Here is a 51,864-nt window from a genome sequence, read left to right on the forward strand (position 1 = left end):
GCTGACATTCAGCCTTCGCGCAGCTGCCATTGCGCGCCCTCGGTGGTCAAGAACCTCAGAAAATCCGCCGGGTCGACGGCCTGCGCCGGGGTGAGCGCCCCACCGGGAGCACCCACCTCGACCAGACGGCGCGCGGTCTCCACGGCGATGACCGCGGTGAGGCCGTACGCGTCGGGCCCGGTGACCCAGCCCTCGATCCGGCTGCCGTCCACACCGGTCACCACGGCGAACATCAGCCACTGTCCGGCGCGTCGGGCCTGCATCGGCACGACCTCGGGAACCGTCTCGGCCGCCGCCTCGGTCAGCCCCGCGAAAAGCGTCGCCACCTCGGCCCTGATCGCCCCGCGCACGCGTCCGGCCGCGACGTGCCGGGGAATCGTCACCACTCCGGGCAGGGCGAAAGCGCGCAGCGATGCGGGCCGGGTCTGTCCCGCCGGGGTGATCGGGTCGAATGCGCCACCAGCGTCCGGACGCCACTCGCCGTCGGCGTATTCGAGCCCCACACCTCCGGCCACGGCGAGCATCGATCGGGCCGTTCCGCGCGAAACACCGCCCGGCAGACGAAGGTCCGCGATCAGGACGTCCCGGACGGCCGGTACCCGCGCGGCGACAACATGTGCGATCAGATCTCCCGGGACGCCGTCGTCCGTCACCCCCGGAACGATCGAGATCGCCGATTCCTTTGCCGCCGAGTCGAATTCAACGAGCGTTCGATGGATGTGCTGCTGCTCGCCGGAGGTGTCGAGATAGTGCCGTCCGGCGGCGATCGCCGCGCGGACCACCGGCTCACCCCATAACGTGAACGGCCCCGCGCAATTGACCACGGCATCACACTCGGCGAAAACCGCTGTCATTTCCCCAATTTCGTCCAGTTCGGCGGCACGCACCTCGGCGGTCGGCACACCGGCCTCCTCGGCGGCCTTGCGCAACCGGCCGACGTCCCGGCCCACCAGCACCGGTTCGATCCCCCGCCGCCGAGCCTGCGCAACCACCAGCGAACCGGTGAACCCGCCGGCCCCGTAAACGGCAATCCGCATCGCACACTCCTGGGTAGTTGTTCTACGTCGGCCGAATGCCGACATGACGACCGTAAGGAACGTCGGCAGGGATGATCCATGCCGGAAAGTCCTGAGAAGATGTCCGAACGTCCGACACCGACACATATCGCAGTACGCTGAGACGGTGGACGTACTCAGCGACGCGGTCGCTGCCATGCGGATCGGGCAGCCGCATTCCAACCGCACCGAACTGCGCGCACCCTGGGGCATCCGGTTCCCGGCGCAGCGTGGCGCGGGATTCCACGTCGTCCTGCAGGGCGCGTGCTGGCTGATCCCCACGCAGGGCGATCCGATCCGCCTGGTGGTCGGCGACGTGGCGTTCATCCCGCGCGAACTCGGCCACACCATCGCCGATTCGCTCGACACCCCGCTGCTCGAGCCGGGTGATGCGGATGCTTCCTCAACGGGCGAGCCGACCACCGTATTGCTTTGTGGCGCATACCTTCTCGACCAGTCGAGAGTGCATCCCCTGCTGGCCGAACTACCCGAGGTCGTGCATCTGCCCGCGCGCGTCGGTCGTCATCCGACCCTGCGCGGGGCCATCGACCTACTGGGCCGCGAACTCGACGCCGAGCCATTGCCCGGTGCGCCCGGCGTGTTGCCGCCCCTGCTCGAGGTGTTGCTGCTGTACATCCTGCGGGCCTGGCACGAGGACCGGTCCGCCCACGAGGACACCGGATGGGCTGCGGCCCTGCGCGATTCCGACCTCGCCCCCGCCCTGCAGGCTATGCATCACGACCCGGCCTCCCCCTGGACGGTGCAAAGCCTGGGCAGTCTCGCGGGACTGTCCAGGTCGGCCTTCGCCCAGCGCTTCACCGCAACCGTTGGCATGCCGCCGCAAACCTACCTGACGTGGTGGCGAATGACGCTGGCGGCCAAGATGTTACGCGAGGACGACCGACCATTGCGGGCCATCGCCACACGGGTGGGGTATGTCTCGGAATATGCCTTCGCCAAGGCGTTCAAACGCGAGTTCGGCACAGCGCCGGGGCATTATCGTTCCGCGACGGAATAACTCGCCGCTCGACGGCCACCGACGAGCCGACCTCCATCGGACGGACCGTGGTATGCGCAGCCGGGTGGCGCGGGCGTTCGCGGGCATCGGGGTCGGGAGCGGCCGACCGCCTCTTCGGCGGCGGCCACCGTCCCGCTCGCGATCAGGCGGGCCCGGAACGCCGTGTCCGACACAGCTTGCGAGCCGCTCACCCGGCCCGGTGCGACGATGCCGGAGCGGATCCACACCGCGAGGGCGGCATCCGCGAACCAGCACCGCCGCCCGCGGCTCTTCATCCCGCGAGCAAGCCGATGGCTCGTTTCGCGGCGGCCACCGTCTCGCCGGCGATCAACCGGGCATGAATCGCCCCATCCTGCAATATCTTCCGCACCGAGTCGGGGTCCTCGCTCAGCTCGCTGTAGCGCTGGCGGATCGGGTCGGTTGTGGCGATGACGGCATCGGCTACCGCGCGTTTCAGGTCGGCGTAGCCGCCGAAGCGGGCAGCGGCGGCCGCTGGTTCCTCGCCGGTGCAGGCAGCCAGGATGGTCAGCAGATTGGCTAGGCCCGGGCGGTTTTCGGGATCGTATTCGACCGCCGGACCCGGATCGGTGACCGCGCGCATCACCGTGCGGCGCAAGGTATCCGGCGAATCGAGCAGGCGCAGCGAGCCGGCCTCCGATGCCGATTTGCTCATCTTGGCCGTGGGACGGGACAGATCCATGATGCGCGCGGCGACCGGAGGGGTCACCATGCGCGGCACGGTGAACACCGGGCCGTAGGCGGTGTTGAAACGTTCGGCGATATCGCGCGCCAACTCGACGTGCTGGCGTTGATCCTCGCCGACCGGCACCTCCTCGGCCCGGTACAGCAGGCTATCGGCGGCCATCAGCACCGGATAGGTCAGCAGCGACACCCGGACGCGATCGCTGTCGTGCGATTTCTCCTTGAACTGGATCATCCGTCGCACCTCGCCGTAGCCGGTCGCACTCTCCAGCAGATAGTGCAGCTCGGTGTGCTCGGGGACGTGCGACTGCACCAGGAAGATGCTGCGCGCCGGATCCGCCCCGGCGGCCAGCAGGACGGTCGCGAATTCCATTGTGCGCCTGCGCACCGCGGCCGGATCGTGATCGAGGGTCAGCGCGTGCAGATCGGCGACGAAGATGATGCTATCGCCCGGAATCTGTTGGCCGACAAGGGGTTCGATCGCACCGAAGTAATTGCCCAGATGCAGCTCACCCGAGGGGGTGAAGCCGGTGATACGCCGGGACATGATGTTCTGCCTTTCGTGGTGGGGCCGCCGGGCCGGACCACCATCGCGTCACGCAGACGAGAACGGCCGCCCGGTTCGGACGGCCGTGATGATCGGAGCATACGGAATTACGGCCGCCCTTCAGGGCAGCCACCACGCGAGGCGCGCATTGTTCCGCATGCGGCCAGATTACTGCCGAGCACAGCTCGAGGCGAGCGCATTACGCGCGACAACCCGGAACTCGATATCCAGTCCAGTAATCGCTGATTGGATCTGTATTACAGGTCCAGTAGTGGGGCAGGCTGGAGCACATGCTGTTTCGCCGCCTGCTCGCGCTCTACACCGGATTGTGGATGTACGGCTTCTCGATGGCCGTGATGATCCGGGCCGGGCTCGGCCTGGATCCGTGGGACGTATTCCACCAGGGTGTGACCCGGCATGTGCCGGTCAGCTTCGGTACCGTGACGGCGCTGACCGGCATCGCGGTACTCCTGGCCTGGATTCCGCTGCGGCAGCGGCCGGGGCTGGGCACGGTGAGCAACGTCGTGGTGATCGCCGTCGCGGTGGACAACGCCCTGGACTGGCTGCCGCATCCGCACCATCCGGCGGTGCAGATCGCCGCGATGATCGCGGCCGTGGCGCTCAACGCGGTCGCCACCGTGCTCTACATCGGCGCGGGGATGGGGCCAGGTCCGCGTGATGGACTGATGACTGGTCTGGTGGCCCGCACCGGCTGGTCTGTCTGGCCGATCCGCACCGGAATCGAAGCCACCGTCCTGCTGACCGGCTGGCTACTCGGCGGCAGTGTCGGCATCGGCACCGTCGTGTACGCATTCGGCATCGGCCCCCTGATCCACCTGCTGATCCCGCTGACCCGTCGCGGACTCCCCGGTTTCGCTGTGCCGCAACGTGCACCCGTACCAGCGCCGGCCTGACCGGCGCACCGCTGAATCCTTCGGCGAATCAGTTGTCGCGCACCGTGATTCCCGCCGCACGCGCGAAAGCGGGGGCAAGGTCCAACAGTTGCGGCGTACTCACCGTCGCGCCTCGAAGCGAATCGATTCCGGCGGTGAGATCCAGGGTCGTCGCGCCGCGCAGATCGACATCGTGCAGGCTCGCGCCGTGCAGGGTGATCCCGTCCATGCGGCTCCCCGGAAAACTCACCCGACGCAGCGTCGCCTCGCCGAAATCGGCGTCCCGCAGAACGCAATCGCTGAACGTCACATCCTGCAGGGAGGCATTGCGCAGGTTCACCGAATCGAATTTGCAGCCCTCGAACCGGACTCGCCGCAACTCGGCGCCCACGGCCTCCACGCCGGACAGCGCGCATTCGACGAATTCGGAGTTCAGCCAACCACTCTGGCCCAGATTGGTGCCGATCCAACGCACTGCGCGCAACCAGACATCGTCGAACCGGCCGTACCGGAACATGCCGCCGGTGAACTGGACCGTGGTCAGCGCGGACTCGTTGAACCGCACACCCCGCGCGTCGAGATCGGCGAAGTCGACGCCGTCGATGTGCACACTCTCGTAGTCGGAGTCGGGCTCGAGTTCCACCTGGAACGCTTCCAGAAAGCGAGCGTACGACAGATCGGCGAGTTCACGAGGCATCCCGAACACCTTAGTACTTCCGACGCGCCGCCCGTGGCCGCAACCTGCACACGACCGCCGTACCGCTCGCAGCGCGGACCGTAATCCCTGCTCACAGATTTCGCGAAGGTCGTTGCGGCGAGGTGGATCGCATGTCATCCCCGGATGACGCGGCGAGCCGGGCGCCAGAGGCGATGACGCACTGCCCGCGGTCCGGATGTCGACGGATCTCCGGGGCGATCGGCACGTTTTCGCCTGCTCAGTGCGGCGGCAGCGGGAACGGCATCGGAGGCAGCTGGATCGGCAGCTGCGGCAATTGCGGCAAGACCGGTGCCGGAGCCGGGGCGGGAGCGGGTGCGGGAGGCGGGGCCGGAGCCGGGGCGGGAGCGGGTACAGCACGCGGGGCGGGTGGCTGGGTGATGACCGGAGCCGGAGCCGGCTCGGACGGCGGCACGCGGACCGGGGCCTGCTGGACGGTATGCGGACGCGTCGGCACAACGGGTGCGGGCAAGGGCGGGGGTGCCTCGGTGGTCATTCGGCGCTGGGTCTGGCACAACCACGCCGGTCCCGGACCCACCACCCATTGCGCGACCAGGCCGTCGTGCGAGCAGTCCTCGCCGGCGCGATGAACCGAACTCATGATTCCCGGCGGCGCACACACCCACCGGCCATCCCGCTGCTGCCATCGGGCGGCGATGTAATCGTGCGAGCAATCGTCCCCCTCCTGATGTGGTTTGCCCGCGCCCGGCACCCCCTCGGTTCGGACCACGGGCTGCGCGCTGGGCGAAACCGTCGTGTCGGCGGCCGTGGACCGCACGTCCTGCTGCGATCGGACGGCGAGCACACCGACCACCACCGCCACCGCGAGAACCGCCACGGCAGCCACCGCCATGTACTTACCGCCGTCGCGTTCGCCGTCCGACGGCTCGTTCTCCTGTCCGCTCTCGGGTGAAGCCATAGCCGGAACCTTTCGTCCACCAGTTGAACCGCTGATCGAAAGCCCACTTACCAGGCACGTTAACGAAGATCGCGGCACAGGGGACGGTCTGATCCGTATCTAGTTCGGATTGAGACCTACGTGCGGCCGACGTCCAGATCCACGCGGACGGTCAGCAGATCGGTACCGACTGCCCCGACGACGGCGCTGTTGTACCTGGGCAGCTCGCGCATGCGGGCCTTGGCGTCGTCCTCGGGCAGCGGGTGCGCGGTCCCGGTGTACCAGCGTCCGCGCAGCCGCAGCCGCACCCGGTTGTCGGCCTGGATATTGCGGATGTACTGGGACCGCTGACCGAATTCGGAAACGAACCAGAACGAATCGCCGCGCCGGGCCCCGCCGATCGGCGTCTGCCGGGCCTGCCCACTGACGCGACCGGTGGTCTCGAGGACGGTCTGAATCGGCAGGCGGCGCAGAATCGGATTGCCGATATTTCGCTGGAAGGCGGTCACCCAGCGGTGCTGCAGGTCGGCGTTCACCATGTCTTCCTCAATCCACCGGTGTGAAATCCGAGGTCCCGTCGTCGGTCAGCGCATAGATCCCGGTGCCGAGATCGAGCGCCAGAACCGTGCGGCCGGCGGCCTCATCGATGTGGATTCGCGGCGAGTCCGGGAGCTCGGCGGGATCCGGGTAATACGTTCCGGGACCATAGAATTGGCCGTAGCGCAGCACCACGCCGCCGATCCCGAGCACCGAGGACTCCAGGAATTCCTTGGCGGCCTGGCCTTCTCCGGACATTTCCCATGCAACACTCTGCGCCACAAAGCGTTTCGCGCCAGCGGCCTGCGCAGCCGCGATCAGATTGGCGGTGCCCTCCTTGCGAATCCGCGCGTTGGCGGCGCGCCCGGCGGCCAGATCCTCGGTACGGTCGGGCAGGTCGGTGAGCTGGTGCATCACCAGATCGGGTGCGTACGACCGCACCGCCCGCTCGAGCGCCGCGGCGTCGAAGACGTCGCACAGCACCGGCTCGGCGCCGAATCCGGCGAGCATCTCGACCTTCTCCGGTGACCGGGTCATCCCCGCCACCTGGCATCCGGCCGCAATCAACAATGGAGTCAATCGGCTACCGAGCACACCGCTCGCACCTGCCAGGAAGATCTTCACACAGACCACCCTAGCGACCGCCCCGGCCGCACGGCGTAGCTCGCGCGTACCCAGCGGTGGACGGCCGGATTCCCGCGTGTCTCCGCGATCGCCCGACCGCCACGGCGGTGCACTACCCCACGAATTGGTGGTCGGTGCGGATACGGCCCGCCTCGTCCACCGTCAGCACATCGAATCCCGAACCCGCCACGCTGCCGTCGGTGCGCGAGCGCCATACCCAGGTCAGCGTCACCGCGGCACCGGCCTGCATCGCGGCCTCGCCCGCCAGCTCGAAAACGCACTGCCCCGGCTCGACGAACATCTCGTACGCACGCGAAACCCGCTGGTCCATCGCGTCGTAACCGCGAACTTCCAGGGGCGGGGCGGCTATGGCGAGGTTCGCCGCGCTATCACGAATCTGCTCCGGTGGGTTCACCAGGACCTGCACACCGTCGGCCGCCCACAACTCGCGGATCAGCTGTCGACGCGTGCGCGGATCGGGCTCGTTCCACTGCGCGAGGTACCGGTCGGCAAGCTGCTTCAGTTCGATATCGGTGAGTTTGCTGCTCACGATATGTCCTTTCTCGGCGTCGAGCCCGATGTTCGTCTGTCCGAGCGGGGCCCGGTCGCTCGTGCGGCAGAGTCTTTCGCGCCAAACGACTGCGCGCGATTCCCTCGAGGGAATGGCAGCGCCGCGGCGCGAGGCCGATCATGAGGAGCATGACCACAGTTCTGGCCGCGCCCGCCTTCGGTCGTGAGCTGCGCCGATGGCGTCGGCTGCGGCGGTGGAGTCAGCTCGATCTCGCGATCCGCGCCGACACCACCCAGCGCCACCTGAGCTTTCTCGAACAGGGCCGCTCCCAGCCCGGACGGGCGATGGTGGTGCGGCTGGCCGAATCGCTGAGCCTGTCGCTGCGCGAGCGCAACGGTCTGCTCGCCGCGGCCGGGTACGCTCCGATGTTCGGCGAATCTGGTATGGAGACAACGGAATTGGAGCCGATACGCACGGCGTTGCGGCAGATCCTGGACGGCCACATGCCCTATCCGGCGTTGATCGTGGATCGCCACGGGATCCTGGTCGAGTCCAATGCCGCATTCGAGTTGTTCTTCGAGGGTTGCTCCCCCGAACTGTTGCGCGCGCCGGTCAACGTGCGGCGACTGGCCCTGCATCCCGACGGGCTCGCGCCGCGCGTACTCAACCTGCCCGAATGGGGCCGTCACGTCACCGAATCACTGCGCAACCGCGTCCGCGCCAGCCCCGACCCCGAACTGGAGGCGCTCGCCGCCGAGTTGGAGAGCTACCTCCCACCCACCGACCCGGGACCGGACTACCTCGGATTCGCCGTCCCCCTCCGCCTGCACAGCGATGCCGGTGAGCTGCGACTGATCACCACCCTCACCTCGTTCGCCACCGCCACCGACATCACCCTGTCCGAACTCCACCTCGAGGCATTCCTCCCCGCCGACGAGGCGACCGCCCGAATCCTGCGCCACCGCATCGAAGACTGACCCGTTCACGACTCGCCGACACCGCCCGATACACCCCACCCGGGCCAGGAACGCCGAATCGACCACGATCGACCGCTCGAATCCTGCGCCACCGCACCGGAGACCAACCCGTTCACACCTGACAAACGCCGCCCGACACCCCCACCCCGGCGCAGGAACGCCGAATCGACCACGATCCACCGCCCGACCGACGCGCCACCGCACCGGAAACGACCCGTTCACACCGCACAGACGCCGCCGACACCGCCCGGCGGAGGACAGGCGCTCGCCGGAACCGGCCGCCCGCCACGCCCGATGATCCCGGGAGCGCCGGGCGATTCCGCTCACCAACCGCGACCCGCTGCAAGCAGGGCTCGGCGTACGGCATCGACGTCGGGGAGTGGGGGCGCACCGATGCGGCGGGCCAGGAATGCGGTGTTGATCGGCGGGTCCTCGGGGTCGAGCAGCGCTACCAGTTCGCCCGAAACCAATTGTGCGGCAACCAGATAACGTGGCAGGACGCTGATTCCCGCACCCGCGGCGACCAGGGCGGTCAGGGCGCGCAGATCCGCGGCGACCACGGCCGGTTCGGCATCGAGCCGGGTATGGAAAACGTGCCGCCAGTAGCGGCGCAGGATCGGCAGATCCGCGGCGTAGCTCAGCAGCGGGACGGCCGCCAGGGCGGCGGGTCCCGCCGACCGAAGCCGCAGCGTATCGATACCCGCGGCCACGGTGGGCGCGGCGACCAGGACGAATTCCTCGTCCGTCAGGACCTCGGCGTGGACCGTGCGCCCGCGCGGGCGGATCACCGAAACCACCAGGTCGTACTGTCCGGTGCGCAGCCCGGCCAGCAAGTCCTCGGCCAGGCCGGTGGTCACGGTGAGCCGCACGTTCCGGGCCACCAACGGCGCCAGCGCGGGCAGCACCAGCGCGGCCAGCATCTCCGCGGGACCGGCCAATCGCACCGGCGGTTGCGCGACCGGCGGTTGCGCGACGCCCCCGGCGATCGCCTCGAGCGCATCCATCGGCCCGGCCAGGCGCGCGGCCAGTTCCTCGGCCGCCGCCGTGGGCGCGACACCGCGCGGCAGGCGTTCGAAAAGCTGTCTTCCCAAACACTTTTCGAGCAGACGCAACTGCGTGGTCACGGTGGGCTGGGACAGCCCGACCAACCGCGCCGCCGCCGTCACCGAACCCGCCCGGTAGACCGCCAGAAAGGTACGCAGTTGAATCAGGTCCAGGCCGCCCTCCGCACCGTGTTCCACCGCCCACCTCGTCCACTCGAACCCACCGCGCCCGGCCGGTCACACCGGCGCCGTCGGGCTCGGAGTCTATTGAGCGGCCCCCGCCTGCACCGCACCGCCTCCCGCGGGCGTCGGCACCGGCTTACGGGCGGTCAGAATTCCGGTCGAATACCGGCTCGCCGTGAAATCGGGGGCCTCGAATCCCACCGCGCGCAATAGATCCGAGTACCGGCGGACATCGACCACGGACGCCGGATCAGGCTGTGCCCCGTGGCCGTGTGCATCCGGGCGAGTATGCCCGTGCCGCTTACGGCGCCCCACCAGCGCCGCGAGAACGCGCATCACCCCACTGTGCTGGACATCGGCGTCGGCGAGCAGGAGCAGCCCACCGGGGCGCAACACCCGCCACATCTGCGCGAGCGCCTCCTCCCGCCCGTGCGGTGCGATGTGGTGCATGACGAAGGTGCAGGTGACAATGTCGAATTCGGCATCGCCCGCCGGAAGGGACTGTGCTGTGGCGATATCGAAACGGCAGTTCGGCTCTCGGGTGTGCGCGCGGGCGTAGTCGACCATCGCCGCGGACGGATCGACGCCGAGGACGGCCCCTCCGGGGCCCACCGCGGCTCCCAGCACCTGCGCGAGTTTACCTGGGCCACAGCCGATATCGAGCACACGATCACCGGGGCCCGCACCGCTCGAGAGCGCGAGTTCGGCCAGCAGCCGCGAACGTCGGCGGCCGAAGATCAGCAAGGTGAGCAGGTTGTAGCGGCGCGGGCTGGTGATCAGCAGTCCGGCATCGTCGGGAACGGTCACGGGAAGCAGTTGTACGTTTCGGGACATGAGTTCAGGATCGAAGCCGGGACGGTCTCGTACCAGAACCGAAATACGCCGATCCGTTCGATTCCGGACACATCCACGGAGATTGTCCGGCTCCAGGAGGCACTGATGGACCGCCGCATTCGTCGCACCCGCGAGCTGCTGCACCGGGCCCTGATCGAGCTCATGCTCGAGCGCGGCTATGCGCGAGTCACGGTGCAGGACATCATCGACCGCGCGGATGTGGGCCGGTCCACCTTCTACGCACACTTTCGCGACAAGGACGATCTGCTCGTGGTGAGCAGCACCGAGTATCTACGCAGAGCGGTCGCCGGCGCCACGCCCGCGACCGGCTCGCCGCTCGCGCCGGCGCACACCATGTTGCGCTTGGCGGCCGATCATCCGGAGCTGTACCGGGCGCTGATCGGACCCAGAAGCCCCGCGGTACTGATCCGGGCCACCCAGCAGATGGTGGCGAAAACCCTGACCACGCACCTGACGTCGCGTCTCGACCTGCCGGACGATGAACTCGCCGACATTGTCACCTTCCTGTCCTGGGGCCTGCTCGGGCTCATCGATTCGGTGACCGATCCGGCACATCCGACTCCTGCCGATGCGGCCTATCACCGCCTGATGTCGCTGGCCGGCCCGGGCCTGACCCGGCACGTTCGACAATCGCGCCCGGACCCGGATGAACCGGGCGACGAGGCAGCCGCGAGCGCCCACGGCTGACCGGGCGCACGGCCCGGGACGCGATGTTTCGGCGGGCGGAGTCATTACTTGCAAACGAATACTCGTAGACGTATATTCGTAGACGAGCAATTCGAAGGGAGTCCGGATGAAACGGCGAAAGGTCGGTAACCTGCTGGCGCTGGCCGTGCTGGCCACGCTGGTCGAGGGCCCCATGCACCGGTACGAGATCGCGGCCAAGATGCGCAATCGCGGTAAGGAACGCGATATGGACATCAAATGGGGCTCGCTCTACACCGTCGTGCAGAACCTCGAGAAACACGGCTTCCTGGAGATCGTCGGCAGCGAGCGCGACGGAGCCCGCCCCGAGCGCACCATCTACGCGCTCACCCCGGCCGGTCGCGCGGAGACCGAGGACTGGACACGAGAACTGCTCAGCACTCCGGCGCCCGTACATCACCCGTTCGTCTCCGGCCTGTCCGTCGCCGCGATCATTCCCCCGGACGAGGTGATCACCCTGCTCGAGCAGCGCAGCGAACGCCTCGGGCGGCAGATCGCCGAGGACCGCGCCGCGAGCGACGAGGTCCGGGGCACGGTCCCGCGGCTGTTCCTGATCGAGAGCGAGTTCACCATCGCGATGCTCGAGGCCGAGGTCGCCTGGGTGGACGCGCTCCGCGCGGAGATCGCCGGCGGCACCTTCCCGGACGTCGACTGGTGGCGCCACATGCACGCCGAGAACATCGACCCGCGGGAGGTCGCCGGCATGGTGGAGAGGGGGGAATTCACGCAGTCCACCGAAAGCAGCCAGGAATAACAGAAAACGAGCCCGGTCAGGTGCGGCAACACCTTTCCGAGCCCGATTCCCTTACCGTCTCGAACCGCATTCGCGCAGGCGAACCCGGCCCAAGTGTGGCAACTACAGGATAACTGGGCTCTCCTCGCGCGAATCGGATCGGGCATTCACACCCATCCACAGGGAGAACACTCATGTCCGCAATTCGTTCCGCATTGATCATCGGCGGCGGTGTCGCCGGACCGGTCACCGCCACAGCACTGCGCATGGCTGGGATCGAGGGCCGCGTCTTCGAGGCGTATCCGGGACCGGCCTACAACATCGGCAGCACCCTCGGCTTCGCCGCCAACGGCCTGGCCGCACTGGACGTCATCGGCGCGGGCGACGCGCTGCGCAAGGTCGCCCTGCCGATCCGGCATCAGGTGATGTCGGTGGGCAACAAGAACATCGAGATGCCCAGCCTGGAGGGCGTCGAGCCGCTGCAACTCGTCGAACGCAGCGATCTGCATGGAGTACTGCACGATCACGCCGTCGCCGCCGGGGTGGATTTCAGCTACGACAAACGTCTGGTCTCCGTCGACGAGCACGCCGACGGCGTCACCGCGCGCTTCGCCGACGGCACCACCGCCACCGCCGACATCCTGATCGGCGCGGACGGCATCAAATCGCAGGTCCGCACGCTCATCGATCCGAATGCGCCCAGGGCGAACTACACCGGCATGCTGGGCTTCGGCGCATACGTCGAATGCTCGGTGGACGTCGCACCGGACACCATGTACTTCACCTTCGGCAAGAACGCCTATTACCTGTACAACGCTATGCCCGACGGCAGGATCGGCTGGGGTGCGAATCTGCCGCACGCGGAATACCTGAGCATGTCCCAGGCCCGCGCGATCCCCAACGAACAGTGGTTGCGCATCCTGCGGGAGACCTACGGCGAGGACACTCCCGGCGGCGAGTTCGCCCGCAACACCGCGCCGGAGGACCTGGCCGTCGTCGGCGGTCTGCACATCATGCCGCCGGTACCGACCTGGCATCGCGGCCGCATGGTCCTGGTCGGCGACGCGGTGCACGCGCCGTCGAACAGCACCGGACAGGGCGCCTCGCAGGCCATCGAGTCGGCGGTGCAACTGGCCCGGTGCCTGCGCGACTTCGATGATCCGGCAACGGCTTTCGCGACCTACGAGCGGATCCGCCGCCCGCGGGTGGAGCGGATCGCCGCGCGCGGCGCGAAGATCAACCACGGCAAGACCATGGGTCCGGTGATGCGTCGCATGATGCCGGTGCTGATGCCGCTGGCGGCCAAGGCGATGAAGATCGAGGAGACCATGCGCCGCGAGCAGAGTTACGTCATCGACTGGGACGCACCGGTGAACGAGCGAGCCGAACTCGTCCGGGCCTGAATCACCCAGTGCGACGGGCGGTTCCGGGAGGCGGGCGGTCTCGCCACCCGGAACCGTTCAGACCCGCGCGGTGAGCAACTCCGGACGCTCGGATTCGTCGAGAAGTTTGCCGGCGATATTGTCCAGGGCCTTGTCGAACAACGCCCGGTCGTCCGGATTCGCGCAGTCCCAGTCGTCGATCCGGCCACACACCCAACTGCGCCAGGCGGCCTTGATGCGATTCGACTCGGCGAGTCCGGCCGCGGTGAGTTGCATTCGCGGGCCGTCGAATTCGATCGTCCCGAGTCGAACGGCCTTGTCGTACACGGGTTCCAGAACCTCGGGCGGCAGCCAGTGCGCGCGGGCGATGGCATCCAAGGTGGCTTCCCCCCGCGCTCTGCGCAACATCTGCACCTGCCCGATCGCCCACGCCTGATCCCTGGTCAGCGAGGTGCCCGAGGCGGCCAGGATCATCGGATCGGGCAGTTCGTCGGTGCGCAGCTTGCGCATCAGACTCGCCAGTGCGTACTCCAGGCGCTTCACCGAATCGGCGGAATCCGGCACCGAGAATCCACCGCCGACATCCGCAGCCTCCGCACGCATACTGTCGCGCAACGGAACTTCTTTCAGCAGCCATGCGATCAGGAACCCCACGACCGCCACCGGCACGACCCAGCGGAATACGTAATCGATCGAGATGGCGTAGGCATCGATGATCGGAGCCGCCTGCGCCTCGGGCAATTTGCGCAACAGCTGCGGACTCTGCGCGGTCTCCGCGGAAACTCCGGGCGTGCGGGCCAGCGCCTCGGCCAACTCGGCCCCGATCCGATTGTTGTACAGCGTGCCGAAGATCGCGGTACCGAAAGTGCTTCCGAGAGTGCGGAAAAAGGTCACCCCGGAGGTGGCGGTCCCCAGATCCGAATAGGGCACGGTGTTCTGCACGACGATGGTGAGCACCTGCATTGCCAGGCCGATGCCCATTCCCAGCACCAGCATGTACAGCGATTCGAGCCAGATCCCGGTACTGCGGCCCATCGTGGACATCAGATACAGCCCCAGCGCCATGACCGCGGTCCCGGCGATCGGGAAGTACCTGTAGCGTCCCGTCCGGCCGACCACCTGACCGGAAATGATCGATGTGGTGAACAGACCCGCCACCATCGGCAACGTCCGCACCCCGGATGCCGTCGCCGACACGCCGTCCACATATTGCAGATAGGACGGCAGATACGTCATCGCGCCGAGCATCGCGAAGCCGACGATGAACGACAGGGTCGAGCAGACGGTGAAGACGTTGCTGTGGAAAAGGTGCATCGGCAGCATCGGCTCGGCCGCGCGCAGCTCCACGAGGACGAACGCCGTGAGCAGAATCGCGGCGGCGATGAGCAACCCGATGATGGTGGTCGATCCCCACGGATACTGCTGGCCGCCCCATTCCAGGCCGAGGATCAGACAGCTCACGCCGATCGCGACCAGGGCGATGCCCGCATAATCGATGACCGGCCGGATCACCGTGCGCACACGGGGAATCACCCGCGCCGCGATGATGATCATGATGATCGCCAGCGGGACGTTGACGTAGAAGCACCACCGCCAGCTCGCGTGGTCGGTGAACAGGCCGCCGAGCGTCGGACCGACCACGGTCGTGACGCCGAACACCGCGCCCAGCGCTCCCTGATATTTGCCGCGTTCGCGCAGCGGGATGACGTCGGCGATCAGCGCCATCGAGGTCACCATCAGTCCGCCCCCGCCGATCCCCTGGATGGCCCGCGCGATGATCAGCAGCAGCATGCCGTTGGACAGTCCGGCGATCATCGAGCCGACGATGAAGATCAGCGCGCTGAGCTGGAAGACGAGTTTGCGGCCGAACAGATCGCCGAATTTGCCGGCGAGCGCGGTCGCCACGGCCTCGGCGAGCAGGTAGGACGTGACCACCCACGCCATATGACCCGGACCGCCGAGATCGGCCACGATCGTCGGCAGGGCGGTGGAGACGATGGTCTGATCGAGCGCGGCCATGAGCATGCCGAGTACGACCGTGATGAAGACGACATTGGCCCGGGTACGACTCACGGGAGCCGAGGCGTCCACGACTGCGGGGGCCACCGGTCATCAGCACAGTATGTGCCGGAACCGGCGGTTCGGAAGCCAGGACACGAACCGCGGCCGGTACGATCGGCCCTCAGTGACCTGCCGCGACGCGCGGGAAGCATGCTACTGGGCGACCCCTTTCCGCAAACCTTACTCCAAAGTAATATCCCCGGCGGGCAGCAAGGCGCTGCCCGGACGACCACACCAGCAAAGGTCCGCGCAATGGCCTGGAAACCCAGTGAAATTCCCGATCTGACCGGCCGCACATTCGTCATCACCGGCGCGAACGGCGGCATCGGCAAGAACACCACGGCCGTACTGGCCGGTAAGGGGGCCAGCGTGATCATGGCCTGCCGCAACACCGTCACCGCGCAGCGGGTCGCCGACGAGATCGACGGCGAGGTCACAGTCGCGGCGCTGGATCTGGCCGATCTGTCCTCGGTCCGCGAATTCGCCGAGCACACCGGTGAATTCGACGTGCTGATCAACAACGCCGGGCTGATGAACATACCGTTCTCACGCACCAAGGATGGATTCGAAACCCAATGGGGCGTCAACCATCTCGGTCATTTCGCGCTGACCGGGCTGCTACTGGACCGGGTCCGCGACCGGGTGGTGACCCTGGCCAGCATCGCGCACCGCCAGACGCCCAAGCTCTGGATCGACGACCTGAACTACGAGCACCGCCGCTATCAGCGCAATCTCGCCTACGCCCAGTCCAAGCTGTCGAATCTGATGTTCGCCCGCGAATTGCAGCGACGCCTGAGCGAGGCGGGATCGGCCAAACGATCCTATGCGGTGCATCCCGGGGTTTCGGCGACCGATCTGTTCACCCGGACCGAAACGCTCATCGACAAGGTGGCCAAGCCGGCGATCGCGCTGGTCGGGCACTCCCCTGCCCGCGCCGCGCACTCGAGCCTGTTCGCGGCGACCATGCCCGATGCCGACCCGAACCAGTACTGGGGCCCGACCCGGTTGTTCGGCAGCCAGGGGCCGGTGCAGGCGTCACCGTCGAGCAGGCTGTCCGCGGACCGAGACCTGCAGCGCCGCCTGTGGGACGAGTCCGAGCGGCTCACCGGGGTGCACTACACGTTCTGACCGCATCATGGTCCCGGCACCGCACGAGCCCGGCCGTCACCCCGGTCGCGGCCGTCCTTCCGGGGTGACGGGTCATCGCCCGCCCGGAGCGGGCCTGCCCCTACGGAACGTGTAGTAGACGAGTACCGTAGAAGCCGTGTCCGCTCCGCACCGCCGTCCCGCGCTGATCATTCTGGTGATCGTCGCGGCACTGACCTGCCTCGCACTGGGCTGGTGGCAGTGGGGGCGATTCCAATCCGGGACCGGGACGGGGCAGAATCTCGGCTACGCATTGCAGTGGCCGCTGTTCGCCGGATTCGTGGTGTTCGCCTACGTGCGATTCGTCCGTCTCGAACGCGAGGCCGACACTCCCGAGTCCGAGCGGCCCGAGATCGTGAAACCCGCTGTGCAGCGCGAGATTCCGGCTGGCATCCTGCCCGAGCGGCCGACCGTGCGGCCCGTGCAGGATCCGGTGCTCGCCGAATACAACAGGTACCTGGCCGATCTGCACGCCCAGGACCTGCACGAGCAGATGCGTGCGGCCGGGCTCGATGCCCGCGAGACCGAGAGGAGCGCCGGTTGAGCGCCAGCGACAACATCGAAACCGCCGAAACGAGCACACCCGCGGCGACTCCGGCCCCGGAGGCCCCGGCCGCACCCGCGCGCGGCGCATCCGCGGCGAAGGTCCGTCCGGCATTCCTGCGCTACCGCGTCCTGGCCTGGGCCACCGGTACCTGGCTACTGTTGCTGTGCGCCGAGATGATCGCCAAGTACGGCTTCGGCGTGCACACCCCCAACTGGATCGCGGTGGTCCACGGCTGGGTCTACTTCGTCTATCTGATCGTCACCGCTGACCTTGCCGTCAAGGTCCGCTGGCCCGTCGGCCGCACCATCGGCACCCTCCTCGCGGGCACCATCCCCCTGCTGTCTTTCTTCGTCGAACACACCAACGCCAAGCAGGTCAAACAGACCTACAACTTCTGACCTGAATCAGCGGCCGTAGTGGAATCGGCAAGCGACGATCACCATGTCGTCTGCGGTGATGGTGTACACCAGGCGATGCTCCTGGTTTATTCGCCTGGACCAGAATCCGCTGAGATCGCCTCGGAGTGGTTCGGGCTTTCCGATCCCCTCGTTTCCGTTGCGGCACGTGTCCGCCACCAACTGGTTGATGCGCCGGGGAATCTGACGATCATCACGCTGCCAGTACAGGTACTCCTCCCACGCCTCGGGGTGGAAGGTGACCTTCCTCATTCGGCCTCGTCCTCGAGCAGCTCGTGACGCTCGCCGACACCATCGCGCAGTTCTGCGATACGGCGCGTGAGAATACGAGCATTGGCAGCACTCGACAGCAGATACGCTGTCTCACGCAATGATTCATATTCACGCTGCGGAATCATCACGACATTTTCTCCACCCGGACGAGTGATCACGACCTCCTCCTGATCGTTGATCACCGCGTCGAGCGTGGCCGCATATGCCGCCCTGGACTCCGACATCGTCATGATCTTCATCTTCACCTCCATGTACACAATATTGTACATAGATGGCCGCGGGTCGCGGAAGATCCGTAATTACTCGGCGAGGGCGGCCAAGGCCGGGAGCAGGGCGCGCAGGGCGCGGCCGCGGTGCGAGGCGGCGTCTTTCTCGGCGGGGGTGAGTTCGGCGGCGGAGACGGTGCCGCCGTCCGGGACGAACAGGGGGTCGTAGCCGAAGCCGCCCTCGCCGGACGGTTTGCGGGCGATATGACCGGGCCATTCGCCGAGCATGACGACCTCGCGGCCGTCGGCGACCAAGGCGCAGGCGGAGACGAAACGGGCGCCGCGACGCTCGTCGGGAACGTCGGAGAGCTGACCGAGCAGCAGGTCGTTATTGGCCGGGTCGTCGCCGTGCCGGCCGCACCAGCGCGCGGACAGCACGCCCGGCATACCGTTGAGCGCGTCCACCGCGATGCCGGAATCGTCTGCGACACAAGCCAATCCGGTGGCCGCCGCGCCGTCGCGGGCCTTGGCCAGCGCATTCTCGGAGAAGGTCGCGCCGGTTTCGGGGGCCTCCTCGTACGGGGGCACCTCGTCGAGTCCGACGATCTCGAGCCCCTCGACACCGGCCTCGGCCAGAATCCGCCGCAGCTCGCCGAGCTTCTTGCCGTTGCGGCTGGCGACCAGTACCCGGCGCGCCACTACTTCTTCTTCTCCGGCTCGGGCAGCACACCCGGATACGGCTGCGCCAGCGCCTCCTTCTGCACGGTGAACAGCTGCTCGCATCCGGCCAGCGCGGAATCGAGCAGCTTGTCCAGCGTGGAGCGCGGGAACGTCGCACCCTCGCCGGTGCCCTGGATCTCGACCAAGGTGCCGGTATCGGTGGCGACCACGTTCATATCGACCTCGGCGCGCGAATCCTCCTCGTACGGCAGGTCCAGGCGGACCCGGCCATCGACCACGCCGACGCTCACCGCGGCGATCATGCAGGAGATCGGCTGCGGGTCGGCCAGGCGCCCGACCGCCGCCAGATAGGTCACCGCATCGGCCAGCGCGACGTACGCGCCGGTGATCGCGGCGGTGCGGGTGCCGCCGTCGGCCTGCAGCACGTCGCAATCGATGGCGATGGTGTTCTCCCCGATCGCGGCCAGGTCGATACAGGCGCGCAGCGAGCGCCCGACCAGCCGGCTGATCTCCTGGGTCCGGCCGCCGACCTTGCCCTTGACCGACTCACGGCCGCTGCGGGTGTGCGTTGCCGCGGGCAACATCGCGTATTCTGCTGTGAGCCAACCCAATCCGGAGTCGCGACGCCACGGGGGAACCCCGTCGGTGACGCTCGCGGTGCACATCACCCGCGTCTGTCCGAACTCCACCAGCACCGACCCGGCGGGATGAGTGGTGAATCCCCGGGTGATGCGGACCTCGCGGAGCTCATCGTCCGCCCTGCCATCGGCTCGTCTCGACACAGCCAGCAGACTAACCCGCCTCCCCGCGCCTCGCTCCACTCCCCCGCCTCCCCGCGACTTCAGCGTGCCGTTGGGTGCCCGGAGATTTGCGCTTCGGGCCGGCGGTTGGGAGTGTGTTCGAGTTTTGGGCGTTCCCGGGGAGTTACCCATGTATGTACGAAATCAGCAGTCGTCATGAAGCCAATTCCGGCGTGGTCAGATATCGAAGACCTCACCGGGCGATACCGCGTGCACCGGACCGGTGAACTGTTCCTTGGCCTCGGCGATGACGTCCTCGCGCGAGGTCCACGGCGGAATATGGGTCAGCAGCAGCTCACCCACCCCGGCCTGCGCGGCGATCATCCCGGCCTCGGTGCCGGACAGGTGGATACCCTCGGGACGATTGCCCGGATCGTGCGTCCAGGACGCCTCGGCCAGCAGGACGTCCGCACCCTGCGCGAGTTCGAACACCGCCGGGCACAGCGCGGTATCCCCGGTGTAGACCAGGGTGCGCCCGGCCTTGGTGGTGATCCGCAGACCGTACGACTCCGGCGGGTGATACATCCGGCGCGCGGTGACGGTATGCCCAGGCCCGAAGGAGATCGACTCGCCCTCTTTCCAGTACTGCATATCGATCACATCGGACCAGTCGTCGCATTCCCCGCCGACCTCGGCCGAGGCGTTGCCGATCCGCAGTGGCGCATCCGAGGGACCGCGCACGATCGCCTGCCCGGTCGGCGGATTCGGGTGGTACCGCCGCCACACCAGCAGACCCGGCAGATCCAGGCAGTGGTCAGCGTGCAGATGCGTGAGGAAGATATCGACCTCACCCGGATCCAGATGACGTTGCAATGCGCCCAGAACACCGGGACCGAAATCGATCACCGTCGGAGTCATCTCGGGGCCGGTCAGCAAATAGCCGGAGGCTGGGGAATCCGGGCCGGACACACTGCCCGAGCACCCGATGACGGTAAGGCGCATTCCCCCATGCTGCCACGCTGCACTACTGGTCAAGAGGGGATCCCCCAACTCGTCGGCCGGGCTCCGCAGTCGTCACGGCGAGGCGAGGCGGCCGACACTACCCCCGCGACGATGACGACGTTCATCTCCGGAGAGTACCCAACCGGATATCAGTCCACCCAACGCGCCGAAAAGATGTGCTTGCCATGAGATTCCGGCCTGCCCGGGCAGCGCGCCCCACAAAATTCCGCCGTACAGCAGTCCCACGATCACGCCCAGCACGATCTGCCAGACGTTGCGCGCGAACAACCCTCGCGAGATCAGATACAGCAGCCACCCGAACACCAGACCCGACGCACCGATCGTGACCGTCCCGGAAGCGCTGATCAGCCAGGCGCCGAAACCGCTGACCACCCAGATGATCGCGGTCGCACTCAACCCGCGGCCGATACCGGTCAGCAACGTCAGCAGTCCGAGCACGATCACCGGCAGCGTATTGCCCACCAGATGTGCCCAGTTCGCGTGCAGCAGCGGCGCGAACGCCACCCCCTCGAGCCCCGCCGCGCTGCGCGGCCGGATCCCGGCCCGGTCCAGACCGTGCCCCGCGATCACGTCGATCCCCTCGATGGCGTACAGCAGCGCGACGAACCCGAGCGTGAGCGCGATCGCCCGCGCCCACAACTGTTTGGTCGCCGCGCGCGACACACTCCCGGACGTCTTGTCCAATTGCGCGCGCAGGCCCGCGATCCGATCCGGATCGAACGACGATCCCATCCCGGCGGTCATCGGACCTCACCTCCTCGCAAGGTCCTCCGGCGTCCTGCCGGTTCGGCAAACCGGACCTCACCCCTACGAGAGTACTGCTGGATTTTCGGCCTCAAGCCCAGAGTTGGCCTTCCAGTTTGTCCTCGGCCTCTTCGAGAGTGCCGTCGTACGCACCGGTCGACAGATATTTCCACCCGCCGTCCGCGACGACGAAAGCGATATCCGCGCGCTTACCCGCTTTCCTCGCCTTACCCGCCACACCGAGTGCGGCGTGCAGGATCGCGCCGGTTGATATGCCCGCGAAAATCCCTTCCTGCAGCACCAATTCGCGGGTGCGGCGCACGGCATCGTAGGGCCCGACCGAGAAACGAGAGGTGAGCACGGATTCGTCGTAGAGTTCCGGGACGAATCCCTCATCGAGATTGCGCAGGCCGTAGACGAGTTCGCCATAACGCGGCTCGGCGGCGACGATATCGATATCGCGAACCTGTTCGCGCAGATAACGTCCCGTACCCATCAATGTTCCGGTGGTTCCCAGCCCGGCCACGAAATGCGTGATCTCCGGCAGATCGGCGAGAATCTCCGGCCCGGTGCCCTCGTAATGCGCCAGGGCATTGGCGGGATTGCCGTACTGGTACAGCATCACCCATTCGGAATTCTCCGCGGCGATCTTCTTGGCCAGCGCCACAGCCTGATTCGAGCCGCCCGCGGCCGGTGAATCGATGATCTCCGCGCCGAACATGGTCAGCAGCTGACGACGTTCCACCGAGGTGTTCTCCGGCATCACGCACACCAGGCGATAGCCTTTGAGCTTGGCCGCCATCGCCAGCGAGATACCGGTATTGCCGCTGGTCGGCTCGAGAATCGTGCAACCTGGGCGCAGCAGACCCTGCGCCTCGGCCTGTTCGATCATCTTCAAGGCGGGCCGGTCCTTGATGGAACCGGTGGGATTGTGGTCCTCGAGTTTGGCCCACAGCCGCACATGGTCATCGCCCTCCCACTGCGGGGACAGCGAGCGCAGACCCACCAGGGGCGTGTTGCCGAGGGTCTCGATCAGCGATTCGTAGCGTGCCACGGGAATTCAGCGTGCGCCGCCGGCGACCGCCGGCAGGATGGTCACGGTGCCGCCCTCGGGCACCTCGGCATCGAGGCCACCGGTGAAACGCACGTCCTCGTCGTCGACGTAGATGTTCACGTACCGGTTCAGCTTGCCGTCCTTGAGCAGCCGATCGCGCAGGCCGGCGTGGTTGGACTCGAGGTCGTCGATCACCGCGGCGAGCGTCGCGCCGGTGGCGTGCACCCGCTTCTCACCGCCGGTGAGAGGACGCATGATGGTCGGGATGGACACGGTTACCGGCATGGGGACTCCTTGATTCTTTCCTGGTCGGGAGGGATCACGCGCTGACATAGGCGGGCACGATCCGGACTGGTTCCTCGGTGACCTCGCCCTCGAGGATCCGGTAGCTGCGCAGCTCGTGCTGCTCCGAATCGCGCGTGGAGATCAGCACGTAGTGGGCGTTCGGCTCGGAGGCGTAGGAGATGTCGGTGCGGCTCGGGTACGCCTCGGTCCCGGTGTGCGAGTGATATACCACGACCGCTTCCTCGTCACTGTCGTCCATCTCGCGCCACACCCGCAACTGCTCGCCGGAGTCGAAGCGGTAGAACGTCGGCGAGCGCTCGGCGTTGATCATCGCGACGAACCGCTCGGGGCGATCCGAGCCCTCCGGCCCGGCGATGATCCCGCACGCCTCGTCCGGATGATCGGCCCGAGCGTGCGCCACCATCGCGTCCACGAGATCGGCCCTGATCACCAGCACTGTCGCATCCCTTTCGTTCGAACCCCGCGATTTCCGCACCGCGTGGGCCGGAACGCTGTCCTCAACGGCCCAGAATATTCGGCTATTCCCAGGTCCTACGCCGCAGCCCCCGCATTTCCCACGACGTCCCGGGAAATCCGGTGGTCGCGGGATATGTCAATACTTTCGCGCAGTGAGATTCGAATCAGGAATTTCCTAGGGGGCCAGCGCACTCAGCAAGGAGTCCTGCATCCAGGTGAGCCAGTGATACACGTCCAGATGCGGGGCGCGCGGATCGTCCGGGTGCAGCCGGTCGGGCGTGTCGGCGTCGATGCCGATGGCCGTGCCCAGGGCCAGCCGCACATCGTTCAGCGCGGTCAGCCAGGCATCGGCCTGTTCCGGGGTGATCAGGATCTTGCCGCCGTGCGCGGGCAGGGTTTCCAGCACCACCGAGCCCGCGGCCACCTTTCGGTCGATGATGTCCGGCTCGTGCAGGCTGCGCAGGGCGCTGTTGAGGTCGGCCCGGTCGGCATCGGGCGATCCGGATTCGGGGCGGTGGAAATCCGGCAGCAGGCGAGCCAGCCGGGGATCGTCGGGGGGTGCGGCATTGCCGATTCGTAGCCCGGTCAGCGCGGCCAGCTCGTCGTCGGGACCCGAGGAAGCTCGTTCGGTGAGCAGCCCGGTGACGGCCCCGACCAGCGAGCGCAGCACGTCGGCCTCCCGCGAGTCCATCTCGGACCGCAGCTTGAGCCCGCTCAGCGAGTTCTTTCTGCTCCACTTGCGCACGGGATTACGGTAGTCGCCCGTCTCATTCGTCACGTTGCATGGTCGCCCAGAGGCCCGCGGCGTGCAGACGCTGCACGTCATGTTCCATTCTGTCCCGCGAGCCCGAGGACACCACCGCCTTTCCCTCGTTGTGCACCTGCAGCATCAATTCGGTTGCTTTGCCTTTGCTGTACCCGAAGAGCTTCTGGAAGATGTAGGTGACGTAATGCATCAGATTCACCGGGTCGTCCCAGACCACCGTCACCCACGGCCGATCTTCCGCCTCGAGGATCTCGGTAGCCTCGACCGCCTCGGGAACGGCCTGCCCCGCCATCATCACCCTCGGGCCCGCTCCGTGCACCGCCATCGCGTTCACTCCGCCCGAATCGGCGGCGAACCGGACGGCGTCCTTCATGCACAAGCCCATAACCTTCAGGGTACGACTCGGCCCCCGAGAAACAACACCCGACCGACGTCGTTTCGGCGCGCTCACCGCGCGATCCTCGCGCCGATTCTGTCTACAGTGGCGACGTGGACACCGCACATGTCGCAACCAGCACAGCGCTGCTGACCGACCAGTACGAACTCACCATGCTCGCGGCCGCCCTGGCCGACGGATCGGCGCATCGGCAATGCACCTTCGAGGTATTCGCACGCCGATTGCCGCACGGCCGTCGATACGGCGTTGTCGCGGGTGCGGCACGAATGCTGGAAGCGCTGGCCGAATTTCGTTTCCGCGAGCCGGAACTCGAGGTCGCCGCGAAATTCCTGGACGCGGGCGCGACCAACTGGCTGCGCGATTACGAGTTCCGCGGCGATATCGATGGTTATCGCGAGGGTGAGCTGTATTTCCCGGGTTCGCCGGTGCTGTCGGTGCGCGGCACCTTCGCCGAATGCGTGCTGTTGGAAACGCTGGTCCTGTCGGTCCTCAACCACGACAGCGCGATCGCATCCGCGGCCGCGCGCATGGTCAGCGCCGCGGCCGGACGGCGGATGATCGAGATGGGCTCGCGGCGCACCCACGAGCTGGCCGCGCCGTCCAGTGCGCGGGCGGCCTATCTGGCCGGGTTCGACGCCACGTCCAATCTGGAAGCGGTGCGCCGCTACGGTGTTCCCGGCGCGGGCACCAGCGCGCACGCGTTCACCCTGCTGCACAGCGGTCCGGACGGTGCGCACGAGGCCGCGGCCTTCCGCAGCCAGATCGAGGCGCTGGGCATCGGCACCACCCTGCTGGTGGACACCTTCGACATCACCCAGGGCGTAGCCACCGCGATCGAGGTCGCCGGGCCCGAATTGGGCGGTGTGCGTATCGATTCCGGCGATCTGGGGGTGCTGGCCCGGCAGGTGCGCGATCAGCTCGACGCCCTCGGCGCGACCCGCACCCGCATCGTGGTCTCCGGCGATCTGGACGAATACGCGATCGCCGCACTGCGCGCGGAACCGGTCGACGCCTACGGTGTCGGCACCTCCCTGGTGATCGGATCGGGCGCGCCGACCGCCGGAATGGTGTACAAACTGGTCGAGGTCGAGGGAGTGCCGGTGGCCAAGCGCAGCAGCCACAAGGAGTCGCGCGGCGGCACCAAGCGCGCGGTGCGGCTGTCCCGGCACACGGGCACGATCGTCGAGGAGATCGTCTATCCCGCATCGGGTCCCGCGCCGGAGACCGACGGTTTCGAGGCACGCGAACTGCTGGCGCCGATGGTGCGCGGCGGCAAGATCATCGACCACCGCCCGTCTCTCACGGACGGTCGCGAACTGGTCGCGCGCGGGTTGGTCAGCCTGCCGTGGGAGGGTTTGAAGCTCTCGCCCGGCGAACCGGTCATACCCACCACCTTCCTGCGGTGACCCACCACCGGCACCGGCACGTGAAATCGAGGTACCAGAAATGACCAGGGCACTCATCGTCGTGGACGTGCAGAACGACTTCTGCGAAGGCGGTTCGCTGGCCGTCACCGGCGGCGCGGCGGTGGCCGGGCGGATCAGCGAATACCTCGGCGCGAGCGACTACGCCGCGATCGTGGCGACCCGCGACTATCACATCGATCCCGGCGCACACTTCTCCGACGAGCCCGACTACGTGGACAGCTGGCCGCCGCACTGCCGCGTGGGCACGCCCGGCGCGGACTTCCACCCGGATCTGGACACCGCCCCGATCGAGGAGGTGTTCTCCAAAGGCGCTTACACCGCGGCATATTCGGGTTTCGAGGGCAGCGACGAATCCGGCAAACCACTCGCGGACTGGTTACGCGAGAAGGGGATCGACGCCGTCGACGTCTGCGGTATCGCCACCGACCATTGCGTGCGCGCCACCGCCTTGGACGCTCGCGCGGCGGGCCTGCGCACCCGGGTGCTGTTGGATCTGACCGCGGGTGTGTCACCATCGACCACCGAGACCGCGCTGCGGCAGATGCGCACCGCCGGAATCGAACTCACCGGACACGCCGAATCATGAGTGGGCATTCGCTCTGCGGGCAGCCCCTCGCACGACTAGTTTGGCGGTGTTGAAGACTGGACCAGGTCCACAGGCCGGTTCCAACATTAGGGAAGACGAGGTCATGTCCGACACCAACTACTCGACCGACCGACATCGGGTCGGGCGCGCGATCGCCGATATCACCGGCGAACCGGCCGAGGCTGGGATGCTCGGATACGGCATGGCCGATCAGAAGAGCTCCGGCATCCACACCCGATTGCGTTCGCGCGCCTTCGTATTCGCCGATCCGATCACCGATCACCGGGTGCTACTGATCATCAACGATCTGCCGCTGATCTTCTCCAGCATCACCCAGGAGGTGCTGCGCCGACTGGCCGGTCGATTCGGCGAGACCTACAGCGAATCCAATGTGATGATCACCGCCACGCACACCCACTGCGGGCCGGGCGGCTATTCGCATCACCAGCTCTACAACAAGACGACCGACGGGTTCCGGCCCACGACGTTCCGCGCGATCGTCGAGGGCATCGTGGAGGCGGTCGAGCGCGCGCACGAGGATCTGGCCCCGGCCACACTGCGCCTGGCCCACGGCGAACTGCGCGATGCCAGCGTCAACCGCTCACGTGCGGCATTCGATCGAAATCCGCAGGCGGACAGGGATTTCTTCCCCGACGCGATCGATCCGCAGACCACCCTGCTGCGCATCGACCGCGACGGCGAGCCGGTCGGCGCGATCGACTGGTTCGCCGCGCACAACACCTCGATGACCAATCGCAACACGCTGATCAGCGGCGACAACAAGGGGTACGCGGCCTACCATTGGGAACGCATCGTCGAGGGTGTGGACTATCTGGTCGATTCCGAGGATCCGGATTTCGTCGCGGCGTTCGCGCAGACCAACGCCGGTGACGTCTCGCCGAATCTGGACGGCGCACCCGGTCACGGCCCGACCAACGACGAGGTCGAGAACACCCGCATCATCGGCCTCCGCCAGTACGAGGCCGCCGCGAAACTCTCCGACGGGTACATGCCGCGCATGGCCGGGGATATCGACTGCCGGTTGATCCACGTCGACCTGTCCGCGATGACGGTCTCCGCGGAGTTCACCGGCGACGGCAGCGAACACCGCACCGCCAAGCCCGCCGGGGGCGCGTCCGCCTTGGCCGGTGCGAGTTTCGACGGCCCGACCAACTGGAAGACCTTCCACGAGGGACGTAACCCGTTGTGGGACTGGATGTCCCGAATCGCGTACAGATTCAACTCGAAACTGCGGGACGCGCAGTCGCCCAAGACGATCGTCGCACCGAGCAGCCTGCTCAACCGCTTCGGCGGACCGTACGTGCAGGAGATCGCGCCGGTTCAGCTGATCCGGATCGGCGAGCTGTTCCTGATCGGCATCCCCGGTGAGGTGACCATCACCGCCGGTCTGCGCCTGCGCCGCACGGTGGCCGAGATCATGGGCGCGGAGTTGCCGAACGTCCTGGTCGCCGGGTACGCCAACGCGTACATCCACTACATCACCACCCCCGAGGAGTACGACGCACAGCGGTACGAGGGCGCGAGCACGCTGTTCGGCCGGTGGGAGCTCCCGGCCCTGCAGCAGGTGGTGTCCGGGCTGGCGACCGCGATGCGCGACGGACAGCCCGTCTCGCCCGGCATCTGCGCCCCCGATCTGGCAGATCAGCAGAAACCGGCGAAAACCGCGGTGCCACCGGACTTTCCGCCCGCAGGCAAACATTTCGGCGATGTGATCACCGAGCCCGAGGACTCCTATCGGGCGGGCCAGAAGGTCGTCGTCGAATTCGCCGGCGCCCACCCCAACCGCGATCTGCACCGCGGCGGCACCTACCTGATGGTGCAACGCTACGACGCGGGCCGCTGGCGCCCGGTCGCCGACGACGGCGACTGGGCCACCACCTTCCGCTGGCAGCGCGGCCCGGCCTCGAGTTCGCTGGTCACCATCACCTGGAACAGCCCGGCGGACACCCCCGAGGGCAGGTACCGGATCCGCTACTACGGCGATTCGGAAAGCCACAGCGGCGAACGCACCCCGTTCACCGGGACATCGGCAGAATTCGAAATCCGTAGCTGAGCTGAACTGGTGGCCTCCGCTTCGCGCCGGCGGGTTCGCGCCCCTTCGGGCCTCCTCGCTCGGCCCCGTGTCGGGCACTCGTTCCTCGCAGTCGCCACGCGTCCGACCGGCGAGACGGTCCGCGCACCTCGGAGTCGGCGTTGGCCAACGGAGCCTGGGTGACCTCCGGCGGGACTTCTCGGACGCCACCGCCACGCGCCCGACCGGCGAAGCCGAGCGCTTCGGTGTCCGCGCTGCCCGCGGCTGGGGAACTGGGCGCGAGAGCGGTCCTGTCGCGCGCTCCCGAAGGCGGGCGTGCCCAACCGCAGGCACGTAATTGCAGATATGTCGGAGCCCAGCGATAGTCTGCCTGCGTGCCCGAACTCCCGCCAGTGCCGACCCTGTTGACGACCGCCGTGGAAGCGCTCGGCGGTAAGGCGCGCAAGGGGCAGCAGACCATGGCGGCCGCGGTCGCGCACTCGATCGACACCAAGGAGCATCTGGCGGTGCAGGCCGGCACGGGCACCGGCAAGTCGCTGGCCTATCTGGTGCCCAGCCTGCGGCACGCGGTGCAGACCGGCCGCACGGTGGTGGTCTCCACCGCCACGATCGCGCTGCAGCGGCAGCTGGTGGACCGGGACCTGCCGCGGCTGGCCGAGGCGCTGGCCGGACCGCTGGGCCGTCGGCCGAAATTCGCGATCCTCAAGGGCCGCAACAACTATCTGTGCCTGAACAAGATCAACAGCGCGATTCCGGACGAGGAACCCGAGGCCGAACTCTTCGACGCGTTCGCCATCTCGCGGCTGGGTCGCGAGGTGCAGCGGCTCAACGACTGGGCCTCGGACACCGAGACCGGCGATCGTGACGAGGTGGCGCCGGGCGTCACCGATCGGGCGTGGCGGCAGGTGAGCGTGTCGTCCCGGGAATGTCTGGGCAAGTCGCGCTGCCCGTTCGGCACCGACTGCTTCGCCGAACGCGCCCGCGCCGAATCCGGCCAGGCCGATGTGGTGGTCACCAATCACGCGCTGCTGGCCATCGATGCCATCAGCGGTGTGCAGGTGCTACCCGAACACGACGTCGTGGTGATCGACGAGGCGCACGAACTCGTCGACCGGGTCACCGGCGTCGCGACCGCGGAGCTGTCCACGAGCGCGATCAGCGCGGCCGCCAAACGCTGCGCCAAACTCGTCGACGAGCAGGAGGTCGATCGGCTCGAGGGCGCCGCGGAGGCCTGGCACGACCTCCTCGAGGATCTGCCGCCCGGCCGCTGGGATCAGCTGCCCGGCGGCGCGGGCCCGGTGCTGGCGCTGATCCGCGACGCGGCATGGAATGCCCGTACCGCCCTCGCACCGCCGGGTTCCGGTGCGCCACAAGGCGATCCGGAAGATGTGGCCGCCCGGAACATGGCCCTGTCGGCGGTGGAGGAGGTGCACGATGCCGCGGTGCGCGCGCTGACCACCTTCGAGGAGTCCGATCCCGCCGCACGCCGCGACGTGATCTGGTTGGCCGCCGACGAACTGCGCGGCATCGCCCGTCGTACCCTGCACATGGCGCCGCTCTCGGTCGGCGGACTGCTGCGCAGCCGCCTGTTCGGCACCGCCACGGTGGTGCTGACCTCGGCCACCCTGCAGGTGGGAGGCTCGTTCGACGGGCTGGCGATCACCTGGGGCCTACCGGCGCAGTCGGCGAACCGCGTCGACACCGGCGGTAGCGACGGGCCCGCAGGCGGCAGCTCGCGTAACCACGCAGGGCCCCGCGAACGCCGCGTCGACACCGGCGGTAGCGACGGGCCCGGAGGCGGCAGCCTGCGTAACCACGTAGGGCCCCGCGAACGCCGCGTCGATTCAGCACTGGCCAACGGCGGTGAGGCACCGTCGGATTCGGATGTGGTCCGGTGGAATTCGCTCGATGTCGGTTCCCCGTTCGACCATGCCAAGTCCGGCATCCTGTACGTCGCCAAACATCTGCCCGCTCCCGGCCGCGACGGATTGGCCCCGGCATATCTGGACGAGATCGACCGGCTCATCCGCGCCGCGGGCGGCCGCACCCTGGGCCTGTTCTCCTCGATGCGCGCGGCCAAGGCGGCCACCGAGGCCCTGCGCGAGCGCCTGGACACCCCGATCCTGTGCCAGGGCGAGGACGCCACCGGCGCGCTGGTGCGCAAATTCGCCGACGATCCGGAGACCTCACTGTTCGGCACCTTGTCGCTGTGGCAGGGCGTGGACGTCCCGGGCCCGTCGCTGAGCCTGGTGATCCTGGACCGCATCCCATTTCCCCGGCCGGACGATCCGCTGCTGGTGGCCCGGCAGAAGGCCGTGGAGTCCCGCGGCGGCAACGGTTTCATGGCGATCGCGGCCAACCACGCCGCCCTGCTGCTCGCCCAGGGCACCGGCCGCCTGCTGCGCAGCGTCGAGGATCGCGGCGTGGTCGCCATCCTGGATTCCCGCCTGGCCACCGCCCGTTACGGCTCCTACCTGCGCGCCTCGCTGCCGCCCTACTGGGAGACCGCGGACCCCGAGGTTGTCGTCAAGGCCCTGCGGCGCTTGAACGCCGCCGCGAAGTAGGAGTTACTTCACGAGGAGAGTGATCACCGCGGCGATGCCGCCGAGCGCGATCGCTCCCAGGCCCCAGACGAGCCCCCGGCGTTGCCAAGCGCGGTTGTGGTCCAGCGAGATCCGGCCCGGTCCGGTGAAGCCGAGAGCGGTCGCCGCGACGATCAACAGCACCGCGGAGGAGGCGGCGACCAGGCCGTGCGGCCAGGTCACGTGCACCGCGTTGATCATGGTGCCGATGACGACGGCCGCGGCCAGCGGGGTCAGCAGCCCGAGTACCAGCAGGGTGCCGCCGGTGAATTCACACAACCCGGCCAGGGTGCCGAACACCTTCCCCGGCTGGTACCCCATTCGCTCGAAGTTCTCGTTGGTCCGCTGCCACCCGGCGCCGTGAAACCAACCGAACAGTTTCTCGCTTCCGGTGACGAACAGCAGACCACCACAGCCGACCCGGAGCACGAGCATGCCGATGTCCGTGCCCACCGACTCGACGGCGGATATGTGCGGCGCCTGTGGCGCGGTGGTGTCGACGGTCATATCGAATCCTCGCGATCTCGGTCTCGATGGACGGCGGGAGCAACGTTGCGGACCGCGTCTGCTGAGACCACGACATCGGGCGCCGACCGGTTCGCCCGATCGCGAAAATCACCTGTTGGCCAGGAAGAAGAAGTAGGCCAGGAAGATCACCGCCAACACCCACACGACCGGGTGCACCTCACGGCCGCGACGTTTGGCGACCATCACGATCGGATAGAACAGCAGGCCCATGGCTATGCCGTTGGCGATGGAGTAGGTCAGCGGCATCATGATCACCGTGATGAAGGCCGGTATGGCGTATTCCAGTTCACCCCAGTCGATGTGACCGAGCGACCGGGACATCAGCACGCCGACGACGATGAGGGCCGGGGCGGTCACCGAGGGCGCGCCCGCGACGACGTCGAAGACCGGGAACAAGAACATCGCGATCAGGAACCACCCGGCGGTCGAAACCGCCGTCACCCCGGTCCGCCCCCCGGCGCTGACGCCCGCGGTGGACTCCACATAGGCGGTGGTGGTGGACGTGCCGATGATCGCACCGGCCGCCGTGCCGATCGAATCCGAGGCGAATGCCTGCGCCGCTCGCGGCAGCTTGCCTTCGGGGGTGAGCAGCCCGGCCTGATTGGCGATGCCGATCAGCGTGCCCGAGGCATCGAAGAAGTCGACGAACAGCATGGTCAACACGACGATCGCCATCTGCCCGGTGAAGGCGTGCGGCAGATTGATGATGGCCTGCCCGAAGGTCTTGTCCAGGCCGTGCGGCATGGCCACCACCGCATGCGGCAGCGATACCAGCCCACTGACGATGCCCACGATCGTGGTCGCGACGATGCCGTACAACACCGCGCCGTGCCAGCCCAGTACCAGGAAGATCACCGTCACCAGCAGACCGAACAGCGCCAGCAGGGTGGTCCCCTTGGTGAAGTCGCCCAGATGGACGAACGTCGACTCGCTGGCCACCACCAGGCCGGCGTTCTTCAGGCCGAGGAAGGCCACGAACATGCCGATGCCCGCCCCGACGGCCAGTTTCAGCTGCATCGGAATGGCGTCGATGATCCGCTCGCGGATCTTGGTGATCGCGAGCAGGAAGAAGATCACGCCCGACAGCAGCGTGCCCGACAGCGCGACCTGCCAGTGGATACCCATGCCGAGCACCACCGAGTAGGCGAAGAATGCGTTCAGCCCCATCCCCGGCGCGAGGGCGATGGGGTAGCGCGCCCACAACCCCATCACGAGGGTGCCCACCACCGCGGCGACGGCGGTCGCGGTGAATACCGCCTGAGCGGGAATTCCCTTGGCGCCCAGGGTGCCGTGATCACCGAGCACCGCGGGGTTGACCGCGAGCACGTAGGACATCGCGAGGAAGGTGACGGTCCCGGCCATGATCTCGCGCTTCACGGTCGATCCGAGCCTGCTGATCCCGAAGTAGGCGTCCACACGCCCCTTCGCACCCGACTGGGCATCGATTGTCATCTGCTTCTCCACATGGGCCGGACGGACGTGCCTTTCGAGCACGCTATATGCCGCGTGACGCCGCCGCATCTCCAGTGCCGCGAACCAGCGGCAAGCGATTGCGGCAGACGCGATCCCCGCCAGCGAACACATGGCTGACGCGGTGATCACCGAACTAATTCCAGAATTCAAAGAAGGCAACCAGCGGGCAATTAAATGCAGAATGCACCTAGAATATGAAAGTTATTGACCGTTCCCCAGTGGGCCGTTACAAATGCGTTATCCGCCGAACCGAGCCTGTCGAACCGGCCACGTGAGAATTGCAAAGTGAGTGGTTACTGAAATCGTCGATGCGAGCGCCGATCTCGCGATCGCCCCCGGGGTTCTGTGGGACCTGCTGACCGATCCGCGTAATTACGCCCGGGTATTTCCGGGCATCGGCGCGTGCCATGTGCACGACATCGTCGACGGACGACCCGTGTGGCGCATGCGGATCGGCGGCAGCGACACCGAGATTCACCTGCTCGACGTCCGGGTGATCGCCGATCGCGCGGCGGGCACCCTGGAGTTGCAGTGCACCGAGCGGCGCAGTTTCGCCGCGGTCGCGCTGTCCGGCAGTGCCGATCGAACCCGCGCCACCATCACCTGCGTCGCCCCCGACCGGGTCCACCCACTCATGCCGAATCTCCCCAATGCCGCTGCGGCGGAATGGATCTCGTTCGGACTGCATCGGCTGGTCGATCTCGTGCGCGGCGCGCCGACCTCGATGGTGCTCAACGGCGAGGACTCCACGGTGCGCACCCAGGCCGGGGTCGCCATGCAGATCCTGTCCACCGGCGTGTTGCGCAGCATCCGGCCCGACCGGATGGTCAAACAGATCAACGGTCTGGCCACCTACGGATTCACCCTCGCGGGCGGATATGCGGCGAATGCCGGGTATATCCCGAAGCGCGTCGCGGTGGTGGACGATCGCGGCGCGAGCACCTTCGGCGAGATCCACGCCCGCACCCAGCGACTCGCGGCCGCACTCGCCGATCAGGGTATCGGCACGGGCGATGTCGTCGGCCTGCTCGCGCGCAGCCACCTGGAGATGATCGAAATCGTCACGGCCGTCGCCAAACTCGGTGCCGACCTCATCTTCCTGACCACCTGGCTGTCCGCCCAGCGGATCGCCTCGCTCGCCGAAACCCACCGGATGGCAGCGATATTCACCGATCCCGAGCTGGAACATCTGGCGGCGTACGTGCCGCCGGACGTGATGCGCTTCGGCACGTTCAGCGATCCGGCCCGACCGGACCAGATCGGCGTGGAGCAGCTGATCGCCTCGGGCAGAGGCGATGTCGGCAAGCCGGCCCACCCCGGCCGGCAGATCCTGCTGACGGCGGGCACCAGCGGCCCCGCGAAGGTCGCGGTCCGCCCGCAGCCGCGCGGATTCTCCTCGATCGCGGCGCTGCTGTCGCGCCTGCCGTTCATCATGAACGAGACCATGCTGATCGCGGCGTCACTGTCGCATTCCTGGGGCCTGGCGGCCATGCACATCAGCCATCCGCTGCGCGCGCAGGTGATCCTGCTGGATCGCTTCGACGCCGAGGAGTGCCTGCGTCTGATCGCCGAACACCGGGTGCGCACGCTGATCGTCGTGCCGATCATGGTGGAGCGGATCCTCGATCTGCCCGCCTCGGTGCGGGCGCGCTACGACCTGTCCAGCCTGGAGGTGGTGACCTGCGGCGGCGCACCGCTTTTCGAGGCGACGGTGCTGCGGTTCACCGAGATCTTCGGCGAAATCCTGTACACCATCTACGGATCGACCGAGGTGTCCCTGGGCGCGATCGCCGAACCGGCCGATCTGCGGGTCTCGCCCGCCACCGCCGGGAGCCCGCCGCTCGGCGCGAAATTCGCTGTGCTGGATCATGAATCGCGCCTGCTCCCGGTGGGCGCGATCGGACGGATCTTCGTCGGCCACCATCTGCTGATCGAGGGTTATCTCGATGCTCCGCCGCCGGAGGAAGTCGACGGCATGATCGACACCGGCGACCTGGGATACGTGGACGCGGTCGGACGGCTGTTCGTCGTCGCCCGCGCCGAGGAATTGATCGTCTGCGACGGCGAGAGCGTCTACCCGCGCCCGGTGGAGGAGGCCCTTGCACATCTGCCGCAGGTCAGTGAGAGCGCGGTGGTGGGCGGACCGGATCGCGAATCGGGTCAACGGTTGTCGGCGTTCATCGTCGCGCGGCCGGGCTTCGCGCTGGACGCCGATGCGATCCGCGATTACATCCGGATCCGGTTGGGGCGCGCCTGGGTTCCGCGCGACGTCGTGTTCCTCGACGCGCTCCCCCGCAACGCCAGCGGCAACGTTCTCAAACGCATACTGACTCAACAGCCCGTGCGTCGATGAGCGTGTGCCGAGGCGGCCTGCACATCGGATTACGACGCCTCGCCGAGCCTCCGCGACTCGCCAGCGAATAGTTGACAAGCACGCCCGCACAGGGTTATCTGTAACCTGTGAACACATGCAAACTAGCTGCAATTTAATGCACGATTCACCTAATATTTAATTCTCCTTGACCGGTTGTGCGCGGCCCGTTAAAAAGACGTCAGCCGCCGAACCGAGTTGTCGACCCGGCCCAGCCAGAAGTGCAAGCGTGTGGTTACCGAAATCGTCGATGCGAGCGCCGATCTCGCAATCTCTCCCCGTGTTCTGTGGAAGCTACTCGCGGATCCGGAGACCTACCCTCGGCTGTTCCCCGGCATCGGCGCATGCGATCCGGTGGAGACCATCGACGGCCCGCCGAGTTGGCGCATGCGTGTGGGCAGTGTCGATACCGAGATCCGCATCCTCGACGTCCGATTGGGCCTGAATCGCGAGGCGCACACCGTCGAACTGCAATGCCCGGCCCAGCGCAGTTTCGTCGCGATCCGGTTGCGTGGCACGCCGAGCGGTACGCACGTCGTCATCACCTGCCTCGGACCCGGCCGACTGCATCCGATGGTGCCCACGCTGTCGAATGCGGCCGTGGTCGAGTGGATCATGGCGGGCCTCGACCGCATCGTCGACCTCGCCGACCGCGCCGCGACCTCGATCCTGGTCAACGGCGAGAATTCGTCGATCCGTCTGCAGGCCGGGGTCGCCCGGCAGATGGTGGCCACCGGCGTGGTGCGCACCCTGCGCCCGGACCGCGCGATCAGACAGCTCAGCGGCCTGGCCGCTTGGGGTTTCACCCTGGCCGGCGGCTATGCGGCCGCGGCCGCGCATTCCCCGCGACGTACCGCGATCATCGACGGCCGTGGTGAGCGGACGTTCCGCGAGGTCCACACCCGCAGCCACGCCCTCGCGAGCGCATTGGGCGAACTCGGCCTGGGAGCCGGGGATGCCATCGGCGTGCTGTCCCGCAATCACGCCGAGATGGTCGAGATCATGTCCGCGGCAAGTAAACTCGGCGTCGAAGCGGTGCTGTTCAACACCGGGCTACCGGCCGGTCGAATCGCCGAGATCGCCGAAACTCAACGTCTGGCAATGCTTTTCGCCGATCCAGACCTGGAAGATCTACTCGGCTACATTCCGCAGGATCTGCCGTGTTACCACACCATCGACGACGGAATGCTTCCCGGCCGCACCACGGTCGAGCATCTGATCGCCTCGGGCACGGGCGATTTCGTCAAGCCGCAGCAGCACGGGCGGCTGGTCGTGCTGACCTCCGGCACCAGCGGTAGGTCGAAAGGCGCCGTGCGACCGCATCCCAAGGGATTCGGCACAGTAGCGGCGGTGCTGTCGCGTATACCGCTGCGGATGAACGAGACGATGCTGATCCCCGCGCCGCTGTTCCACACCTGGGGTCTGGCGGCCCTGCAGATCGGTACGCCGCTGCGAGCGACGGTGGTGCTGCCCGAACATTTCGACCCGCGGGACTGCCTGCGTATGATCGCCGAGTTCCGGGTCACCACACTGATCGTCGTTCCGGTCATGGTGCATCGCATCCTGGATCTGCCCGCCTCGGTGCGAGCCCAATACGACACCTCCAGTCTGCGAGTGGTGGCCAGCTGCGGCGCACCGTTGCCCGGGGCGGTCGTGCTGAAGTTCATGGACGCCTTCGGCGACATCCTCTACAACTTCTACGGATCAACCGAGGTGTCCTGGGCGAGTATCGCCGACCCGGCCGATCTGCGCATTGCGCCGACCACCGCCGGACGTCCCCCGCTCGGCACGAAAATCGCTGTGCTGGACGATGATCTGCGGCCCGTGCCGATCGGCGCGACCGGCCGCATCTACGTCGGCAACCACATGCTGTTCGACGGCTACACCGATGCGGATCCGCCCTCGGAGACCGACGGCATGCTCGACACGGGTGATGTCGGCTATCTGGACGCCTCGGGACGACTGTTCGTGGCCGGGCGCGACGACGAGATGATCATCTCCGGCGGTGAGAACGTCTTCCCGCGGCCGGTGGAGGAGGCGCTGTCGCATCTGCCACAGGTCAGCGAGGTCGCGGTGATCGGCGTGCCCGACCGCGAATTCGGCCAGCGCCTGGCCGCTTTCGTCGTCACCCGGGACGGCTTCGCCCTCGACCCGGACATGATCCGCACCTACATCCGCCGCCGCCTCGGGCGCTTCTCGGTCCCCCGCGACGTCGTGTTCCTCGATGCCCTCCCCCGCAACGCCACCGGCAAAATCCTCAAACGCGTCCTGGCCCAACCCATGCGCCACTGACCGGATCGGGGCAGTACACCGCGCTCACCGACGAAATCTCTTGAACTCCAGTAGGTCCGCCCCGTGGGCGACGAGGTGAGCGGACGCCCGGCTGCAGCTATCCGACACGATGAAGTCGCGGCGAGGTGAACCGGCCTACGGGGTCGGCGAGACGACCAGACCGAGTTCGGCCGGGCCGGACAGCAGCCGGTGATGCGGCAGCACACGGACGGTGAAACCGACCGCGCCCGACAGCGGAACCGGCGTCTCGACGGTGAACAACTCCGTGCCGGAATCACTTCCGGCATGCGTCATTTCGACGGTGGTGACCTCGGACAGGTCGTCGTCCGTGCCGACCCGGCCCAGCACCGCCTGAACGGTGACATCGGCAGGGGTCAGGCCCGCGAGATCGATGCGGGCGCGCAGGGACAGTTCGTTGCCGATGACGGGGATGTCGGCCAGGCCGGAACTGTCCACCTGGAGCACCTTCACCTGGTGCCAGGCCGATTCGACCCGGCGTCGATATTCGGCCAGTTCCCGCGCCCCGGTGAAATCGTCCTGCGTCACAGCGGCATACGAGGCGGCGGCCGGAGCGTAGTAGCCGACCGCGTAGTCACGGACCATGCGCGAGGCCAGCACCTTCGGCCCGAGTGTCTGCAGGGTGTGGCGGACCATCTCCATCCAGCGCACCGGCACCCCGTCGTGGTCACGCTCGTAGAAGCGCGGCAGCACAGCACGTTCCATCGTCTCGTACAGCGCCGCGGCCTCCAGATCGTCCCGGCGGTGCTCATCGCGCACCCCGTCCGCGGTGGGGATGGCCCAACCGTTCTCGCCGTCGTACATCTCGTCCCACCAGCCGTCCCGGATGGACAGGTTCAAACCGCCGTTGAGCGCGGCCTTCATCCCGGACGTGCCGCAGGCCTCGAGCGGGCGCAGCGGATTGTTCAGCCACACATCGCATCCCCAGTACAGGTACCGGGCCATCGACATGTCGTAGTCCGGCAGGAACACGATGCGGTGCCGGACACCGACGTCATCGGCGAAGCGCACCACCTGCTGGATCAGCCCCTTACCGCCGTCATCGGCCGGATGGCTCTTACCGGCGACCACCAGTTGCACCGGGCGATCGGGATCGGTCAGCAGCCCGCGCAACCGTTCCGGATCACGCAGCATCAGCGTCAGGCGCTTGTAGGTGGGCACCCGCCGGGCGAAGCCGACGGTCAGCACGCCCGGATCGAAAACCTCGTCCACCCAACCCAATTCGGCCGGAGCGGCGCCGCGCTCGAGCCACGAGGCCCGCAACCGCCGACGCACCTCGGCAACGAGGATGCCGCGCAACGTATTCCGCGTCGACCACAGCTCGCGCAGATCGACATCGTGTAGCCGTTCCCAGCCGCGCGCCTCCTCGACCGGTTCCGGACCGGCGAATTCCCGTGCTGAAGCCGATGGCGGCGGTGGCGTGCCCTGCGTGGTGACGCGAGCTGCATCCTCCGGGCCCGACGCCACCGCCGCGGCGTCGATCCATTCGCGGGCGGCCCAGGTCGGCGCGTGCACGCCGTTGGTGACCGACCCGATCGGCACCTCGGCCGAATCGAATCCGGGCCACAGCGGTGCGAACATGCTCCGGCTGACCTCACCGTGCAATCGGGAGACGCCGTTGGCGCGCTGGGCCAGCCGCAAACCCAGATGGGCCATATTGAATACCGACGGATCGGCTTCACGCCCCAGCGCCACGATGCGGTCCACCGAAACCCCCGGCAACAAAGGAGATTCGCGCTCACCGTGGTCTCCGCCGAAATACCGCCGCACCAGCGAACCGGCGAACCGGTCGATCCCCGCGGGCACCGGGGTGTGCGTGGTGAATACCGTCCCGGCCCGAACCGCGGTCAGCGCCGAGTCGAAATCCAATCCGCCGGACATGAATTCGCGAATCCGCTCGATCCCCAGAAATCCGGCGTGCCCCTCGTTCATGTGGAACACGTCCGGATCGAGCAACCCGTGCGCACGGGTATACGCCCGCACCGCACGCACCCCGCCGATCCCGGCCAGGATCTCCTGCTTGATCCGATGATCCTGATCACCCCCGTACAACCGGTCGGTGACCGCGCGCAGCTCGGGATCGTTCTCGGCGATATCGGAATCCAACAGCAGCAACGGAATTCGTCCCACCTGAGCGATCCACACCCGCGCCCGCAGCACCCGTCCCTCGGGCATCGGCACGTGCACCAGCACCGGAGAACCATCGGCTGTGTCGATCGGCGGCGCCTCCGAGGGCCCGGCGTGGTGACGCTCCGCCGCCTGGCCCGCCGGGTGCGCCGCGGTCAGCAACCGCAACGGCAACCCCTGCGGGTCCAGATCCGGATAGTGCTCACGCTGCCATCCATCGGCGGTCAGCGATTGCCGGAAATAGCCGGAGCGGTACAGCAATCCGACGCCGATCAGCGGAAGTCCCAGATCCGAGGCCGCTTTCAGATGATCCCCGGCCAGGATCCCCAACCCGCCGGAGTAGTTCGGCAGCACCTCGGTGACGCCGAACTCCATCGAGAAGTACGCGATGCAGCGCGGGCCCTGATCCTGTCTGCCGAACCAGCGCGGCCGGGTCAGATAATCCCGCAGGTCGGCCGCGGCGGCGTCGACCGTACGCAGGTATCCCTCGTCGGCGGCCAGCTCGTCCAGCCGCTCGGCCGGGACCTCCCCGAGCATCCGCACCGGATCGCGGCCGAGCTCCACCCACAGCCGCGGATCGAGGTCTGCGAACACATCCTGCGTCGGGCCATGCCAGGACCAGCGCAGATTTGTGGCGAGTTCGCCGAGCGCGGACAGCCGCTCGGGCAGATGGGCACGGACGGTGAAGCGACGCAATGCCTTCATTGGGTAGAAACTACACGCCGAGCAGGGCGCACGCGGCACCGAACAACGCTGCCGCAGGGCCCTGACCTGTGCTCATCGATTCCCGGGCCGCCGCCATCGGTCCGGCGCGGCGGCCGGGACCCGGAGGGGAACTACTTCGAGCCCAGCGTGCGATCGAGCAACGCGACCAGATCGCGGTAGTGACGCTCGGTCGCCTCGGCGTCGTACGCCTCGGTGTCGGCCTGGGTGTAGCCGTGGACCGCATCCTTGTAGACCTCGGTGGTGTGGGTGATGCCCGCCGCGTCCAGCGCCTCGTCGAACGTCTCGATCTGCTCGGGAGTCGCCCCCTGGTCGTTGTCGGCGTATCCCAGGAACAGCTCCGCGGTAATCGGCGCGATCTGCGAATGAATGCTGTCCGGACCATCGGTGACCAGACCACTGGTGTGGAAGCATCCGCCGGCCGCGACCCGCTCGGGATGCGCGGCGGCGGTGGCCAGCACCAGCCGTCCGCCCAGGCAGTATCCGGTCAGACCGACCGGACCTTCGCCGACCAGCTCGGACGAGGCCAGCCAGTCCAGGTACGCGGCCGAATCGGACTTCACGACCTCGGGGGTCAGCGCATGCATCAGCGGCCGGATCTTTTGGAAGATCTCCGGGCGCGCCTTCAGATCGATCGGGTCCGGCAGGTCGAACAGCGGCGCGCGGCCCGCCCGATAGAACGCGTTCGGCACCAGAACCGTATAGCCGTGGGCGGCGATGCGGTCGGCCACTGCGCGCAGCGCCGGACGCAGGCCGAAGGCGTCCTGGTACGCGATCACGCCCGGATGCGCGGCGCCGTCGTCGGGATGAGCCACATAAGCATCGGCAACACCGTCGGGAGTCTGGATGTCTACCGACACGCCGTGCACTGCGGTCATGGTGGGTCCTCCTGTGTATTCGCCGTTGTCGTGCCCGCAACCGAAAGGGAGGCGAGCGTTCCGCTTCGGTCCTACCGTCCCATACCGATTCCCGCCACCCAGCGCCGCCCGTCCGCCGTCATCGCGGCGAACATGTCCGGATTACCGGTACGGTTGACGCCGTGACCGGTCGCATCGCCATCGATGACACCGCCCCTGCACTCGAACCGGGGCGATATCCGGCCAAGGCCGTGGTCGGTGAGGTGTTCCCGGTCCGCGCTGTGGTCTGGCGCGAGGGGCACGACGCCGTCGCCGCGACACTGGCCGTTCGCGCCCCGAGCGGCTCGCGCACCCAGCGCATCCGCATGTCGCCCGATTACGAGCCCGATGTGTTCAACGCCGTATTCACCCCCACCGAGCCGGGCCCGTGGACCTATCGCATCGAGGGCTGGAGCGATCCGATCGCCGGATGGCGCGCGGCGGTCGAGGCGAAGCTGGCCGTCGGCCAGAGCGCCGCGGATCTGGCCAACGATCTGGAGCTCGGCGCGCGGCTGTTCGACCGTGCCGCACAGGCGGTTCCGAAGAAGCAGTGGGAGCGTCTGCGGGCCGCCGCGGCCGCCCTGCGCAGCGACGATCAGCTGCCCGCGCGGGTGGCGCCGGCCTTCGGCGCCGAGGTGGCCGAGATCCTGCGTGAGCACCCGCTGCGCGAATTCGTCACCCGCGGGCCACAATTCACCGTGCGGGTGGAACGCCGGCGCGCCCTGTACGGCTCGTGGTACGAGTTCTTCCCCCGCTCCACCGGCGGCCGGGACGCCGACGGCAATCCCGCGCACGGCACCTTCGCCACCGCCGCGAAGGAACTGCACCGCATCGCCGCCATGGGTTTCGACGTGGTGTACCTGCCGCCGATCCACCCGATCGGCGCGGTGAACCGCAAGGGCCGCAACAACTCCCTGGCCTGCGAGCCCGACGACGTCGGTTCGCCCTGGGCGATCGGTTCGGCCCACGGCGGCCACGACGCGATCCATCCGGACCTCGGCGATATCGAGGGTTTCACCGAATTCGTCGGCGTCGCACGGCAGCTCGGCCTCGAGGTCGCCCTGGATCTGGCCCTGCAGTGCGCCCCGGACCACCCGTGGGTCACCGAACATCCAGAATGGTTCACCACCCTGCCGGACGGCACCATCGCCTTCGCGGAGAATCCGCCGAAGAAGTACCAGGACATCTACCCGATCAACTTCGACAACGATCCCGACGGCCTCTACGCCGAGGTGCTGCGGGTGGTCCGGTACTGGATCTCCAAGGGCGTCGGCATCTTCCGCGTCGACAACCCGCACACCAAACCCGCCGACTTCTGGGAATGGCTGATCACGCAGGTACACCGCACCGACCCGGACGTGATCTTCCTGTCCGAGGCGTTCACCCGCCCCGCCCGGATGTACGGCCTGGCCCGACGCGGATTCACCCAGTCCTACACGTATTTCACCTGGCGCACCGGCAAACACGAACTCGCCGAATTCGCCCTGGAATTGGCCGCCAAGGCCGACGAGGCACGACCGAACTTGTTCGTCAACACCCCCGACATCCTGCACGAGAGCCTGCAGCACGGCGGTCCGGGCATGTTCGCCATCCGCGCGGTGCTGGCCGCGACGATGGGCCCGGCCTGGGGCGTGTACTCGGGTTTCGAACTGTTCGAACATCAGGCGGTGCGACCGGGCAGCGAGGAGTACCTGGACTCGGAGAAATACGAGTTGCGTCCCCGTCCGTTCACCGAGGCCGCGGCGCGCGGTGAATCGCTCGAACCCTGGTTGACCAGGCTCAACGAGATCCGCCGCGCCCATCCCGCGCTACAGCAATTGCGCTGTCTGAACGTGCATCACGTGAACAACGACGCCCTGCTGGCCTACTCGAAGGTGGATCCGGCCACCGGCGACGCGATGCTGATCGTGGTGAATCTGAATCCGTTCGGGGCCGAGGACGGCATGCTCTCGCTCGACCTGCCCGCGATCGGCCGCGAATGGCACGATCATCCGGTCGTCCTGGACGAGGTCACCGGTGAGGAATACCACTGGGGCCAAACCAATTACGTACGGCTGGACCCGGTCCGCGCGGTCGCGCACATCATCGCCCTGCCACCGGTCTCCGCGGCCGCTCGTACGGAGTTGGCCTACCGCAGGACGTTCCGGTGATCGCCCCGCACCGGAAACCACAGTGCGACAGGAGGTTCAGGTGGTGAACCGGCGCGATCTGCTGCTGCTGGCCGCGGGCACCCACCCGGACCCGCACTCCGTTCTGGGCGCACACCCGCATCCCGACGGCACCGTCGTCAGAGCTCTTCGGCCACATGCGAATTCGGTATCCGCGCGGGTCGGCGGCGAGGACCATCTGCTGAAGCACGTCGAACACGGCCTGTTCGAGGGCCTCGTCCCGTACCCCGACCTGTGGGACTACCGACTGCTTGTCTCCTACCCCGGCGGCCGCACGGTCCTGGACGCCGACGGCTACCGATTCCTGCCCACGCTCGGCGATGTGGATCTGCACCTGATCGGCGAGGGCAGGCACGAACGGCTCTGGGAGGTCCTGGGGGCGCATCCGCGCCGGTACACCACCCTCGACGGCGAAGTGGCGGGCACCTCCTTCGCCGTGTGGGCCCCGAATGCCCGCGGCGTCAGCGTCATCGGCGATTTCGACGGCTGGAGCGGTAACACCGCCCCCATGCGCCGCCTCGGCGGCTCGGGGGTATGGGAGCTGTTCCTCGCCGGGCTCGGACCGGGCGAGAAATACAAGTTCCGGGTGCACGGCGCGGACGGCGGCGTCGTCGAACACGCCGACCCGCTCGCCTTCGCGACCGAGGTCCCCCCCGCGACGGCCTCGGTCATCACCGAAAGTTCCTACCGCTGGCTGGATCAGGAGTGGATGCGCGCACGACGCGCGGCCGATCCGACCCGCGCCCCGATGAGCATCTACGAGGTGCACCTGGGCTCGTGGCGGCCCGGACTCGGCTACCGCGAGGCGGGCGCACAACTCGCCGAATACGTGCGCGCACAGGGGTATACCCACGTCGAACTGCTGCCGATCGCCGAACATCCCTTCGGCGGATCGTGGGGCTACCAGGTCACCTCCTACTACGCCCCGACCGCCAGATTCGGCGCACCCGACGACTTCCGCGCATTCGTGGACATCCTGCACGCCGCGGGCATCGGCGTTCTGCTGGACTGGGTTCCGGCGCACTTCCCGCGCGACGAATGGGCCCTGGCCCGCTTCGACGGCGCGCCCCTCTACGAGCATCCCGACCCGCGCCGGGGCGAGCAATTGGACTGGGGCACCTACGTTTTCGACTTCGGCCGCAACCAGGTCCGCAACTTCCTGGTCGCCAACGCGCTGTACTGGCTCGACGAATTCCACATCGACGGCCTGCGCGTGGACGCCGTGGCTTCCATGCTCTACCTGGACTATTCGCGTCCCGAGGACGGCTGGGAACCCAACATCCACGGCGGCCGGGAGAATCTGGAGGCCGCGCAATTCCTGCAGGAGATGAACGCGACGGTGCACAGACTGCACCCGGGCGCGATCACCATCGCCGAGGAGTCGACCACCTGGCCGGGCGTCACCCGTCCCACCGACGTCGGCGGCCTGGGCTTCACCATGAAATGGAACATGGGCTGGATGCACGACACCCTCGGCTATCTCGGCCGCGATCAGGTGCACCGCAGCTGGCATCACAACGAGATCACCTTCTCGACGGTCTACGCGTGGAGCGAGAACTACGTCCTGCCGATCAGCCACGACGAGGTCGTGCACGGCAAGGGCACGCTGTGGACGCGCATGCCGGGCGACGATTTCGCGAAGGCGTGCGGCGTGCGGGCGCTGCTGGCATACATGTGGTCACATCCTGGCAAACAGTTGCTGTTCATGGGCCAGGACTTCGGGCAGTTCCGCGAGTGGTCCCACGATCACGGCCTCGACTGGCACGAATTGGACAATCCGCTGCATGCGGGCATCCACACTCTCGTCGCCGACCTCAACGCCACCTACCGAGCCCATCCGGCGCTGTGGACCCAGGACACCTCCCCTGGCGGTTACGCCTGGATCGAGGCCGACGATCGCGATCGCAACGTGGTGGCCTTCCTGCGCTACGGCACCGATGGCTCGGCGATAGCCTGCCTCTACAACTTCTCCGGCTCCGAACACCGCGACTACCGCGTCGGCCTCCCGGAACCGGGCCACTGGCACGAAATCCTCAACACCGACGCGATCCCCTACGGCGGCAGCGGAATCGGCAACCTCGGCGGCGTCGACACCGCCGAGATCCCCTGGCACAATCGCCCGGTCTCAGCGGCGATCACCCTCGCCCCCAACAGCGCGATCTGGCTCGCGCCGGAACAGCCGGGCAGCCGCCAGAACCGAGCGTGAGAAATCTCACCCCGGCTGCCGACGTACCGACTGATTTCGCACGAACACGGGTACCTCCGCGGGCACGCCCGAGAGGCAACCAGCCGACCCGGCAACCGGGTCTCCCCGCGCCCGGCGACACGCTCCGGTCACGGGGAGGGGGACGAACCCTCTAGTACAGCGCGGTCGCCAGTTTGCGACGGGCCGCGACGACCGACGGGTCCGCGGTGTCGAAAAGCTCGAACAGCTCCACCAGCCGGGTGCGCACGCGATTGCGGTCATCCCCCGCGGTGCGTTTGATCAGATCGATCAGACGGGTGAAGGCCGCATCGGGCTCGCCTGCGAACAGTTCCATATCCGCGGCGGCGAAGGCGGCGTCGATATCGGCGGGATCGGCATCGGCGCGGGCGACCGCATCCTGCGGCAGCCCCTGTGTGCGGGCGTAGAAGCGCACCTGCCGGAGCGCGGCCTTGGCCTCGGCGTTGGCCGGTTCGGCGGCCAGAATCGCCTCGTAGGCGCTGATCGCCCCCTCGACGTCGCCGCGATCCAGCGCCTCCTCCGCCGCGGTGAAACGCGGATCCTCGGCCTCGGGCTGCGGACCGCCCTCGCCCTCCGGCAGCTGGCCGCGTACGGCATCCATCACCGCCGTGAGCCACTGCCGAACCTGCGGCTCGGGCTGGGCGCCCTGGAAGTCCGCCAGCGGCTGACCACCGGCAACCGCGATCACCGTCGGAATGCCCTGCACACCGAACGCCTGCGCGATGCGCATATTCGGCTCGGCCTCGACGGTCGCCAGATCCCAGCCGCCGTCGGCCTCGCCGGCGAGCCGCTCGAACAGTTTGACCAGCTCCACACTGCCCGGACTGCGCTGCGAATACAGCACCACGACCACCGGCACCTGCATCGAGCGCCGCAGCACCTGGCTCTCGAAATTCGCTTCGGTGACGGCGTGATCGCTCGGAACATCCGTGGCAGCAGGCTGTTTCAAGCTGGACAGATCCACCGCACCGGACATGGCGGCGGCAACGGCAGGCGAGGGACGACGTGCAGCTGGTCGAGTCACAGCTTCCAGTTTGTCACGAGCCCGCGGCGGCAGGTGCCGGGGTTGGGCTCAATTCGCCCAACTGCCCCGACCGGATGGCCCACCGCTCGAACCAGACCGAGGTGAACGGGATCACCGCCGAGACGAGCCCGAGCAGAATCGTGCGGGCCGGCCACTCGAACTCCCGCCATGCCATCAGCAGGCTGAACGCGTAGGCCAGGAAGATGATCCCGTGCACCATGCCGAACACCATGAGCGGCCATTCGACCGGTGGTGTCACACCGTGCTTGAAGTACATACCGATGAACAGCAGCACCCATCCGCACACCTCGAGGATGCCGAAAAGCCGCACCCGCTTGGCCAGGGTGCTCACGTCGAAGATCTCGCCCATGACTCCCCATTGTGCCCAATGGCTACGACACCTCGTAGTGGGTGTGCCCATTCTCTCAGGAAAACGCGGTTCAGCGTCCGCAGTGCACGTTGAACTGCTGCCAGAGGTCGTCCCCGATGAAGCCGCCCCAGTCGATGCACTTGCCCTGCGCCTCGACCTTCGCAAAGGCGAAATCGGTGAACTTGTGCCCGTCGTTGATGACCACCGCCGAGTGGTCCTTCGATTGCCGAACCGCGGCGCCCATCGGGATCGCCGCGCCCGCGTGGTCCCGCACGGTGACCACGCAGTTGGTCCTGCCGTTGTAGGTGAGGAAGATCGTGCCTGCCTTCAGCTCATGCTTGTCGACGACGTTGAAGCCCGCACCGCACTGGCCGCCGTAAGGCGCCGCCGCGGCGGCCGTGGCCGGAACGAGTACTGCCGCACCAGCGGTGATCCCCAGCGCGGTGGTACAGGCAGCGATGAACTTTCGGGTGTTGATCAAGGTGTGAGCCTTTTCTCTCTCATGTCGCATGGGCATGCGGAGTCGCCCCCGAACGCCCGATGCCCTGCCGCACCGAACCTAGGGGGTTGTCGACGACAGAGGATCTCGCAACTTCCCACATCTGGGAACCCGGGCGTTACACCTTCACGATCAGGGCGTCACCCTGGCCGCCGCCACCGCACAGGGCCGCCGCGCCGACACCGCCGCCACGGCGCTTCAGCTCGAGCGCCAGGTGCAGCACGATGCGGGCGCCGGACATGCCCAGGGGGTGGCCGATGGCGATCGCGCCGCCGTTGACGTTCACCTTGGCCGGGTCGATGCCGAGTTTGCGGGTCGAGGCCACCCCGACCGCGGCGAATGCCTCGTTGATTTCCACCACATCCAGGTCCGCAGGTGAAATACCTTCCCGCGCACAGGCTTTGGCGATCGCGTTGGCGGGCTGCTCCTGCAGGGTGGAATCCGGGCCGGCCACCACGCCCGCCGCGCCGATCTCCGCGATCCAGCTCAGGCCGAGCTCCTGGGCCTTGGCCTTGCTCATCACGACCACCGCGGCGGCGCCGTCGGAGATCTGCGAGGCCGAACCCGCGGTGACCGTGCCGTCCTTGCGGAACGCCGGACGCAGCTTGCCCAGCGACTCCACGGTGGTGTCCGCGCGAATGCCCTCGTCCTGCCCGAACAGCAGCGGCTCACCCTTGCGCTGCGGGACCGACACCGGAACCACCTCGTCGTCGAACACACCGTTCTTCCAGGCCGCGGCCGCCTTCTGATGCGAGGCCGCGGCGAACGCGTCCTGATCCTCGCGGCTGACGTGGCCGACGTCGTTGCGCTGCTCGGTCAGCAGGCCCATCGCCTGATCGGTGAAGATGTCGTGCAGCCCGTCGAAGGCCATGTGGTCGCGCAACGTCACGTCGCCGTACTTGAAGCCCTCGCGGCTCTTCTCCAGCAGATGCGGCGCCCGCGTCATCGACTCCTGCCCGCCGGCCACCACGATCTCGTATTCACCGGCCCTAATCAGCTGATCCGCCAACGCGATCGCGTTGATGCCCGACAAACACACCTTGTTCACGGTCAACGCGGGCACGTCCATCGGGATGCCCGCGGCCGCGGCGGCCTGCCGCGCGGGAATCTGCCCCGCACCCGCGGTCAGCACCTGACCCATGATCACGTAGTCGACCGACTCGGGCGACACACCGCCCTTCTCCAGCGCGGCCTTGATCGCGAATCCGCCCAGGTCGGAACCGGAGAATCCGGCGAGCCCACCGAGCAACCGACCGACCGGGGTACGGGCGCCGGAGACGATGACGGAGGTGGTGGTCACGATGAGCCTCACTTCTCGAGTCGATGCAGCGTACGGGCGGCACGAGACCGCTCGATACCCCACGGTAACCCGGCCGCTCTCGACAGCACCACGGTGGTGCGCGCTACCGTTCCAAACGTGAGCACATCCGAAAAGACCGAATTCATTCCCGCCGACTATGTGATCGCCGTGGACCATGTCGGCATCGCCGTACCGGACCTCGACGCAGCTGTGGCCTGGTACTCCGAAAAGCTCGGTATGATCGAGACGCACCGTGAGGTCAACGAGGGCCAGGGGGTGCACGAGGCAATGCTGTCGTTGCCCGCTGCCGGAGACAGGTCGACTGCTCTGCAGTTGCTGGCACCTCTCAATGACGAATCGACCATTGCGAAATTCATCGATCGCAACGGCCCTGGGCTGCAGCAGCTCGCCTACCGGGTGACCGATATCGATGCCGTGGCAAGCAATCTTCGAGACCGGGGCGTTCGGCTGCTCTACGATGCACCGCGTCCGGGCACCGCGGGCTCACGCATCAATTTCCTGCACCCGAAGGATGCTGGAGGTGTGCTCATCGAGCTCGTCGAGCCCAACGCGAATCCTACTCACTAGTACCGCAATCCGACCGCGAAAACTTGTCGTAACGACATTCGCGGTCGGGTCACCATGGCACGGGCGCAAGCGGTAGTTTGTGGGGCATGTCGTCCACTGAGCCCGATCGCAATCGCTTCGTCGCGTTGCCCTTTACCGTGGTCCGGAAGGGGTATGACCGCGATGAAGTTCGCAATTACTTCGACCGATTCGATGCCGAACTGAGGGTCACCGCTACCGACCGCGATGCCGCCGCTGCCCAGGCCCGGAACCTGGCCGCCCAGCTGGAGGATGCGCGTGACGAAATCGATGAGCTGCGTAAAGAAGTCGACCGCCTGTCGGTCCCCCCGACCACCGCGGAGGGGATGAGCGACCGCATCTCCCGGATGCTGCGCCTGGCCTCCGACGAGGCCTCCGAGGTGCGCGCGCAGGCCCAGGCCGAGGCCGCCGAGATGGTCTCCATCGCCGAGCAGCAGGCCACCGAAATGCGTGGTAAGTACGAGTCGCTGCTGGCCGAGACCAAGGAGAAGCGCGAGGCGCTCGAGGTCGAGTTCGAGCAGACCCTCGCCAACGCGCGGACCGAGTCCGCCAAGATCGTCGAGGCCGCTACGGCCGAGGCCGATCGCCTCACCAAGGAGGCCGAGGCCAAGCGCAAGGCCGCGCAGCAGGACTTCGAGGTCAGCATGGCCGACCGGCGCACCAAGCTCACCCGCGCCATGGAGGAGCTGGAGGCCACCAGCCGCTCCGACGCCGCGCAGCGCATCAAGGAAGCGACCGACGAGTCCAACCGCCTGGTCAGCAACGCCACCCAGCAGGCGGACCGCAAGATCGCCCACGCCAAGGAACTCGCCGAGGAGATGCGCGTGCTGCGCGGTCGAGTTCTGGCCCAGCTCTTGGGAATTCGTGGCCAGCTCGATTCCGTTCCGGCCATGCTCGCCGCGGTCAACCGGGAGAGCGAACTGCTCGACGGCGCCCCCGAGCCGCGGTCGCTGTCCAGCAAGCAGTCGGGGTCCGGACGCCAGCAGAAGGCCATCTCCGAGCTGCGTGACGCCGAGGATGAGGTCGTCGACGAAGAACAGCGCGAGAGCGCGGAAGTCGCACGCTAGACAATACTGCTCCCACCCGGGCGACAGATATCCGTTCCAAGGTCGCCCCCTCGCGCGAGGGGGCGACCTTCTTTACGTCACGGACGAGTTACCCTCGATAGCGTCATGCCCCGCCGCAAACCGAGTCCCAGGAGATCGTCGGCGCGGTCCCAGCGGGACCCGCGCCCGCTCGGCGACGCTTTCGGACGCACCGAGGACGGCCCCGGCGGCTCGGAAACCTATGTGGTGCGCACGATTCCGGCTTCCCGCGCGGCGAAGCCCTACCGCTGCCCCGGCTGCGATCACGAAATAGCGCCCGGCACAGCGCATATCGTTGCCTGGGCCGCGGTGGGCGGCGAAGACGATCGCCGCCACTGGCACACCGGGTGCTGGCGAGGCCGCCACACCAGAACCATCACCCGCCGCTGGAGCTGAGCGAGACAGCTCACCTCGGAATGATTTACATCACCAAACTGCCCACAACCGTTGCACGACAGGGACTTCACGCCAACCAGCGAACCGGTCTACAGCCGGCCTCGAAACAGTTGCGCAACAACCGACTTGGCAGGCATGTGGACGACTCCACAGCAGGCCGGCAACTCACTGTTCGTCGAACCGCCGCCGGCACAACTTGCTGTGGCACTCACTTCGCGCTCCCAACGCAACAACTGATCTCGCGAGCACATGGGTAACTCCCTGGAAACGCCCGAAAAACGGCCCGTACTCGACCGACGGCCCGAAGCGAAACAGCCGAGGCACCCAACGACACGCTGAAGTTCCGGAGAGGCGGGGGAGCTCAGAAGAGGCGGAATTCGTCGCTTTCGGTGCCGCGAAGGGCATTGTAATCCAGTGTCACGCAACGGATTCCGCGGTCCGTAGCAAGGGTGCGAGCTTGCGGCTTGATCTGCTGGGCCGCGAAGACGCCGCTCACGGGAGCGAGCAGGGGGTCGCGGTTGAGCAGTTCGAGGTAGCGGGTGAGCTGTTCGACACCGTCGATCTCGCCGCGACGTTTGATCTCCACCGCGACCGTCGCGCCATCGGCGTCCCGGCACAGAATGTCGACCGGGCCGATCGCGGTCATGTACTCGCGACGGACCAATGTGTAACCGGTGCCGAGGGTTTCGATGTGCTCCGCGAGCAGTTCCTGTAGATGCGCCTCGACGCCGTCCTTCACCAGACCGGGATCGATGCCGAGTTCGTGCGAGGAGTCGTGCTCGATCTCCTCGACGGTGATGCGCAACTCCTCACCGGCCTTGTTGGTCACCACCCACAGCTTGGCCGCGGCACTCGCGTAAGGGCCGGAGGCGGCAGCCTGCGTCACCTCTGAGGCCCCGCGAGTGCCGCCATCGGACACAGC

The 51,864-nt window shown here is 67.4% G+C and carries 50 protein-coding genes; 20 read left to right on the top strand and 30 right to left on the bottom strand.

What is annotated here, in order from left to right; genetic code table 11:
• Positions 1 to 8: 8 nt before the first annotated feature.
• Complete coding sequence (locus tag NV1_RS32970; protein WP_067900523.1) at positions 9 to 1,037, bottom strand: saccharopine dehydrogenase family protein; 1,029 nt, start codon at positions 1,035 to 1,037, stop codon at positions 9 to 11.
• 145 nt (positions 1,038 to 1,182) lie between these two features.
• On the opposite strand from NV1_RS32970, the gene NV1_RS32975 reads away from it, so the two are divergent.
• Complete coding sequence (locus NV1_RS32975) at positions 1,183 to 2,073, top strand: AraC family transcriptional regulator (protein WP_067900526.1); 891 nt, start codon at positions 1,183 to 1,185, stop codon at positions 2,071 to 2,073.
• 271 nt (positions 2,074 to 2,344) lie between these two features.
• Here NV1_RS32975 and trpS read toward each other — a convergent pair whose 3' ends face one another.
• Positions 2,345 to 3,322: a tryptophan--tRNA ligase gene (trpS, locus tag NV1_RS32980; RefSeq protein WP_067900528.1), complete on the bottom strand. Its 978-nt coding sequence runs from the start codon at positions 3,320 to 3,322 to the stop codon at positions 2,345 to 2,347.
• Between the two features lie 290 nt (positions 3,323 to 3,612).
• On the opposite strand from trpS, the gene yczE reads away from it, so the two are divergent.
• Complete coding sequence (gene yczE / locus NV1_RS32985) at positions 3,613 to 4,236, top strand: membrane protein YczE (protein ID WP_067900531.1); 624 nt, start codon at positions 3,613 to 3,615, stop codon at positions 4,234 to 4,236.
• Between the two features lie 28 nt (positions 4,237 to 4,264).
• Here yczE and NV1_RS32990 read toward each other — a convergent pair whose 3' ends face one another.
• The 5 genes from NV1_RS32990 to NV1_RS33010 all read right to left on the bottom strand — a co-directional run bounded on the left by NV1_RS32990 (position 4,265) and on the right by NV1_RS33010 (position 7,539).
• On the bottom strand, positions 4,265 to 4,912 hold the full coding sequence (locus tag NV1_RS32990; protein ID WP_067900670.1) for a pentapeptide repeat-containing protein: 648 nt from the start codon (positions 4,910 to 4,912) through the stop codon (positions 4,265 to 4,267).
• A gap of 238 nt (positions 4,913 to 5,150) precedes the next feature.
• The gene (locus tag NV1_RS44750) at positions 5,151 to 5,849 is read right to left on the bottom strand and encodes a hypothetical protein (protein WP_067900534.1); all 699 of its coding nucleotides are present in this window, start codon (positions 5,847 to 5,849) and stop codon (positions 5,151 to 5,153) included.
• A gap of 116 nt (positions 5,850 to 5,965) precedes the next feature.
• Entirely contained in the window at positions 5,966 to 6,367 is a 402-nt protein-coding gene (locus NV1_RS33000; protein WP_067900537.1) for a nitroreductase/quinone reductase family protein, read from the bottom strand.
• A gap of 7 nt (positions 6,368 to 6,374) precedes the next feature.
• A complete protein-coding gene (locus tag NV1_RS33005) occupies positions 6,375 to 6,989 on the bottom strand; it encodes an NAD-dependent epimerase/dehydratase family protein (protein WP_067900540.1) in 615 nt (204 codons plus the stop codon).
• A 112-nt stretch (positions 6,990 to 7,101) separates the two neighbouring features.
• Positions 7,102 to 7,539 carry a hypothetical protein gene (locus NV1_RS33010; protein ID WP_067900543.1) on the bottom strand — a complete coding sequence of 146 codons (438 nt, stop codon included), beginning with the start codon at positions 7,537 to 7,539 and terminating at the stop codon, positions 7,102 to 7,104.
• 149 nt (positions 7,540 to 7,688) lie between these two features.
• On the opposite strand from NV1_RS33010, the gene NV1_RS33015 reads away from it, so the two are divergent.
• Positions 7,689 to 8,477 (top strand): MmyB family transcriptional regulator, encoded by a 789-nt coding sequence (locus tag NV1_RS33015; protein WP_067900546.1) that lies wholly within the window; start codon positions 7,689 to 7,691, stop codon positions 8,475 to 8,477.
• Positions 8,478 to 8,800: 323 nt separating this feature from the next.
• Here the strand turns inward: NV1_RS33015 and NV1_RS33020 are convergent, their stop codons facing one another.
• Complete coding sequence (locus tag NV1_RS33020) at positions 8,801 to 9,718, bottom strand: LysR family transcriptional regulator (RefSeq protein ID WP_067900549.1); 918 nt, start codon at positions 9,716 to 9,718, stop codon at positions 8,801 to 8,803.
• A gap of 66 nt (positions 9,719 to 9,784) precedes the next feature.
• The gene (locus NV1_RS33025; protein WP_245714052.1) at positions 9,785 to 10,537 is read right to left on the bottom strand and encodes a methyltransferase domain-containing protein; all 753 of its coding nucleotides are present in this window, start codon (positions 10,535 to 10,537) and stop codon (positions 9,785 to 9,787) included.
• Positions 10,538 to 10,642: 105 nt separating this feature from the next.
• On the opposite strand from NV1_RS33025, the gene NV1_RS33030 reads away from it, so the two are divergent.
• The 3 genes from NV1_RS33030 to NV1_RS33040 all read left to right on the top strand — a co-directional run bounded on the left by NV1_RS33030 (position 10,643) and on the right by NV1_RS33040 (position 13,399).
• Complete coding sequence (locus tag NV1_RS33030; RefSeq protein WP_067900674.1) at positions 10,643 to 11,245, top strand: TetR/AcrR family transcriptional regulator; 603 nt, start codon at positions 10,643 to 10,645, stop codon at positions 11,243 to 11,245.
• 106 nt (positions 11,246 to 11,351) lie between these two features.
• On the top strand, positions 11,352 to 12,017 hold the full coding sequence (locus tag NV1_RS33035; protein ID WP_067900554.1) for a PadR family transcriptional regulator: 666 nt from the start codon (positions 11,352 to 11,354) through the stop codon (positions 12,015 to 12,017).
• A 173-nt stretch (positions 12,018 to 12,190) separates the two neighbouring features.
• A complete protein-coding gene (locus NV1_RS33040) occupies positions 12,191 to 13,399 on the top strand; it encodes an FAD-dependent monooxygenase (protein WP_067900556.1) in 1,209 nt (402 codons plus the stop codon).
• A gap of 57 nt (positions 13,400 to 13,456) precedes the next feature.
• Here the strand turns inward: NV1_RS33040 and NV1_RS33045 are convergent, their stop codons facing one another.
• A complete protein-coding gene (locus NV1_RS33045; RefSeq protein WP_067900559.1) occupies positions 13,457 to 15,484 on the bottom strand; it encodes an MDR family MFS transporter in 2,028 nt (675 codons plus the stop codon).
• A gap of 207 nt (positions 15,485 to 15,691) precedes the next feature.
• Between NV1_RS33045 and NV1_RS33050 the strand changes: the two genes are divergently transcribed.
• From NV1_RS33050 to NV1_RS33060, 3 genes are all read left to right on the top strand, one after another.
• The gene (locus NV1_RS33050) at positions 15,692 to 16,567 is read left to right on the top strand and encodes an oxidoreductase (RefSeq protein ID WP_067900562.1); all 876 of its coding nucleotides are present in this window, start codon (positions 15,692 to 15,694) and stop codon (positions 16,565 to 16,567) included.
• Positions 16,568 to 16,703: 136 nt separating this feature from the next.
• Complete coding sequence (locus NV1_RS33055; RefSeq protein ID WP_067900565.1) at positions 16,704 to 17,129, top strand: transcriptional regulator; 426 nt, start codon at positions 16,704 to 16,706, stop codon at positions 17,127 to 17,129.
• Positions 17,126 to 17,530 carry a DUF3817 domain-containing protein gene (locus tag NV1_RS33060; protein WP_067900568.1) on the top strand — a complete coding sequence of 135 codons (405 nt, stop codon included), beginning with the start codon at positions 17,126 to 17,128 and terminating at the stop codon, positions 17,528 to 17,530. Before NV1_RS33055 ends, NV1_RS33060 begins: the two co-directional genes overlap by 4 nt.
• 6 nt (positions 17,531 to 17,536) lie before the next feature.
• Here the strand turns inward: NV1_RS33060 and NV1_RS33065 are convergent, their stop codons facing one another.
• The 11 genes from NV1_RS33065 to clpS all read right to left on the bottom strand — a co-directional run bounded on the left by NV1_RS33065 (position 17,537) and on the right by clpS (position 24,122).
• A complete protein-coding gene (locus NV1_RS33065) occupies positions 17,537 to 17,800 on the bottom strand; it encodes a Txe/YoeB family addiction module toxin (protein ID WP_067900570.1) in 264 nt (87 codons plus the stop codon).
• Complete coding sequence (locus NV1_RS33070; protein ID WP_067900677.1) at positions 17,797 to 18,060, bottom strand: type II toxin-antitoxin system Phd/YefM family antitoxin; 264 nt, start codon at positions 18,058 to 18,060, stop codon at positions 17,797 to 17,799. The genes NV1_RS33065 and NV1_RS33070 overlap by 4 nt, the downstream gene beginning before the upstream one ends.
• Before the next feature lie 60 nt (positions 18,061 to 18,120).
• On the bottom strand, positions 18,121 to 18,726 hold the full coding sequence (locus NV1_RS33075) for a non-canonical purine NTP pyrophosphatase (RefSeq protein WP_067900573.1): 606 nt from the start codon (positions 18,724 to 18,726) through the stop codon (positions 18,121 to 18,123).
• On the bottom strand, positions 18,726 to 19,490 hold the full coding sequence (gene rph, locus NV1_RS33080; RefSeq protein ID WP_067900575.1) for a ribonuclease PH: 765 nt from the start codon (positions 19,488 to 19,490) through the stop codon (positions 18,726 to 18,728). Before rph ends, NV1_RS33075 begins: the two co-directional genes overlap by 1 nt.
• A 195-nt stretch (positions 19,491 to 19,685) precedes the next feature.
• Complete coding sequence (locus NV1_RS33085; protein ID WP_067900576.1) at positions 19,686 to 20,450, bottom strand: cyclic nucleotide-degrading phosphodiesterase; 765 nt, start codon at positions 20,448 to 20,450, stop codon at positions 19,686 to 19,688.
• 72 nt (positions 20,451 to 20,522) lie between these two features.
• Entirely contained in the window at positions 20,523 to 21,215 is a 693-nt protein-coding gene (locus NV1_RS33090; protein WP_084526126.1) for a rhomboid family intramembrane serine protease, read from the bottom strand.
• A gap of 91 nt (positions 21,216 to 21,306) precedes the next feature.
• The gene (locus tag NV1_RS33095) at positions 21,307 to 22,269 is read right to left on the bottom strand and encodes a PLP-dependent cysteine synthase family protein (protein WP_067900581.1); all 963 of its coding nucleotides are present in this window, start codon (positions 22,267 to 22,269) and stop codon (positions 21,307 to 21,309) included.
• Between the two features lie 6 nt (positions 22,270 to 22,275).
• On the bottom strand, positions 22,276 to 22,554 hold the full coding sequence (locus tag NV1_RS33100; RefSeq protein ID WP_067900584.1) for a MoaD/ThiS family protein: 279 nt from the start codon (positions 22,552 to 22,554) through the stop codon (positions 22,276 to 22,278).
• Between the two features lie 34 nt (positions 22,555 to 22,588).
• On the bottom strand, positions 22,589 to 23,011 hold the full coding sequence (locus NV1_RS33105) for a M67 family metallopeptidase (RefSeq protein WP_067900585.1): 423 nt from the start codon (positions 23,009 to 23,011) through the stop codon (positions 22,589 to 22,591).
• 195 nt (positions 23,012 to 23,206) lie between these two features.
• On the bottom strand, positions 23,207 to 23,776 hold the full coding sequence (gene aosR, locus NV1_RS33110; RefSeq protein ID WP_067900588.1) for an oxidative stress transcriptional regulator AosR: 570 nt from the start codon (positions 23,774 to 23,776) through the stop codon (positions 23,207 to 23,209).
• 22 nt (positions 23,777 to 23,798) lie between these two features.
• Positions 23,799 to 24,122 (bottom strand): ATP-dependent Clp protease adapter ClpS, encoded by a 324-nt coding sequence (clpS, locus tag NV1_RS33115; RefSeq protein WP_067900680.1) that lies wholly within the window; start codon positions 24,120 to 24,122, stop codon positions 23,799 to 23,801.
• Between the two features lie 164 nt (positions 24,123 to 24,286).
• Here clpS and NV1_RS33120 point away from each other — a divergent pair, with 164 nt between their 5' ends.
• The 4 genes from NV1_RS33120 to NV1_RS33135 all read left to right on the top strand — a co-directional run bounded on the left by NV1_RS33120 (position 24,287) and on the right by NV1_RS33135 (position 30,824).
• Positions 24,287 to 25,600, top strand: coding sequence for a nicotinate phosphoribosyltransferase (locus NV1_RS33120; RefSeq protein ID WP_067900590.1), 1,314 nt, complete (start codon positions 24,287 to 24,289; stop codon positions 25,598 to 25,600).
• A 40-nt stretch (positions 25,601 to 25,640) separates the two neighbouring features.
• Positions 25,641 to 26,207 (top strand): pyrazinamidase PncA, encoded by a 567-nt coding sequence (gene pncA, locus NV1_RS33125; RefSeq protein ID WP_067900593.1) that lies wholly within the window; start codon positions 25,641 to 25,643, stop codon positions 26,205 to 26,207.
• Positions 26,208 to 26,310: 103 nt separating this feature from the next.
• Positions 26,311 to 28,281, top strand: a complete 1,971-nt coding sequence (locus tag NV1_RS33130) for a neutral/alkaline ceramidase (RefSeq protein ID WP_084526128.1) — start codon at positions 26,311 to 26,313, stop codon at positions 28,279 to 28,281.
• Positions 28,282 to 28,634: 353 nt separating this feature from the next.
• Entirely contained in the window at positions 28,635 to 30,824 is a 2,190-nt protein-coding gene (locus NV1_RS33135; RefSeq protein ID WP_067900594.1) for an ATP-dependent DNA helicase, read from the top strand.
• 3 nt (positions 30,825 to 30,827) lie between these two features.
• On the opposite strand, the gene NV1_RS33140 is transcribed toward NV1_RS33135, so the two are convergent.
• Entirely contained in the window at positions 30,828 to 31,349 is a 522-nt protein-coding gene (locus tag NV1_RS33140) for a DoxX family protein (RefSeq protein ID WP_084526130.1), read from the bottom strand.
• A 108-nt stretch (positions 31,350 to 31,457) separates the two neighbouring features.
• Complete coding sequence (locus NV1_RS33145; protein ID WP_067900686.1) at positions 31,458 to 32,822, bottom strand: NCS2 family permease; 1,365 nt, start codon at positions 32,820 to 32,822, stop codon at positions 31,458 to 31,460.
• Positions 32,823 to 33,132: 310 nt separating this feature from the next.
• Here NV1_RS33145 and NV1_RS33150 point away from each other — a divergent pair, with 310 nt between their 5' ends.
• Both NV1_RS33150 and NV1_RS33155 read left to right on the top strand, forming a co-directional pair.
• The gene (locus tag NV1_RS33150) at positions 33,133 to 35,196 is read left to right on the top strand and encodes an AMP-binding protein (protein WP_067900597.1); all 2,064 of its coding nucleotides are present in this window, start codon (positions 33,133 to 33,135) and stop codon (positions 35,194 to 35,196) included.
• 249 nt (positions 35,197 to 35,445) lie between these two features.
• Positions 35,446 to 37,506: an AMP-binding protein gene (locus NV1_RS33155; protein WP_067900600.1), complete on the top strand. Its 2,061-nt coding sequence runs from the start codon at positions 35,446 to 35,448 to the stop codon at positions 37,504 to 37,506.
• Between the two features lie 135 nt (positions 37,507 to 37,641).
• On the opposite strand, the gene glgP is transcribed toward NV1_RS33155, so the two are convergent.
• Together glgP and NV1_RS33165 are read right to left on the bottom strand one after the other, a co-directional pair.
• Positions 37,642 to 40,356, bottom strand: a complete 2,715-nt coding sequence (gene glgP, locus NV1_RS33160) for an alpha-glucan family phosphorylase (RefSeq protein ID WP_067900603.1) — start codon at positions 40,354 to 40,356, stop codon at positions 37,642 to 37,644.
• A 131-nt stretch (positions 40,357 to 40,487) separates the two neighbouring features.
• Positions 40,488 to 41,252 (bottom strand): dienelactone hydrolase family protein, encoded by a 765-nt coding sequence (locus NV1_RS33165; protein ID WP_067900607.1) that lies wholly within the window; start codon positions 41,250 to 41,252, stop codon positions 40,488 to 40,490.
• A gap of 161 nt (positions 41,253 to 41,413) precedes the next feature.
• Between NV1_RS33165 and NV1_RS33170 the strand changes: the two genes are divergently transcribed.
• Together NV1_RS33170 and glgB are read left to right on the top strand one after the other, a co-directional pair.
• A complete protein-coding gene (locus NV1_RS33170) occupies positions 41,414 to 43,420 on the top strand; it encodes an alpha-1,4-glucan--maltose-1-phosphate maltosyltransferase (protein ID WP_067900610.1) in 2,007 nt (668 codons plus the stop codon).
• A gap of 43 nt (positions 43,421 to 43,463) precedes the next feature.
• Entirely contained in the window at positions 43,464 to 45,644 is a 2,181-nt protein-coding gene (gene glgB / locus NV1_RS33175) for a 1,4-alpha-glucan branching protein GlgB (RefSeq protein ID WP_084526142.1), read from the top strand.
• 151 nt (positions 45,645 to 45,795) lie between these two features.
• Here the strand turns inward: glgB and NV1_RS33180 are convergent, their stop codons facing one another.
• The 4 genes from NV1_RS33180 to NV1_RS33195 form a co-directional block, all read right to left on the bottom strand.
• A complete protein-coding gene (locus NV1_RS33180; RefSeq protein ID WP_067900617.1) occupies positions 45,796 to 46,638 on the bottom strand; it encodes a tetratricopeptide repeat protein in 843 nt (280 codons plus the stop codon).
• A 61-nt stretch (positions 46,639 to 46,699) separates the two neighbouring features.
• The gene (locus NV1_RS33185; protein WP_067900619.1) at positions 46,700 to 47,056 is read right to left on the bottom strand and encodes a DUF3817 domain-containing protein; all 357 of its coding nucleotides are present in this window, start codon (positions 47,054 to 47,056) and stop codon (positions 46,700 to 46,702) included.
• A gap of 70 nt (positions 47,057 to 47,126) precedes the next feature.
• Positions 47,127 to 47,537 carry a hypothetical protein gene (locus NV1_RS33190; protein WP_084526144.1) on the bottom strand — a complete coding sequence of 137 codons (411 nt, stop codon included), beginning with the start codon at positions 47,535 to 47,537 and terminating at the stop codon, positions 47,127 to 47,129.
• 136 nt (positions 47,538 to 47,673) lie between these two features.
• Positions 47,674 to 48,855 carry an acetyl-CoA C-acetyltransferase gene (locus NV1_RS33195; protein ID WP_084526132.1) on the bottom strand — a complete coding sequence of 394 codons (1,182 nt, stop codon included), beginning with the start codon at positions 48,853 to 48,855 and terminating at the stop codon, positions 47,674 to 47,676.
• Positions 48,856 to 48,972: 117 nt separating this feature from the next.
• Between NV1_RS33195 and mce the strand changes: the two genes are divergently transcribed.
• From mce to NV1_RS33210, 3 genes are all read left to right on the top strand, one after another.
• Positions 48,973 to 49,443: a methylmalonyl-CoA epimerase gene (gene mce / locus NV1_RS33200; RefSeq protein ID WP_067900628.1), complete on the top strand. Its 471-nt coding sequence runs from the start codon at positions 48,973 to 48,975 to the stop codon at positions 49,441 to 49,443.
• Positions 49,444 to 49,529: 86 nt separating this feature from the next.
• A complete protein-coding gene (locus tag NV1_RS33205; protein ID WP_067900632.1) occupies positions 49,530 to 50,528 on the top strand; it encodes a coiled-coil domain-containing protein in 999 nt (332 codons plus the stop codon).
• A 105-nt stretch (positions 50,529 to 50,633) separates the two neighbouring features.
• Complete coding sequence (locus tag NV1_RS33210) at positions 50,634 to 50,942, top strand: Rv1322 family protein (protein ID WP_067900634.1); 309 nt, start codon at positions 50,634 to 50,636, stop codon at positions 50,940 to 50,942.
• Between the two features lie 361 nt (positions 50,943 to 51,303).
• On the opposite strand, the gene nucS is transcribed toward NV1_RS33210, so the two are convergent.
• A partial coding sequence (gene nucS / locus NV1_RS33215) for an endonuclease NucS (RefSeq protein ID WP_245714053.1) occupies positions 51,304 to 51,864 on the bottom strand: 561 nt, incomplete at its 5' end.

It is taken from the genome of Nocardia vaccinii NBRC 15922, from assembly GCF_001613305.1.
Classification (GTDB): Bacteria; Actinomycetota; Actinomycetes; order Mycobacteriales; family Mycobacteriaceae; genus Nocardia; species Nocardia vaccinii.

Bases quoted from the DNA above. Each gene is read 5' to 3' on its own strand.
- NV1_RS32970 (WP_067900523.1), bottom strand. From the start codon at position 1,037: ATGCGGATTGCCGTTTACGGGGCCGGCGGGTTCACCGGTTCGCTGGTG.
- trpS (WP_067900528.1), bottom strand. From the start codon at position 3,322: ATGTCCCGGCGTATCACCGGCTTCACCCCCTCGGGTGAGCTGCATCTG.
- yczE (WP_067900531.1), top strand. From the start codon at position 3,613: ATGCTGTTTCGCCGCCTGCTCGCGCTCTACACCGGATTGTGGATGTAC.
- NV1_RS32990 (WP_067900670.1), bottom strand. From the start codon at position 4,912: ATGCCTCGTGAACTCGCCGATCTGTCGTACGCTCGCTTTCTGGAAGCG.
- NV1_RS44750 (WP_067900534.1), bottom strand. From the start codon at position 5,849: ATGGCTTCACCCGAGAGCGGACAGGAGAACGAGCCGTCGGACGGCGAA.
- NV1_RS33000 (WP_067900537.1), bottom strand. From the start codon at position 6,367: ATGGTGAACGCCGACCTGCAGCACCGCTGGGTGACCGCCTTCCAGCGA.
- NV1_RS33015 (WP_067900546.1), top strand. From the start codon at position 7,689: ATGACCACAGTTCTGGCCGCGCCCGCCTTCGGTCGTGAGCTGCGCCGA.
- NV1_RS33025 (WP_245714052.1), bottom strand. From the start codon at position 10,537: ATGTCCCGAAACGTACAACTGCTTCCCGTGACCGTTCCCGACGATGCC.
- NV1_RS33030 (WP_067900674.1), top strand. From the start codon at position 10,643: ATGGACCGCCGCATTCGTCGCACCCGCGAGCTGCTGCACCGGGCCCTG.
- NV1_RS33035 (WP_067900554.1), top strand. From the start codon at position 11,352: ATGAAACGGCGAAAGGTCGGTAACCTGCTGGCGCTGGCCGTGCTGGCC.
- NV1_RS33040 (WP_067900556.1), top strand. From the start codon at position 12,191: ATGTCCGCAATTCGTTCCGCATTGATCATCGGCGGCGGTGTCGCCGGA.
- NV1_RS33050 (WP_067900562.1), top strand. From the start codon at position 15,692: ATGGCCTGGAAACCCAGTGAAATTCCCGATCTGACCGGCCGCACATTC.
- NV1_RS33065 (WP_067900570.1), bottom strand. From the start codon at position 17,800: ATGAGGAAGGTCACCTTCCACCCCGAGGCGTGGGAGGAGTACCTGTAC.
- NV1_RS33070 (WP_067900677.1), bottom strand. From the start codon at position 18,060: ATGAAGATCATGACGATGTCGGAGTCCAGGGCGGCATATGCGGCCACG.
- NV1_RS33085 (WP_067900576.1), bottom strand. From the start codon at position 20,450: ATGCGCCTTACCGTCATCGGGTGCTCGGGCAGTGTGTCCGGCCCGGAT.
- NV1_RS33090 (WP_084526126.1), bottom strand. From the start codon at position 21,215: ATGACCGCCGGGATGGGATCGTCGTTCGATCCGGATCGGATCGCGGGC.
- NV1_RS33100 (WP_067900584.1), bottom strand. From the start codon at position 22,554: ATGCCGGTAACCGTGTCCATCCCGACCATCATGCGTCCTCTCACCGGC.
- clpS (WP_067900680.1), bottom strand. From the start codon at position 24,122: ATGGCGGTGCACGGAGCGGGCCCGAGGGTGATGATGGCGGGGCAGGCC.
- pncA (WP_067900593.1), top strand. From the start codon at position 25,641: ATGACCAGGGCACTCATCGTCGTGGACGTGCAGAACGACTTCTGCGAA.
- NV1_RS33130 (WP_084526128.1), top strand. From the start codon at position 26,311: ATGTCCGACACCAACTACTCGACCGACCGACATCGGGTCGGGCGCGCG.
- NV1_RS33140 (WP_084526130.1), bottom strand. From the start codon at position 31,349: ATGACCGTCGACACCACCGCGCCACAGGCGCCGCACATATCCGCCGTC.
- NV1_RS33145 (WP_067900686.1), bottom strand. From the start codon at position 32,822: ATGACAATCGATGCCCAGTCGGGTGCGAAGGGGCGTGTGGACGCCTAC.
- glgP (WP_067900603.1), bottom strand. From the start codon at position 40,356: ATGAAGGCATTGCGTCGCTTCACCGTCCGTGCCCATCTGCCCGAGCGG.
- NV1_RS33165 (WP_067900607.1), bottom strand. From the start codon at position 41,252: ATGACCGCAGTGCACGGCGTGTCGGTAGACATCCAGACTCCCGACGGT.
- NV1_RS33180 (WP_067900617.1), bottom strand. From the start codon at position 46,638: ATGTCCGGTGCGGTGGATCTGTCCAGCTTGAAACAGCCTGCTGCCACG.
- NV1_RS33185 (WP_067900619.1), bottom strand. From the start codon at position 47,056: ATGGGCGAGATCTTCGACGTGAGCACCCTGGCCAAGCGGGTGCGGCTT.
- NV1_RS33205 (WP_067900632.1), top strand. From the start codon at position 49,530: ATGTCGTCCACTGAGCCCGATCGCAATCGCTTCGTCGCGTTGCCCTTT.
- NV1_RS33210 (WP_067900634.1), top strand. From the start codon at position 50,634: ATGCCCCGCCGCAAACCGAGTCCCAGGAGATCGTCGGCGCGGTCCCAG.